General features: G+C 68.8%; 49 protein-coding genes and 3 pseudogenes (2 of these 52 only partly in view). 23 read left to right on the top strand and 29 right to left on the bottom strand.

Annotated elements, in window-relative coordinates; all coding sequences use genetic code 11:
• Positions 1 to 989 carry the 5' portion of a GlxA family transcriptional regulator gene (locus OG194_RS36470; protein ID WP_327405011.1) on the bottom strand. Its footprint begins 16 nt before the window's first position, so 989 of the gene's 1,005 nt are visible here — the first part of the coding sequence; the start codon lies at positions 987 to 989; its stop codon lies off the left edge, out of view.
• A 70-nt stretch (positions 990 to 1,059) separates the two neighbouring features.
• On the opposite strand from OG194_RS36470, the gene OG194_RS36465 reads away from it, so the two are divergent.
• Positions 1,060 to 2,442 carry an MFS transporter gene (locus OG194_RS36465; RefSeq protein WP_327405010.1) on the top strand — a complete coding sequence of 461 codons (1,383 nt, stop codon included), beginning with the start codon at positions 1,060 to 1,062 and terminating at the stop codon, positions 2,440 to 2,442.
• On the opposite strand, the gene OG194_RS36460 is transcribed toward OG194_RS36465, so the two are convergent.
• Positions 2,402 to 3,010, bottom strand: a complete 609-nt coding sequence (locus OG194_RS36460; protein ID WP_327405009.1) for a DUF1349 domain-containing protein — start codon at positions 3,008 to 3,010, stop codon at positions 2,402 to 2,404. The genes OG194_RS36465 and OG194_RS36460 overlap by 41 nt on opposite strands.
• Before the next feature lie 129 nt (positions 3,011 to 3,139).
• Positions 3,140 to 4,669, bottom strand: coding sequence for an aldehyde dehydrogenase (NADP(+)) (locus tag OG194_RS36455; protein WP_327405008.1), 1,530 nt, complete (start codon positions 4,667 to 4,669; stop codon positions 3,140 to 3,142).
• Between the two features lie 133 nt (positions 4,670 to 4,802).
• Here OG194_RS36455 and OG194_RS36450 point away from each other — a divergent pair, with 133 nt between their 5' ends.
• From OG194_RS36450 to OG194_RS36440, 3 genes are all read left to right on the top strand, one after another.
• A complete protein-coding gene (locus OG194_RS36450; RefSeq protein ID WP_327405007.1) occupies positions 4,803 to 5,576 on the top strand; it encodes an IclR family transcriptional regulator in 774 nt (257 codons plus the stop codon).
• Positions 5,577 to 5,580: 4 nt separating this feature from the next.
• Positions 5,581 to 6,054 (top strand): GNAT family N-acetyltransferase, encoded by a 474-nt coding sequence (locus OG194_RS36445; RefSeq protein WP_327405006.1) that lies wholly within the window; start codon positions 5,581 to 5,583, stop codon positions 6,052 to 6,054.
• Positions 6,055 to 6,142: 88 nt separating this feature from the next.
• Positions 6,143 to 7,600: a peptidoglycan D,D-transpeptidase FtsI family protein gene (locus OG194_RS36440; RefSeq protein WP_327405005.1), complete on the top strand. Its 1,458-nt coding sequence runs from the start codon at positions 6,143 to 6,145 to the stop codon at positions 7,598 to 7,600.
• Positions 7,601 to 7,685: 85 nt separating this feature from the next.
• On the opposite strand, the gene OG194_RS36435 is transcribed toward OG194_RS36440, so the two are convergent.
• Positions 7,686 to 9,137, bottom strand: a complete 1,452-nt coding sequence (locus OG194_RS36435) for an NCS2 family permease (RefSeq protein WP_327405004.1) — start codon at positions 9,135 to 9,137, stop codon at positions 7,686 to 7,688.
• A 264-nt stretch (positions 9,138 to 9,401) separates the two neighbouring features.
• On the opposite strand from OG194_RS36435, the gene OG194_RS36430 reads away from it, so the two are divergent.
• The 3 genes from OG194_RS36430 (at position 9,402) to OG194_RS36420 (ending at position 12,600) form a co-directional block, all read left to right on the top strand.
• The gene (locus tag OG194_RS36430; RefSeq protein ID WP_327405003.1) at positions 9,402 to 9,968 is read left to right on the top strand and encodes a SigE family RNA polymerase sigma factor; all 567 of its coding nucleotides are present in this window, start codon (positions 9,402 to 9,404) and stop codon (positions 9,966 to 9,968) included.
• Complete coding sequence (locus OG194_RS36425; RefSeq protein WP_327405002.1) at positions 9,965 to 10,822, top strand: hypothetical protein; 858 nt, start codon at positions 9,965 to 9,967, stop codon at positions 10,820 to 10,822. Before OG194_RS36430 ends, OG194_RS36425 begins: the two co-directional genes overlap by 4 nt.
• Before the next feature lie 95 nt (positions 10,823 to 10,917).
• On the top strand, positions 10,918 to 12,600 hold the full coding sequence (locus OG194_RS36420) for a rhamnogalacturonan lyase B N-terminal domain-containing protein (RefSeq protein ID WP_327405001.1): 1,683 nt from the start codon (positions 10,918 to 10,920) through the stop codon (positions 12,598 to 12,600).
• A gap of 186 nt (positions 12,601 to 12,786) precedes the next feature.
• Here the strand turns inward: OG194_RS36420 and OG194_RS47755 are convergent.
• Positions 12,787 to 12,831 (bottom strand): annotated as a pseudogene (locus OG194_RS47755) (GNAT family N-acetyltransferase); the annotation flags it as partial.
• A 212-nt stretch (positions 12,832 to 13,043) separates the two neighbouring features.
• Between OG194_RS47755 and OG194_RS36410 the strand changes: the two are divergent.
• Positions 13,044 to 13,193 (top strand): annotated as a pseudogene (locus OG194_RS36410) (ATP-binding protein); the annotation flags it as partial.
• A gap of 76 nt (positions 13,194 to 13,269) precedes the next feature.
• On the opposite strand, the gene OG194_RS36405 reads toward OG194_RS36410, so the two are convergent.
• Positions 13,270 to 13,833, bottom strand: coding sequence for a cysteine hydrolase family protein (locus OG194_RS36405; RefSeq protein WP_327405000.1), 564 nt, complete (start codon positions 13,831 to 13,833; stop codon positions 13,270 to 13,272).
• Between the two features lie 132 nt (positions 13,834 to 13,965).
• Between OG194_RS36405 and OG194_RS36400 the strand changes: the two genes are divergently transcribed.
• The gene (locus OG194_RS36400) at positions 13,966 to 14,673 is read left to right on the top strand and encodes a TetR/AcrR family transcriptional regulator C-terminal domain-containing protein (RefSeq protein WP_327404999.1); all 708 of its coding nucleotides are present in this window, start codon (positions 13,966 to 13,968) and stop codon (positions 14,671 to 14,673) included.
• Between the two features lie 443 nt (positions 14,674 to 15,116).
• Positions 15,117 to 15,883 (top strand): annotated as a pseudogene (locus OG194_RS36395) (IS5 family transposase).
• Between the two features lie 77 nt (positions 15,884 to 15,960).
• Here the strand turns inward: OG194_RS36395 and OG194_RS36390 are convergent.
• Positions 15,961 to 16,803 carry a DUF6461 domain-containing protein gene (locus tag OG194_RS36390; RefSeq protein WP_327404998.1) on the bottom strand — a complete coding sequence of 281 codons (843 nt, stop codon included), beginning with the start codon at positions 16,801 to 16,803 and terminating at the stop codon, positions 15,961 to 15,963.
• 715 nt (positions 16,804 to 17,518) lie between these two features.
• Between OG194_RS36390 and OG194_RS36385 the strand changes: the two genes are divergently transcribed.
• Entirely contained in the window at positions 17,519 to 18,613 is a 1,095-nt protein-coding gene (locus tag OG194_RS36385) for an oxygenase MpaB family protein (RefSeq protein ID WP_327404997.1), read from the top strand.
• Between the two features lie 187 nt (positions 18,614 to 18,800).
• Positions 18,801 to 19,385: a GntR family transcriptional regulator gene (locus OG194_RS36380; protein WP_327404996.1), complete on the top strand. Its 585-nt coding sequence runs from the start codon at positions 18,801 to 18,803 to the stop codon at positions 19,383 to 19,385.
• Positions 19,386 to 19,419: 34 nt separating this feature from the next.
• Here the strand turns inward: OG194_RS36380 and OG194_RS36375 are convergent, their stop codons facing one another.
• Positions 19,420 to 19,989, bottom strand: coding sequence for a hypothetical protein (locus OG194_RS36375; protein ID WP_327404995.1), 570 nt, complete (start codon positions 19,987 to 19,989; stop codon positions 19,420 to 19,422).
• Positions 19,990 to 20,374: 385 nt separating this feature from the next.
• The gene (locus tag OG194_RS36370) at positions 20,375 to 21,529 is read right to left on the bottom strand and encodes a right-handed parallel beta-helix repeat-containing protein (RefSeq protein WP_327404994.1); all 1,155 of its coding nucleotides are present in this window, start codon (positions 21,527 to 21,529) and stop codon (positions 20,375 to 20,377) included.
• Between the two features lie 352 nt (positions 21,530 to 21,881).
• Here OG194_RS36370 and OG194_RS36365 point away from each other — a divergent pair, with 352 nt between their 5' ends.
• Positions 21,882 to 23,993, top strand: a complete 2,112-nt coding sequence (locus OG194_RS36365; protein ID WP_442811683.1) for a family 43 glycosylhydrolase — start codon at positions 21,882 to 21,884, stop codon at positions 23,991 to 23,993.
• A 3-nt stretch (positions 23,994 to 23,996) separates the two neighbouring features.
• Here the strand turns inward: OG194_RS36365 and OG194_RS36360 are convergent, their stop codons facing one another.
• Positions 23,997 to 24,788 (bottom strand): HAD family acid phosphatase, encoded by a 792-nt coding sequence (locus OG194_RS36360; RefSeq protein ID WP_327404993.1) that lies wholly within the window; start codon positions 24,786 to 24,788, stop codon positions 23,997 to 23,999.
• Between the two features lie 330 nt (positions 24,789 to 25,118).
• Here OG194_RS36360 and OG194_RS36355 point away from each other — a divergent pair, with 330 nt between their 5' ends.
• Positions 25,119 to 25,592: a hypothetical protein gene (locus tag OG194_RS36355; protein ID WP_327404992.1), complete on the top strand. Its 474-nt coding sequence runs from the start codon at positions 25,119 to 25,121 to the stop codon at positions 25,590 to 25,592.
• 55 nt (positions 25,593 to 25,647) lie between these two features.
• Here the strand turns inward: OG194_RS36355 and OG194_RS36350 are convergent, their stop codons facing one another.
• The 16 genes from OG194_RS36350 to OG194_RS36275 form a co-directional block, all read right to left on the bottom strand.
• A complete protein-coding gene (locus OG194_RS36350) occupies positions 25,648 to 26,760 on the bottom strand; it encodes a right-handed parallel beta-helix repeat-containing protein (protein ID WP_327404991.1) in 1,113 nt (370 codons plus the stop codon).
• Between the two features lie 66 nt (positions 26,761 to 26,826).
• A complete protein-coding gene (locus tag OG194_RS36345; RefSeq protein WP_442811682.1) occupies positions 26,827 to 27,873 on the bottom strand; it encodes a pectinesterase family protein in 1,047 nt (348 codons plus the stop codon).
• Between the two features lies 1 nt (position 27,874).
• A complete protein-coding gene (locus OG194_RS36340) occupies positions 27,875 to 29,050 on the bottom strand; it encodes a pectinesterase family protein (RefSeq protein ID WP_327404990.1) in 1,176 nt (391 codons plus the stop codon).
• A gap of 88 nt (positions 29,051 to 29,138) precedes the next feature.
• Complete coding sequence (locus OG194_RS36335; protein ID WP_327404989.1) at positions 29,139 to 30,449, bottom strand: pectate lyase family protein; 1,311 nt, start codon at positions 30,447 to 30,449, stop codon at positions 29,139 to 29,141.
• Between the two features lie 17 nt (positions 30,450 to 30,466).
• Positions 30,467 to 31,252 (bottom strand): rhamnogalacturonan acetylesterase, encoded by a 786-nt coding sequence (locus OG194_RS36330; protein ID WP_327404988.1) that lies wholly within the window; start codon positions 31,250 to 31,252, stop codon positions 30,467 to 30,469.
• A 114-nt stretch (positions 31,253 to 31,366) separates the two neighbouring features.
• Complete coding sequence (locus OG194_RS36325; protein ID WP_327404987.1) at positions 31,367 to 32,704, bottom strand: ABC transporter substrate-binding protein; 1,338 nt, start codon at positions 32,702 to 32,704, stop codon at positions 31,367 to 31,369.
• Between the two features lie 140 nt (positions 32,705 to 32,844).
• Positions 32,845 to 34,356, bottom strand: coding sequence for a glycoside hydrolase family 43 protein (locus OG194_RS36320; protein WP_327407332.1), 1,512 nt, complete (start codon positions 34,354 to 34,356; stop codon positions 32,845 to 32,847).
• A gap of 8 nt (positions 34,357 to 34,364) precedes the next feature.
• The gene (locus OG194_RS36315; RefSeq protein ID WP_327404986.1) at positions 34,365 to 35,210 is read right to left on the bottom strand and encodes a PmoA family protein; all 846 of its coding nucleotides are present in this window, start codon (positions 35,208 to 35,210) and stop codon (positions 34,365 to 34,367) included.
• Positions 35,210 to 36,463 carry a Gfo/Idh/MocA family protein gene (locus tag OG194_RS36310; protein ID WP_327404985.1) on the bottom strand — a complete coding sequence of 418 codons (1,254 nt, stop codon included), beginning with the start codon at positions 36,461 to 36,463 and terminating at the stop codon, positions 35,210 to 35,212. Before OG194_RS36310 ends, OG194_RS36315 begins: the two co-directional genes overlap by 1 nt.
• 49 nt (positions 36,464 to 36,512) lie before the next feature.
• Entirely contained in the window at positions 36,513 to 37,397 is an 885-nt protein-coding gene (locus tag OG194_RS36305; RefSeq protein WP_317770403.1) for a carbohydrate ABC transporter permease, read from the bottom strand.
• Positions 37,394 to 38,329 carry a carbohydrate ABC transporter permease gene (locus OG194_RS36300; protein WP_200713566.1) on the bottom strand — a complete coding sequence of 312 codons (936 nt, stop codon included), beginning with the start codon at positions 38,327 to 38,329 and terminating at the stop codon, positions 37,394 to 37,396. The genes OG194_RS36305 and OG194_RS36300 overlap by 4 nt, the downstream gene beginning before the upstream one ends.
• 115 nt (positions 38,330 to 38,444) lie before the next feature.
• A complete protein-coding gene (araD, locus tag OG194_RS36295; protein ID WP_327404984.1) occupies positions 38,445 to 40,175 on the bottom strand; it encodes an L-arabinonate dehydratase in 1,731 nt (576 codons plus the stop codon).
• On the bottom strand, positions 40,163 to 41,071 hold the full coding sequence (locus OG194_RS36290) for a dihydrodipicolinate synthase family protein (RefSeq protein WP_327404983.1): 909 nt from the start codon (positions 41,069 to 41,071) through the stop codon (positions 40,163 to 40,165). Before OG194_RS36290 ends, araD begins: the two co-directional genes overlap by 13 nt.
• Entirely contained in the window at positions 41,068 to 41,796 is a 729-nt protein-coding gene (locus OG194_RS36285; RefSeq protein WP_327404982.1) for a GntR family transcriptional regulator, read from the bottom strand. The genes OG194_RS36290 and OG194_RS36285 overlap by 4 nt, the downstream gene beginning before the upstream one ends.
• A gap of 202 nt (positions 41,797 to 41,998) precedes the next feature.
• The gene (locus OG194_RS36280; RefSeq protein ID WP_327404981.1) at positions 41,999 to 42,748 is read right to left on the bottom strand and encodes an MBL fold metallo-hydrolase; all 750 of its coding nucleotides are present in this window, start codon (positions 42,746 to 42,748) and stop codon (positions 41,999 to 42,001) included.
• A gap of 313 nt (positions 42,749 to 43,061) precedes the next feature.
• Positions 43,062 to 43,652 carry a TIGR03086 family metal-binding protein gene (locus OG194_RS36275; RefSeq protein ID WP_327404980.1) on the bottom strand — a complete coding sequence of 197 codons (591 nt, stop codon included), beginning with the start codon at positions 43,650 to 43,652 and terminating at the stop codon, positions 43,062 to 43,064.
• Positions 43,653 to 43,805: 153 nt separating this feature from the next.
• Here OG194_RS36275 and OG194_RS36270 point away from each other — a divergent pair, with 153 nt between their 5' ends.
• A complete protein-coding gene (locus OG194_RS36270; protein WP_327404979.1) occupies positions 43,806 to 45,065 on the top strand; it encodes an MFS transporter in 1,260 nt (419 codons plus the stop codon).
• Here the strand turns inward: OG194_RS36270 and OG194_RS36265 are convergent.
• Entirely contained in the window at positions 45,002 to 46,165 is a 1,164-nt protein-coding gene (locus OG194_RS36265; RefSeq protein WP_327404978.1) for a hypothetical protein, read from the bottom strand. The two genes, OG194_RS36270 and OG194_RS36265, sit on opposite strands and share 64 nt — an antisense overlap.
• Entirely contained in the window at positions 46,162 to 47,163 is a 1,002-nt protein-coding gene (locus tag OG194_RS36260; RefSeq protein ID WP_327404977.1) for a 5-dehydro-4-deoxyglucarate dehydratase, read from the bottom strand. The genes OG194_RS36265 and OG194_RS36260 overlap by 4 nt, the downstream gene beginning before the upstream one ends.
• Positions 47,164 to 47,404: 241 nt before the next feature.
• Between OG194_RS36260 and OG194_RS36255 the strand changes: the two genes are divergently transcribed.
• From OG194_RS36255 to OG194_RS36225, 7 genes are all read left to right on the top strand, one after another.
• Positions 47,405 to 48,214 (top strand): NAD-dependent epimerase/dehydratase family protein, encoded by an 810-nt coding sequence (locus OG194_RS36255; protein ID WP_327404976.1) that lies wholly within the window; start codon positions 47,405 to 47,407, stop codon positions 48,212 to 48,214.
• A gap of 326 nt (positions 48,215 to 48,540) precedes the next feature.
• Positions 48,541 to 49,311: a DeoR/GlpR family DNA-binding transcription regulator gene (locus tag OG194_RS36250; protein WP_019067511.1), complete on the top strand. Its 771-nt coding sequence runs from the start codon at positions 48,541 to 48,543 to the stop codon at positions 49,309 to 49,311.
• Positions 49,312 to 49,435: 124 nt separating this feature from the next.
• On the top strand, positions 49,436 to 50,806 hold the full coding sequence (locus tag OG194_RS36245; RefSeq protein WP_327404975.1) for an ABC transporter substrate-binding protein: 1,371 nt from the start codon (positions 49,436 to 49,438) through the stop codon (positions 50,804 to 50,806).
• Positions 50,803 to 51,741, top strand: coding sequence for a carbohydrate ABC transporter permease (locus tag OG194_RS36240; protein WP_327404974.1), 939 nt, complete (start codon positions 50,803 to 50,805; stop codon positions 51,739 to 51,741). Before OG194_RS36245 ends, OG194_RS36240 begins: the two co-directional genes overlap by 4 nt.
• Positions 51,738 to 52,586, top strand: coding sequence for a carbohydrate ABC transporter permease (locus tag OG194_RS36235; RefSeq protein WP_327404973.1), 849 nt, complete (start codon positions 51,738 to 51,740; stop codon positions 52,584 to 52,586). Before OG194_RS36240 ends, OG194_RS36235 begins: the two co-directional genes overlap by 4 nt.
• Positions 52,583 to 53,572, top strand: a complete 990-nt coding sequence (locus OG194_RS36230) for a zinc-dependent alcohol dehydrogenase family protein (protein ID WP_327404972.1) — start codon at positions 52,583 to 52,585, stop codon at positions 53,570 to 53,572. Before OG194_RS36235 ends, OG194_RS36230 begins: the two co-directional genes overlap by 4 nt.
• Before the next feature lie 113 nt (positions 53,573 to 53,685).
• Positions 53,686 to 54,879: a TerD family protein gene (locus OG194_RS36225; RefSeq protein WP_327407331.1), complete on the top strand. Its 1,194-nt coding sequence runs from the start codon at positions 53,686 to 53,688 to the stop codon at positions 54,877 to 54,879.
• Positions 54,880 to 54,936: 57 nt separating this feature from the next.
• Here OG194_RS36225 and OG194_RS36220 read toward each other — a convergent pair whose 3' ends face one another.
• Complete coding sequence (locus tag OG194_RS36220; protein ID WP_327404971.1) at positions 54,937 to 55,518, bottom strand: TetR/AcrR family transcriptional regulator; 582 nt, start codon at positions 55,516 to 55,518, stop codon at positions 54,937 to 54,939.
• 137 nt (positions 55,519 to 55,655) lie between these two features.
• Here OG194_RS36220 and OG194_RS36215 point away from each other — a divergent pair, with 137 nt between their 5' ends.
• Positions 55,656 to 56,814, top strand: the 5' portion of a protein-coding gene (locus OG194_RS36215) for an MFS transporter (RefSeq protein WP_327404970.1). It continues 302 nt past the right edge of the window; 1,159 of the gene's 1,461 nt are visible here — the first part of the coding sequence; the start codon lies at positions 55,656 to 55,658; its stop codon lies beyond the right edge, outside the window.

Here is a 56,814-nt window from a genome sequence, read left to right as displayed (position 1 = left end):
GTGACCTCGGCCCCGCCGGTTCCCAGGCGGCTGAACTGGGCCCGGTAGGCGCTCGGCGTCAACCCGGTGCGGCGGACGAGGTGGCCGCGCAGGGAGTCCGCCGTGCCCAGACCGCAGGCGCGGGCCACCTGGTCCATGGGGAGGGCGGTGGTCTCCAGGAGTTCCCTGGCCCGCTCGACGCGCTGGTGGAGCAGCCACTGCAAGGGGCTCACCCCGCTCTCCGCGTGGAAGCGGCGGGTGAGGGTCCGCACACTGACACCCGCGTGCCGGGCCAGGTCGGTGAGGGTGAGCGGCTTGTCGAGGTTGCGCATGGCCCAGCCCCGGGTGTCCGCGCAGGCGACACCGCGCTCGGGCGGCAGCGGAGTCTGCGTGAACTGGGTCTGCCCGCCCGGCCGTACGGGTGCGACGAGGGCGAGGCGGGCGACCTCGTTGGCGACGGCGGCGCCGTAGTCGGTGCGGATGATGTGCAGGCAGAGGTCGATGCCGGCGGCGTATCCGGACGCGGTCAGGAACTGGCCGTCCTGGACGTAGAGGACGTCGCCGGTGAGGTCGACCTCCGGATAGCGCCTGCGCATCTCCTCGGCCTGGTTCCAGTAGGTCGTGGCCCGGCGTCCGTCCAGGAGACCGGCCTCGGCCAGGGCGAACGCGCCGCTGCAGATGGAAGCGATGCGCTTGCCCGCGGCGGCGGCCTCGCGCAGCGCGCTCACCGTGCGCGGATCAGGCGTGTACCGGTGGCCCGTGCCGACGACGAGCACCAGGTCCGCGTCCCGCACGACGCCGAGCCCCTGCCGTACGTACAGGTCGAGGCCGCCCGTCGTGGGCACGGGACCCGGTTCCGGAGCACAGATGACCGTCTCGTAGCCCCGTTCCCCATCGACCTCGACCCGTTCGAACAGCAGCTCCGGGATGGCCAGGTTGAACATCGAGACGGGGGTCGCCGCGACGACGGCGACCCGACGGGGACGGCCGGGGCGGCCGGACTGGGTCATGACCAGAACCTCCGGGTGTATGGCGTTCCGGCCACTACTGTACGGCCTCGCACATGCGCAGCATGGATGCATGACAACACCCGCGTCGCCGTCCGCCACCCAACTCACGCCCCGCACCGGCGATTTGAAGAATCCCTCCCCCACACTCACCCTCACCGCCGCCCTTCTCGGCTTCGCGCTCATCACCCTCGACGCGTCCGTGGTGAACGTGGCGCTGCCGTCGATCGGGACCGCGCTGGGCGGCGGGATGTCGGGGCTCCAGTGGGTGGTCGACGCGTACACGCTGTCCTTCGCCGCGCTGATGCTGTCCACCGGCGCCTTCGCGGACCGGGCCGGGGCGAGCCGCGCGTACGCGATCGGCATCACGGTCTTCACCCTCGCCTCGGCGGCCTGCGGCCTGGCCCCGAACCTGCCCGCGCTGATCGGCGCCCGCGCACTCCAGGGCATGGCGGCGGCCGTGGTCCTCCCGGCCTCCCTGTCCCTCGTACGACAGGCCTACGCCGAACCGGTCAAGAGGGCGCGGGCGGTGGCGACCTGGGCCGCGGGCGGCGCGGTGCCGGTGGCCCTCGGCCCGGTGGCCGGAGGTGTGCTGACCACGGTCTGGGACTGGCGGGGCATCTTCTTCATCAACCTGCCACTGGGCGCGACGGCACTGGCACTACTGCTCCGGGCCCCCCGCTCGGAACGCCGCCCCGCACCCCTGGACCTCCCCGGCCAGCTGACAGCGGTGATCGCCCTCACAGCGGCGACGTTCGCGGTGATCGAGCGCGGGGGCACAGGACTTGTGGCCGCACTCGTCGCGATCCTCGCGGCCGCGGCCTTCATCCGCATCGAACGGCGCCAGTCGCATCCGGTGGTGCCGTTCGCCCTGTTCCGCAGCCGTACGGTGTCGGTGGCGGTCGCGACGGGTGCGGCGTGCAGCGTCGCCTTCTTCGGCCTGACCTTCGTCTTCGCGCTCTTCTTCCAGCAGGTGCAGGGCCGTTCGGCCTTGTACGCCGGGCTGATGTTCCTGCCGATGACCGGCCTGATCCCGCCGACGAACATCGTGGCGGGCAGACTGGCGGCCCGGTACGGCGCCCGACTCCCCATGCTGGCAGGGCAGTTGCTGGCCGCACTGGGCGCACTCGTCCTGCTGTACGTCGACGCGGGCACGCCCCCGCTCCTGGTGGCCGTACTCCTCGTACCGATGGCCCTGGGCTGCGCCCTCACGGTCCCACCACTGACCGCCGTGATGATGGACGCGGTGGCGGCGGAGCGTGCGGGCCTGGCGGCCGGTGTCCTCAACTCCGCACGTCAGGTGGCCGGCGGCCTGGGCATCGCCGTGTTCGGAGCGCTGGTCTCCGCCGACTTCACGGCCGGCCTGCGAGAGAGCCTCGCGATCAGCGCGACCCTCTTCACGGTGACGGCCTTCCTCAGCTTCCGTCTCGCAGATCGTCCGGCCAACTCGGCCTGAACTCAAGGTGGTCGTACGTCACGACACACCCCTCCCCCATCGGCGACTGCGTCATGAACCCGACGAGCGCATCGCCCGTCTCCTTCTCGTCACCGAGGGTGAAGAGCCGGACGAATATCCACCGCTTCCCGTCCCGAGAGGCATGAAAGGCAAACGCCCGCCCGGTCCGACTGACCCGCAGCCACACCGAACTACCGTCCACCGAGAAGGAGTTGGCGTCGTCCGAATGCCCTCGGGTGACCACCGTGCACACGGTAGGCACATCGGGCGAGTACTCCAGACAGAGCTTGGCCCAGGCCCGCTCCCCCACGTGGACGTAGAGCACCCCGGCATCAAAGGACCCCGCGAACCCGACGGTGACCCGGGCTATCAGCTGAAAGTCCCCGTGCGGCGCCCCGAGAAGACGGGGCGCATCGGAGGCAGGGTCCAACCCCTCCCCGGTGGGCGGCACGAACCGATCCTGCCGGGGCCCGGCCCACCCGCTGAGCACACCATCGTCGTACGACCAATGCCCGTCAGGCCCGTAAGTCCGGAGGGGAAAGGGCAGTTGGGAGATCTCCAATTCCATCCACTCATCATCTCAGGCCAAGGGGATGTCCTTTAGGGGCGCGGGGCTGTATCGATTTGCGGCTCCGCCGCGTGGGCGCGACCAGCCACAACGGACGGTCAGACCGAAAACCACCGCACCCCAACGACGCTACCGCTCCAGATGCCCGTCATAACGCCGAGGCAGCCCCAGCGGATTACCGTCCCGCAACTCCAACGGCAGCAGAGCCTCAGGCGTGTTCTGGTAAGCCACAGGCCGCAGCCACCGCTCAATAGCCGTACCACCAACAGAAGTTGAGGTAGACGTCGTAGCCGGGTAAGGCCCCCCGTGATGCTGCGCGGGCGCCACCGCAACCCCCGTAGGCCACGCATTGACCAACACCCGCCCGGCCAACGGCGTCAGCTCCGCCAGGATCTCCACCCCACGCCCCTCCCCGGCCGCCTCCCCCGCCGACAGATGAACCGTCGCCGTGAGATTCCCGGGCAGTCGCGACAACACGGCATGAGCCTGCGCGTCATCGTCGTAGCGCGCCACGACAGTGACCGGCCCGAAGCACTCCTCAAGAAGCAGGTCGTACGCCCCCTCGGACACCAGCTTCTCCGCCGGCACCGTCAGGAACCCAGGACTCACCGTGTGCTCACTCCCCGCCCCCGGCGTCACCGGCGACTCCACCTCGGGCAACCCGGCCCGCTCGGTGACCCCCGCGAGGAAGTTGTCACGCATCCGGTGATCCAGCAGCACCCCGGAGTCCGTATCACTCACCGCATCCGTAAGGGACTTGACCAGCCCATCCCCGGCAGAACCGGACGGCACCAGCACAAGCCCGGGCTTCACGCAGAACTGCCCGACGCCCAACGTCATCGAACCGGCGAGCCCCGTGCCGATCGCCTCGGCCCGCTCGGCCGCGGCCGCCTCGGTGACAACTACCGGGTTCAGGGAGCCCAGTTCGCCATGGAACGGGATCGGAACCGGTCGCGCCGCCGCCGCGTCGAACAGCGCGCGACCGCCCCGTACGGACCCGGTGAACCCGGCCGCCGAGACCAGCGGGTGCTTGACCAGCTCGACGCCCGCCTCGAAGCCGTGCACCAGGCCGAGGACGCCGGCCGGGATGCCCTGCTCGGCGGCGGCCCGGCGCAGCACGCTCGCGACCAGCTCGGACAGGCCGGGGTGGTCGGGGTGCGCCTTGACGACGACCGGGCAGCCGGCGGCCAGCGCGCTCGCGGTGTCGCCGCCGGGGACCGAGAAGGCGAAGGGGAAGTTGGAGGCCGAGTAGACGGCGACGACGCCCAGCGGCACCTTGTAGCGGCGCAGGTCCGGGATCGGCGGGGTCGCCGTGTCGTCGGGGTGGTTGATGACCACGTCGAGGAAGGCGCCCTCGTCGACGATGTCCGCGAAGGCCCTCAACTGGTAGCAGGTGCGGGCGAGTTCGCCGTTCAGCCGGACCGGGCCCAGCGCGGTCTCCGCGTCGGCGACCTCCACCAACTGGTTCTTGGCCGCTTCGAGCTGGTCGGCGGCACCGCGCAGGAAGGCGGCGCGGACGGTACGGTCGGCGAGCGAACCCCGTGCCGCGTGCGCGGCGCGGACGGCGGTGTCCACCTCCTGGGCTGTGGCCTCCACCGCAACCTGTTCACGCTGCTTCCCGGTTCGGGGGTCGACACTCCAGACTGGTGCTGCTGCCACCGCGGGTCCCTCCACACATGTAATGCCGCAGTTCTGGGTCATTCACCAGGGTCGTTCGATATGCTGAACGCTGTCTCTGATGATGAATATGCTCTCGGAGACTATTTCCCGTCGAACGAAGGGGTCAAGGGCGATGTCGGCAGGCGAGACAGGCGGCGGGGCACAGGTCAAGTCCGCGGTGCGGACGGTGGAGCTGCTCGAATACTTCGCGGGCCGGCCCGGTATGCACTCCCTCGCGTCGGTCCAGGAGGCCGTCGGATATCCCAAGTCCAGCCTCTACATGCTGCTGCGCACGCTGGTCGAACTGGGCTGGGTGGAGACGGACGCGACGGGCACGCGATACGGCATCGGCGTACGGGCACTGCTCGTCGGCACCTCCTACATCGACGGCGACGAGGTCGTGGCGGCGGCCCGACCGACGCTGGACCGCCTCTCCGACGACACCACGGAGACCATCCACCTGGCCCGCCTCGACGGCACGAACGTGGTCTATCTGGCCACCCGCCAGTCCCAGCACTATCTGCGGCCCTTCACCCGCGTCGGCCGCCGCCTCCCGGCGCACTCGACCTCGCTGGGCAAGGCGCTGCTGAGCACGTACTCCGACGAGCAGGTCCGCAAGATGCTCCCGGAGACGCTGCCCGCGCTCACCGAGCACACGATCACCGACCGCGAGAAGCTCATCGAGGAACTCCACCAGATCCGCGACCAGGGCTTCGCCGTGGACCGCGAGGAGAACACGCTGGGCCTGCGCTGCTTCGGCGTCGCGATCCCGTACCGCACCCCCGCGCGGGACGCGATCAGCTGCTCGGTGCCGGTGGCCCGGCTGACTCCCGCGCACGAGCAGATGGTGAAGGACGCCCTGTTCGACGCCCGTGACCGACTGACCCTCGCCACCCGGAGGCTCTGAACTCATGCAGGTCGCGCTCCGTCCCGTGCACGACAGTGATCTGCCGGTCTTCTTCCGGCTGACGAACGACCCCGAGTCCGTCCGGATGGCCGCCTTCACCGCGAAGGACCCGACCGACCGGGACGCCTTCGACGCCCACTGGAAGCGCATCCGCGCCCTGCCCGGCGTGCTGAACCGCACGGTCCTCGCGGACGGCGACGTGGTGGGCAACATGGCGGTCTACGGCGAGCCGGACGAGCGCGAGGTGACGTACTGGATCGACCGCGCCTACTGGGGCAAGGGCATCGCGACGGCCGCACTGCGCGACCTCCTGGCCGAGGCGCCCGAACGCCCGGTGTACGCGCGCGTGGCGGCCGACAACGAGGGCTCGCGGCGTGTGCTGGAGAAGTGCGGGTTCCGCGTCACCGGAAACGACCGGGGGTTCGCGAACGCGCGGGGCGAGGACATCGACGAGCTGCTACTGACGCTGAGTTCGTGAACACTCGTCGAGCCGGCTTCATGAGCACTCGATGAGAAAAGCGCCGTAAGGGAACGATTCGTTCCCGTCCGATCGTCTTCAGAGCGGGATGAACAAGACGATCAGGCGCACCTCCGTCTTCGTACTGCTGCTCGTGTTCGCTCTGCTGGTGCGGGCGACCTGGGTGCAGTTCTACGACGGCCAGGCACTCGCGGACGACAAGGACAACCGGCGCAACGCGATCAAGACGTACGCGGCCCCGCTCGGGAACATCATCGTGGCCGGGAACGCGATCACCGGCTCGGCGCGGACGAAGAGCAGCAGCGACCTCGCCTACAAGCGCACGTACACGGACGGCAAGCTCTACGCGGCGGTGACGGGCTACGCCTCGCAGAGCTATGCGCCGACGCAGTTGGAGGGGATCTACGCCGATCTCCTCGACGGCACGGACAGCAGCCTGAAGACGGCCATGGACACGGTCACCGGCGAGCGGGCCGCCCCGGGCAGCGTGGTCACGACGATCGACCCGGATGTGCAGAAGGCCGCTTACGACGCGCTCGGCGACAAGAAGGGCGCCGCCGTCGCGATCGATCCGACGACCGGCAAGATCCTCGCCGTCGTCTCGACCCCGTCCTACGACCCGTCCGCGCTGACCGACGCCAACACGGCGGCGTCGGCCTGGAAGCAGCTCACCGCGGACTCCGACAAGCCGCTGGTCAACCGTGCGCTGCGCCAGCCCCTGCCACCGGGTTCGACGTTCAAACTGGTCGTCGCGGCAGCCGCGTTGGAGGACGGGCTGTACTCCTCGGTGGACGAGAAGACGACGAGCCCCTCGCCGTACACCCTGCCCGGCACGGTCACGAAGCTGACGAACGAGAGCTCCTCCGCGCCCTGCGAGAACGCCTCGATCCGGGGCGCGCTCCAGTACTCGTGCAACACCGTGTTCGCGAAGATGGCCGTCGACCTGGGCCAGGACAAGGTCAAGGCGATGGCCGAGAAGTTCGGCTTCAACGACGACACGCTGGACATCCCGGTACGGGCGTACCCGAGCGTGTACCCGTCGAACATGAACAAGTCGTCCACGGCCCTGACGGGCATCGGCCAGTACGACGTGACCGCCACCCCGCTCCAGATGGCCATGGTGTCCGCAGCCATAGCCAACGACGGCAAGCTGGTCTCCCCGCACATGGTCTCCGAGACCACCGACAGCGGCGGCGATGTGGTCCACAACTACGACGACAGCACGACGACGAAGCAGATCGTCAGCTCGCGCACAGCCCGGCAACTCCAGTCGGCGATGCAGACGGTCATCACGGACGGCACCGGCACGAACGCCGAGATCGCGGGCGTGACGGTCGGCGGCAAGACGGGTACGGCCCAGCACGGCGAGAACAACGACCAGTCGCCGTACGCCTGGTTCACCGCCTACGGCAAGTCCGACTCGACGGGCAAGCAGGTCGCGGTGGCGGTACTGGTGGAACAGTCGGACGCGGCAAGGTCGGAGATCAGCGGCAACGGCTTGGCGGCCCCCGTGGCCAAGGCCATGATGAAAGCGGCGCTGCTGTAGCGCCCTGTTGTTGCTTTTAGGGGCGCGGGGAACTGCGCGACCAGCCACGACGAACCGCCAGCCGACCGCGCAGCGACCTCTACTTCTACTTCACACCCAGAATCTGCTCCACAGGGTCGATCGCGAAGTACACCAGGAACAGCGCGGACACCCCCCACAGCAACCAGTTGACCTCCTTCGCCTTACCGAGCACCGCCTTGATCACGACGTAGGAGATGAACCCGGCGCCGATCCCATCGGTGATCGAGTACGTGAACGGCATCGCGGCGATGGTCAGGAACGCCGGAATCGCGATCTCGTACTTGTCCCAGTCGATGTGCTTGACGTGAGTCATCATCAGGAACCCGACGGCGATCAGCGCAGGCGCGGCGGCCTGAAGCGGCACGATCGTGAGCAACGGCGTAAGGAACAACGCCAGCCCGAACAACCCCCCGGTGATCAGATTCGAGAACCCGGTACGCGACCCCTCACCGACCCCCGAAGCCGACTCGATATAGGCGGTGTTGGAGGACGCGGACCCGAGCCCGCCGGCGACGGCGGCCGCCCCGTCGATGAACAGGACGCGCCCGATGTTCGGCACCTGTCCCTCCTCGTCCAGGAGACCGGCCTCCGCGCTGATACCGACGATCGTGCCCATCGCGTCGAAGAAGTCCGACAGGATCAGCGTGAAGATCAGCAGAATGACGGTGATCGCGCTGGTCTGGCCGAACGCGCCGAACAGGCTGAAGTGGCCGATGAGTCCGAAGTCGGGCGCGGCCACGATCTTGTCCGGCACCTTGGGGGTCATCAGGCCCCAACTCTTGATGTCGGCAACGGAGTTGATGATGATCGCGAGGACGGTCATCGTGACGATGCTGATCAGGATCGCGCCCTTCACCTTGCGGGCGAACAGCGCGATGGTGAGCAGGACACCGAGACAGAAGACCAGAACGGGCCAGCCGGTGAGATGGCCGACGGCGCCGAGCTGCACGGGGACCGTGGTCTCGGCGGCGTCCGGTATACGACTGACGAAGCCCGCGTCGACGAAGCCGATGAACGCGATGAACAGGCCGATACCGACGCCGATGGCCTGCTTGAGCTGTTGCGGGATGGCGTTCATGATCGCCTCGCGCAGCCCGGTGAGGACCAGGACGCAGATCAGGACGCCCTCGATGACGACGAGGCCCATCGCGTCGGGCCAGCTCATCAGCGGCGCCAACTGGAAGGCGACGACGGCGTTGAGGCCGAGGCCCGCGGCGATCGCGAGGGGCAGGTTGCCGCCGACGCCCATGATGACCGTCATCACACAGGCCACCAGGGCGGTGGCGGTGACCAGTTGGCCGGTGTCGAGCGTGTGCCCGAACTTGTCCTTGGCGCTGCCCAGGATGATCGGGTTCAGGACGAGGATGTAGGCCATCGTGAAGAACGTGGCGAAGCCACCGCGTATCTCACGGCCGAAGGTGGATCCCCGTTCGGAGATCTTGAAGAACCGGTCGACACCGTTCGCCGCCGGTGGTCCGGCACTTGGCCGGTCGGGCACCTTCTCTGACTCGGACATGCGGGTACTCCTCGTGGCTTCAATGATCGGTGCGCGGATGCTGGCTGGATTGTTCCCGCGTTGAACCTGTTTCAGGTTTTCCCCGTGTTACGGAATCGAGGTCGGCCTGCCAGTCGGTGGTCGACCTGTCAGACACCGTTCGAAGGTCCGTACCAGATCGGCCAGTTGATCACTGCTACGCTTCCGGATCTCGCGGGGATCATCCCCGAACAAACACGTGTCATCTACATGACACTCACAAACCGCAGCGAGGAGAGGTCCGCCGTGGGCACAGTCGTCGACGACGCCGCCTCCGAGGAGTTCCACGCCTTCTTCGAACGCCACTACGCCGAACTGTCCCGGCTCGCCCACCTGTTGACGGGTGAGGCGGACGCCGCCGACGATCTCGCGGCCGACGCGCTGCTCGCGCTCTGGCACCGCTGGGACCGGGTGCGCGCCGCCGACCATCCCGCGGCCTACGCCCGAGGGGTCGTCGCCAATCTGGCCCGAACCCGGATCCGCAGCGCGGTGCGCGAGCGGCGACGGGTCGCCCTGTTCTGGTCGCAGCGCGAGGAGACGACCGAGAACCCGGACGTGGCCGGCGTGGTCGACGTCCAAGAGGCCCTGCGCAGGCTGCCGTTCCGCAAGCGGGCCTGTGTCGTGCTGCGGCACGCGTTCGACCTGTCGGAGAAGGACACCGCGCTCGCCCTCGGTGTCTCCGTCGGTACGGTTAAGAGCCAGACGTCGAAGGGCATGGCCGAGTTGCAACGTCTGCTCGGCCCGCAGAGCCCTCCGCTGCGGATGCACGCGGCGCTGGCACGCGGCGGCGAGACCGGAGGGAGGACCCGATGAGACACCAGGACGTGCACGACGACGAGTTGATCGCCCGGCTGCACGAGGCGGCCGAGGCACACGAACCCGACCGCTCCCGCATCCTGGCCCGGCTCGAACGCGGCATGGCCGCACAGTCCCGCCCCCACCACCGGGCCACCCGGCCGCCCGTGTTCGGCTGGGTGCGGGTGGTCAGCGCCACGGCCGCAGTGGCGAGCGTCCTCGCGATCGGCGGCTACGCGGTGGCGTCCGCGGTGAAGAACAACACCCCCGCCGAGCAGACGGTGTCCGTCTCACCGACCCCGACGCCCACTCCGTCACCGGACGCGACGAGCCGTACATCGGTCAACCCGGTTGCCCCAAAACCGAGTTCCGGCTCCGACACCACGCACGGCACCCCCAAGGCGAGCACCTCCCCGACCACCCCCTCGACCGCCTCACCCTCCGCGCCCCCCGTGCTGCCGGCCGCCTCCGGCACCCAGGACGGCCCCCTCTGGTCGGACGGTTCGATCGACCCGGGCAGCAACGACTTCTGGGCACAGAGCGACGTCACCCTCAAGACGACCAAGCAACTCACCGCGCTCACGGTCCAGTTGAAGGTCAAACTGACCGCCGGAGTGACTTCCGCAGGCGCTTGGCGCTCGCTGCCCGAGCAGGACTTCACGCAGACGGTGACGGAGCAGGACGGCTTCCTGACCTACACGTGGGTACTCAAGCAGGGCCGTACGGTCGCGGTCGGGGACTGGGTCTTCGCCGGGCAGTACAACCACGCGCGCGGCGGCCGGGACGCCAAGGACGACAGCTACTCGGCGGCGGGCACGGCGGGCGGCCAACAGCTGGCTGTGAAGGGCGACTTCGCGGCGCAGAAATCCTAGGTAGAGATTTTTGGGCGGGCGGCAACCCTTTCGGTGCCGGTGGCGACAAGGAAGCGCAAGGTTCCTCTCGCACGGAGTCACACGGAGCAAGTCGCTTGAGCACGCACAAGAAGCACCTCACCCGTCGGCGCATGCTCGGGGCCTCCGCGATCGGTGTCGCCGCCACCGGCGCGGCCGTCGCGGGCGGCACCGGTCTCCTCTCGTCCGCCTCCGCCGCCGCGTTCGGGTACACCGACGTCGGCTCCAACTACGTGATCAATACGGGTGGTTCGCTCGTCCTCAAGGTCTCCAAGTCGACCGGTGACCTCACGTCCCTGGCCTACAAGGGCAAGGAGTACGAGGGCTATGGCGGCATGCACTCGCATGTCGAGTCCGGGCTCGGCACCTCCACCGTCAGCATCAAGCAGTCGGGGTCGACGATCCTGGTGAAGGTCGTGCACGGGGCGATCACCCAGTGGTACGCGGCCCGCAGCGGCGAGAACAACGTCTACCTGTGGACGAACAAGGCGGACGCCTCCTTCACCGCGACGCGTTACATCGTGCGCGTGAAGCCGGGGGTGTTCCCCAACTCCGGTTCGGACGCGTGGGATTCGACCACCGACACGATCATCGAGGCCGGTGACGTCTGGAAGCACCCGGACGGCACGACCCGCTCCAAGCACTACTCGGGCAAGCGGACCATCGACTACGACCACGTCGGCTTCACGACGGGCTCGGTCGGCCTGTACCTGGTGCGCTCCAACCACGAGAAGGCGTCCGGCGGCCCGTTCTACCGCTCGCTGCTGCGCCACTCGAACGAGGGCGGGGCGGGGCTGTACGAGATCCTGCACTACAACGAGGCCCAGACGGAGCCCGAACGCTTCGGTCTTCAGGGCCCGTTCGTGGTGGCGTTCACGGACGGCGGGACCCCCTCGTCCTCCCTCTTCGCGGCGAACCTCGACACCTCCTGGGCGGACTCGTTCGGCATCACCGGCTGGGTCGGCAAGGCGGGGCGGGGGAAGGCGGCTGGCGTCGGTCTGAAGGGGATGGACGCCAAGTACCCCTACACCGTGGGCTTTTCCAACGCGGACGCGCAGTACTGGGCGAAGGCCGCGGCCGGCACCGGTGCCTTCTCCTGCAAGGGGATGCTCCCGGGGACGTACACGCTGACCGTCTTCAAGGGTGAACTCGCCGTGCACAGCGAGTCGGTGGCGGTGACGGCGGGCAGTACGACATCTCTGCACACCCTGAGCATCACCGGTGACCCGTCCACCGCGTCGCCGGTGTGGCGGCTCGGCAACTGGGACGGTACGCCAGGAGAGTTCAAGAACGCCGAGTTGATGACGTACGCGCATCCCTCCGACGCCCGTGCGGCGAAGTGGACCGGGAACGTCACGATCGGCAGTGGCAGCGAGGCCGCATCCTTCCCGGCGTACCTGTGGAAGGGTGTCAACGACGGCATCCTCGTCTACTTCAAGCTCACCGCGGCACAGGCCGCCGCCGCGCACACGCTGCGCGTCGGTGTCACGACGGCGTACATCAACGCCCGTCCCCAAGTGACCGTGAACGACTGGGTCTCGGCCATCCCCACGCCTCCCACACAGCCCTCCACGCGCGATCTCACCACGGGTTCCTACCGCGGAAACAACCACACGTTCGTTTTCAACGTCCCTTCCAGTGCGTGGAGTTCGGACGCGACGAAGTACAACGTGTTGAAGATCAACGTCGTCAGTGGTTCGACGGGGTCGGGGTTCCTCAGCCCTGGCACGTCGTTCGACTGCATTGACCTGCTGACCTGAGCCCCCCTCGGTCAGCAGAGCGACGCCCCTGCCGGTGACGACCGGCGGGGGCGTTGTCCCTCGGGCCTCAGGGACTCGTGCGCCGTATCCGCAGGTGGCCGTCGCGGGGGAAAAAGGGCGGCGCTCCAGCCCGTCCGCGGCGAAGGTGTCGAAGGCCCAGTTGGTGAGTGCGTTCAGGGCACGCGGGGCCACTCCCCGCCCGCGTGCGTGCGCTGCGGTCCAGTAGCCCACCTCGGCCGCCGGTTTGCCCGAGGTGGCGTCGTTGAGGACCACGTCGCCCACCAACTGTCCGTGAACCGGCCCGGGTTGCGCCTCAGGTTTCACCCGACGTCGGCCGCGTCCGGCCCATGCCGCCTCGCGACCACCCCGTCATCGTGGTGTCCGGACGCTCAGAACCTGGACGGGCCCGTCGAGCACTGGAGCCAGACTCGCCTCGAACGAGAAGTTTCAGCGGCTGGACCAAGACCTTCACCGATCCTCGGCTTTGCGCGGCCGTCGTCGACCGGCTCACCTTCGGCGGCAACCCGATCCAGACCGGCAGCGACTCCTACCGCCTGGCCCTCACCCAGGCCCGGGCAGCAGCGCAGAACGCCGCCGACCGACCTCACCCGGCCGGCCGGGAGGCGATGCCGTCCTGGCCGGCTTGCGAGGGGTCCGGACGGTCTCCCGCTATTGCGGTGCGATGGCTGTGAGCCAGTCCTCGACGGCGACGACATCTGCCCACCGGGGGAACAGCTTCTCGGTGAGGAACTGGTGCACCTCGGGGTCGGTGTCGAGGCAGGCGTCCGCCAGAACGGTGAGGCCGAAGTCCAGGTCGATGGCGTGCCACAGGGTGGACAGCACTACGGCGCTGGTGGCGATGCCGGTGAGAACAAGGCTGTCGATATCGCGAGCCCTGAGTACCAGGTCGAGGTCGCTGCCCGAGAACGCGCTACCCCGCCTCTTGGTGACCACGACGTCGCCTTGCCGGGGCGCGACGTCGTGATGGATCTCGGTGCCAGGAGCCCCCTCGGTGAACAGGCCGGCCCGCACGACGTTCGCCATCGCCCTGTTGCGAGGGTTGACTTCCAGATCGCCCGGCCGTAGCGCGATCATGACGTAGATCACGGGGATACCGGCAGCCCGGGCACCGTCGATCGCCCTGCTCAGGCGCGGCACATATCCGGAACCGTCGTCGGCCATGGCCACGATATCCCGTTGGACGTCCATCACCAGAAGTGCGCTGTTCGCCATGCCTGCCGTTCCTTCTCTGTCGTGAGAGAACCTGCTTGCCCGATCGGCCGCGTTCGCGTTCATGACACCGCCCTGCCCCGCCTGCCGAATTCCCGCCCGGGAATTAAGCGATTCAACCGTATGCTTGCGGATATGGACAGTCAAGTGGCCTCTGGCGGCCGCAGGGGTCGAGGCAAGCGTGCGGGGATCAGCCTCGCCCAGATAGTCACGTCCGCACGCGCGATGGGTGCCCGGGCGGTAACGATGCAGGCGGTGGCCGACGACCTCGGGGTCGACCGGAAAGCCATCAACCACCACGTGCGAGACCTCGCCACGCTCCTGCAGTTGGCTGCACTGGACGCTTTCGCCGAAGGGTCCGACGGTTACTCGATCAGGGCGGACGCGACGTGGCAGGACGCGGTGCGTGCCTACGCACACGCTCTGGTCGAGGGCATGATCGCCGCGGCGGATTTCTCGGAACACCTACGCCCCGACGCCGCTCTGATCACGAAGTTCGTGGGACCGACCGAAGGTCTGGTCGGTCGACTGTACGACGCCGGTTTCACCGACGAGGAGACCGTTCGCACGTTGGCGATGTTGTCGAACCTGTGCGTTGCTCACGGCCGAGACGTTGTGTACGTCACGGGAGGAGGCGCGCCTCCGCGTCCCGCGATGCTGAGGGAGGGGCTGGCTGCCTTCCCGCCCGAGACACACCCCAACCTCGCGCGGCTTGCCGCAGCAGCCATCGACACATATGACCGCGCCCAACTCGATCTGAGCATCGAGACGTTCATCGCAGGCACGCAGGCCCTTCGTCCCGCACGATCGACGGGTGACCTGCGGGACGAGGAGTCTCGTTGAACGGACTGCCCGCCCAGATCGGCGCTGCTATGCCCGGAGCATGATTGATTACCCGTAGATCACCTGGGCGACCCTCATGGGCGCCGTCCCGCCCGGTGGCCGGCTGCTGTTGACGTCCGGTCGAGATTGAATACGCAGTCGGAGAGCATCCCCCCGGGCGGCTTCGGATCGCGCACAGCCGGATCGCGGACCTCGCAGGGCTGCTGGGCGCTGCCTGCCTGGTTGACCACCTGGCGGTGGCGGGCGCGGGAAGTTCGCGCCAAGGGGCGCGTCGGCCGAAATATCTGACCGGGTCCGCTTTCGGAGGGACCGTGACGGCCCTTTGAGCTCGTAACACGATCTTGTTGAAGTGGCCTGGTCGGGCGTAACCGATGTGATGATCCGGCCGCTTGCGTCGTGTGACGACTCGGCCGTGGATGGTGGACGACGACTTCTGAGCGCGGATCGAACCGCTGCTACCGCCCTGACCCGAGCGGTCACCAGGACTGAAACCGATACCAGACCGGTTGTGCCTGCAGGGCATCTTGTGCGTTTTGTGTCAGGACATCGCCTGGCAACTCCTGTCTCTAGAGCTCGGGTTCGGCTCCGGACAGACCTGTTGGCGACGCCTGGGCCGCTGACAGAAGGCCGGAGTCTTCGATCAGCCGCACCGCGTCCTGCTCGCCGAACTGCACGCGGCCGGCGAACTCGACTGGTCGCGCGCGTGCGTGGACGGCTCTCACGTACGCGCGAAAAAGGGGGCCCCGCAACCGGTCCGTCGCCGGTCGACCGGCGCAAGACAGGCAGCAAACACCACTTGATCTGCGACGGGCGCGGCACCCCGCTGCGGGTCGTCACAACTGCCGCCAACGTCAATGACATCACCCAGACCCTCAACCTGGTCGACGGCACCCCGCCCGTCGCCGGACGGCCCGGCCGCCCACGAAGGCGACCCGAGTCCGTCCTGGGCGACAAGGCGTACGACTCATGCGCTGTGCGCCGTGAACTTCGGCGCCGCCGGATCCTGCCGGTGATCTCCCGCAGGGGCGTGCCGAACATCAAGGGGCTGGGCAAGCTCCGCTACGTAGTCGAGCAAACCTTTGCCCTGCTGCACCAGTTCAAGCGCCTGGCCGTGCGGTGGGAGCGACGCCTCGACCTCCACAATGCCTTCGTCTCGCTGGGCTGCGGCCTCATCTGCCGGCGACGGCTCAAGAAGGCTGCCAGACCATGATCGCAGAAGCCCCGTGGCGGCACGTTCCCTTGTAGAGGGCGGCGAGTACGCCGGGGCACCCTCCACGCGCTCGCTCGCTACTCACCTGTCCCGTGCTCCGAATGATCCAAGGCCGGCGGCCCGTTGTAGGTGATCACCACCGGCGCGTCTGCCTCCGCCCGTGCCCGGTCCGACGCCGTCGCGATCTCCTCGTAGGTCCATTCCCTGTACAGGCGCTCCCCATGGGCATCGGTGATGTCGATGACCACGCCGGTCCACTCCTCGGCGGGCTGTTCGGGGACGAGCCCCAGCTCGTACGTAGCGTCCTGGAGGAGGGATTCGGTGACGCGTACGCCGGTGAGTCTCTCGGCCAGAGCGAGGACCGCCGCCTTCCGGTCGACATCCGGAGCGCTCTCGTCGTGCTCTCCCTCGAAGGTCAGAGGGAAGCCGACTTCCCGCAGCGGGGGGACCAGTTCATCAGGGGTGCTGCCGTCGCGCGCTGAGGGGCCCTCGAACGTCGTACGGAGCTCACCATCCTCGAACCAGTGGAAAAGGTGAATGGGCTTGCCGCCGTTGGTCGAGTGCGCCACGACCCGGCCGCCCTTCGACAGCGTCTCCACGCACCGCGCCGCGATCCCCAGGCCACCGTCGAACCCGAGGACGAGTGTCCAGTCACCGTTCTCGCCCGGAACGCTGAAGGCCCCCACGACGTAGGACTCGTCCCAGTAGTCGTCATCCACCTCGGCGCGGTGAGCGTCGCCCGCCTCGATCAGCCCGGCCGTTCCCACCGCGGTGCCGCGCGGTTCCGCCTCCATCACGCGCAGCACCTCGCGCGGGGCCCGCCCCCGTATCAGTGTCAGGGTGTATCCGCTCCCCGTCATGTGGCGGAAGACCGGCGAGGTGCGGATCCAGGCATAGTCGTGCGCAGTCACCAAGTTCATAGGCGCAGTGTGCCCGACACCTCTGACAACACCCCGTGCAAGCTGGTTCCTACATCTGGAGCTGGTCGGTCGCGCTGCCGAGTCCGCGTCAGCAACATGATCGTGATACGAACCCTTTGGCTTCGCCGGCGGCCGCCACTGGGCCGCGGTGTTGCCGCCTGTCACGTCGCGACGGCTTCTCAGGGGGTGCCCGTCCCGGCTCACCGGTGCCTTCGGGGATTTGCGCCGGCAGTAGGCATCCAGCGGATCCGTTGCCCGCGGCCTCGATGATGGCGTCCAGCACGCAGGCCATGAGGCGGGGGTGACGTTGGCGGGGGCGACGCGCTCGCCGCACGCCGGCCCCATCGCGAAGCTGGGCTTTCAGTGGTGTCGCGCCGGACGTCTCAAGGTCGTTGACCATTCGCCGTGTCGTGGACGCCTGTGCAGTGATCGGCCCGAGTCGGCAATGCGCCCGCTCTGCAGAAGTGCGCCGAGGACCCGTGCACGATGATTGACGGCCTTTCGGTTGACCCCGAGGCCGCCGGCCACCGCCTGCATAGACACCGCCGGGGCCCCATCAGGGCGCGGACGTGCCGATCCGGGCGCGGCCTGTCCCCTCACGCTTGCCCCCACCTCGACGGTTGCCCGAGGCACCTTGACTGTCCCGTTCCAGCGAGCGTACGGTCCGAGTACGTAATTCCCGCGCGGGAATAAAGCCGCGAGTGAAGGGACTGCCATGAGCGCGACGACGGAGACCCAGGACAATCGGGTCAGCAAGGAGAAGATGCTCGGGACCGCCATGCGGTGGCGGCGCTTCGGCGAACCCGTTCCCGCCGGCCAGTCCCTCAAGGAGGACGGCACGCCCGACTACGGGCTCTTCGGGCCCGGGAGCATGGTGTGGGAAGTGCTGCTGCACCCAGCGTCGATCGTCTTCGAGATCTCCGCGCAGGCTCTCATCCAGACCAACGCGTACAAGCCCATCATTGCCGGGCTGCGCGACCGCGATCCACTCTCGGTCAAGGCACGCAACGGCACCGTCACCCTCTACGACCTCTACGACCGCGGGGCTCGCAACTCCGGTATGCACGCGCCCATGTGGCTAGGCGACACCGAGACCGCCGAGCGCATGTGGAAGCACCTGCACAACATCCACAAGAAGGTCACCGGCGATGTCATCGACATCGGCAAGCCCGAGCTGGGCGGGTACGCGGCAAGCGAGGGCCGCGACGCCATGTGGGCCGCGCTCACCGAGATGCACCCGTTGCTGTGGGCGTACGAGGCCTTCGCCTTCCACGACGGCAGGCTGCCTCACCGGCTGAGCCCCGCCAAGCGGGACCAGTACATCAAAGAGGTCGGCGCCTACGCGCGCCTCGTCGGGGCGCCCGAGGAAGACATCCCGACGACCATGACCGAGATGAACGCGCTGTACGAGAAGTACGCGGACCTGTTCGCTCCCAGCACGACCACGAAGATCATGCCTGACGTCGGAAAGGACTACCTCAAGGAGGTCATGCGGGTCAGCATGACAAACTTCCACATCTCGCATCTGAGGCTGATCCCGCCGCTGCTCCTGATCAATGCCCTTCCTTCGTTCCCGATGACGGGTGCGGTGTCGGCCAAGGCCCGCCGGTCGATGGGCGTCGGCCGGGTCAAGGGGGCGCTGTCCGTGCTGGCGAGCAAGGCGTTCCTGCCGATCGCGCACCTGATGCAGCAGCCGCCGTTCGAGCGCTACGTCATCCGCCTGATGTGGGGACCCGACGCCACGAAGCTCATAGAGTCCGCTCGCGCACTCCACAAGGAGGCTCTGGCCGCGCGCGCCGATACGGCCTGACGGTCGATCGGGCGTGCCCAAGAGCCCCGCATGGTTCCTGACCGCCGCAACGTGTTGAGGGGACCCCCGGGAGATGAGCCGGTCACCGAGCCATCGTGTGGGCACGGTGGGCAGCCGCGGGACGTGACCTTGTCTTGGGGTGGTCCCGGGGGCAGGAACGGGTTCAGTGAGTCGATGGGAGCCACTCATGGACATCACCTCGCTCCACGGCGACCTTGACCGGAGCTCCGAACAGCCACTCCACATCCAGTTGTACCGGCGGCTCCGTGGGGCCGTCCTCGACGGCCGACTGCCGCCGGGGACCCGCCTGCCGGCCTCCCGCGCCCTCCAGGAGCAGCTCGGCGTCGCCCGGAACACGGTGCTCAACGCCCTCTACACAGCTTTTCGCCGAGGGCTGCATCGAAGGGTGGCAGGGCACGGGAACGTATGTGTCCCGGGTCCTGCCGGACGACTTGATGTCGCCGGCGCGGCGGCGGTCCACGGCGTGAGCGAATCCGCGCCAACGGAACGCCGGCTCCTGTCACGGCGGAGCCAACTGCTCGCGCAGTCCCCCACGATGCCGAGCGTGGAGTGGCACAAGCCGCGTCCGTTCTATCGGGGCGTCCCCGCGTACGACCGTTTCCCGATGCGGATCTGGCGGCGGCTGTGTCCGACCCCGGTCCAAGGAGGGCGTTCCTCTGTGTTCTGGGCCTACGCCAGGGGCAGTTCGGCCGGCATCACGGCGAAGACCGGGGAGTGCGGGAAAGGCTGGGTCAGCAGGACCAGCGCATGAGTTCACCCTGACGAGCCGAAGTCAGTAACGACACCTAGCTGGTCGGCGGGCGCGCCCGCTGCCTTTTCCGCTCCACCAAGTAGTGGGCCCCGACTGAGCCCAGTAGCACCAGCCCTATGAAGACCCCGGTGAAGAGCCAACTGACCGGAGTGCCTTTGGCTCTTTCCAGACTCCAGAAGACCACCGACATCACGCCCCAGCTCGCACACAGGATTGCGAGGCCCCGCCCGAGCCCGCCGGGACGCGGACGGTGCGCGGGCAGAGGGGCGACGGGCGGAGGGGCGACGGGGTCGTAGCCGACGCGCTCGTAGTGCAGTTGAGCCAGGCGCTCCAACCGCAGGAACAGTGCGAAGAACAGCGTCATCCCAGCGCCCACCAAGACCGCCTGCAAGAAACGCGTCCAGTCGGTGAATGCCCCGAAGGTCATGCCGCCCAGCGCCGCGAGTGGCACAGCCAGGACAGCCGCGGAGCGCAGCGGGCGGCTGGCGACGCGAACCGCGATGCGCGCCGGAGGCCCGTGCCTCTTGCCCATGCCGAGAGACCGATCGACTTTCAGGATCGCCGTCAGCAGCAATATCTCCGCCTTCCGCAGCACCCGCTTCATAGGTCCCCTCGCACGTCGACGATGCCAAATACACACAATGGACCATCGACAGGGCGGCAAGGTTGCCGTCGCTGCGCGATTCAGCCGCCCGCGGCCTTCGCCGCCGCCCAGTATCCGCGCGCCACCACGTACGCATGATGCCGAACCCCCCGCTGCCAGTGCAGCGGGGGGTTCGGCATGCAATATCGCCCAGGCTTCAGCGAGGGGCTCGTGGCCAAGACCGGACTCGACTTCGGACCGGCGTAACCCCAGCGCTCAAAGCTCCCCAGAGGTCGAAGTCGCGCCGGATCGTCAGACGCTTCGGCGCGACGTCCTGTGCCGTGGCCCCTCCCCCTGGTGACGTATTGGATCGTCAGTACGGGGTGGGGGTTCGGGGCAAGGCACGTCAGTCCATCGTCGCCCCGACAGTCGAGGACCCCGTCGTGAGAAACGTCGTCGACGGCAGCGTCCCGCTCGACGACCGCGCCCCGTACGCCGTAGTCGCGTCCGTCGACTTGAAAGACGGAGTAGCCACCCCGCTGTCCCAGTTGTTCGCCGCGGACACCGCCGACGAACCGAGCTTGTCCAGGCCGCCCTTGTTGCCGACGGAGAGGTTCCGAGCCAGGCGGGACTTGCTCGTGGCGAAGAAGAAGCCTGCCTCAGTGTTGGCGTAGGCGGTGTTGCGGTTGAGGATGATCGCGCCCGTGTTGGAGTTCTCGGTGAAGCCGTTGAGGGTGTTGTCCCAAGCCGCGTTGTCGTTGACGACGTGGGCGACCGAGACGCCTCCGCCGCCGAGCTTGAAGCCGTTGCCGTTGCCTTCGAAGGCGGAGTCGTTCCAGCGGTTCTTGCCGTTGCCGAAGGCCCAGGAGTGTTCGATGGTGACCGGTGAGGAGAACTGCCAGAGGTCGAGGCCGTCGTCCGAGTTGTTGTAGAGGCGGGCGCCGGTGACCTTGTTGCCGGTGCCGGAGCCGAACTTGATGGCGATGCCGTCGGCGTTCTGGCCGTGCCCGGCGGCGTCGTAGTTGCCGTAACTGTCCAGGTTCTGGACGAGGTTGTTGGTGGTGCCGTCGCCGCGCAGGGTGAAGCCTGAGTCGCCGTTGTTCGCGGTCACCAGGTTTTTGAAGATGCCGCCGATCGAGGAGGTGGCTACGAAGCCCTGTGCGGGGGAGTTCTGGAAGGTGAGGTTCTGGACCGTCCAGTAGTCGCCGTAGATACCGGCCAGCCACTGGCCCGCGGGCAGCTTGGAGCCGTCGATCTTCACCTTCTCCGTGCCGTACGCCTGCAAGGTGATGCGGGCCGAACCGGTGCCGTTCGCCGTGGACTTGAGGGTCGCGGCCGGGGTGTAGGTGCCTGCCCTGACCTGGATGACCGTGCCCGCCGTGGCGTTGGCGACGGCCGACTCCAGCTGGGCGGTGGTGGACACGGTGACCGTCGACGAAGCGGCTTGCGCGCCACCGCTGTTGAGGCCGAGGTAGACGCCGCCCGCCCCCGCGGCGACGGCCACCGCGGCGGCGATCGAGAAGGTGCGGGTCCTGCGGTGGCGTCCGGTGCTCGTACGCACGGCGTTGGTTCCTTTCCTGGATGACGAGGACGAAACGGGCCGGAGGGGCCGCCCCGGCCCGTTTCTGATCACTGGTCGCCGCCGTGGCCGGGAAGGGTTGCCGCGGGCACGGGAAAAGCACGGGGCAAGGGGCGAAACTTTCGATTCGCCTGGTCCCACCCGCACCGATTGACGCACCGCGACCTCGCTGGTGACACTCCGAAGGCACAGCTCCGCTGGAAGAGCCGCGATATGCCGTCGATCGTCTGCGGCACCATCGTGGCTGGTCGCGCAGTTCCCCGCGCCCCTCAAGGGCACTGCGCCTCACCGGCGTCAACCAGTTCCGTTCAGGCCGCAATCTGGAGCACCGCCCGTGACCCATCCCCGGTACGCCGGCTACCTCTTCGCCTACTTCACCGGCGAGGGCACCGCCGACGGCGAACAGATCCGCTACGCCCTCAGCCGGGGCAACGACCCTTTGCACTGGCGGGAGTTGAACCAGGGCAAGCCGGTACTGACGTCGACGATCGGGGAGAAGGGGCTGCGCGACCCGTTCGTGATCCGCTCCCCCAAGGGCGACAAGTTCTATCTGGTCGCCACCGACCTGCGCATGTACCGGAACAGCAGCGGGAGTTGGGACGACGTCCAGCGGCACGGCAGCAGGTCCGTGATGATCTGGGAGTCGACCGACCTGGTCCACTGGACCGACCAGCGGCTGGTGAAGGTGGCCCCGGACACCGCGGGCAACACCTGGGCGCCGGAGGCCTATTGGGACGACTCGCTCGGTGAGTACGTCGTCTTCTGGGCGTCGAAGCTGTACGCCGACGACGACCCCGGCCACACCGGCTCGACGTACAACCGCATGATGTACGCGACGACGAAGGACTTCCGCACCTTCAGCGACCCGAAGGTCTGGAACGACCCGGGTTACTCCGTCATCGACTCGACTGTCGTGAAGGACAAGGGCACTTACTACCGCTACACCAAGGACGAACGCGACCCGTCCTCCAGCTCCCCCTGCTCGAAGTTCATCACCGGCGAGAAGTCGACCTCGCTGACCTCCACGTCGTACGACTTCGTCTCGGAGTGCATCGGCAGCGGTGCGATCGAGCGCGGCGAGGGCCCGACGGTGTTCAAGTCCAACACCGAGAAGAAGTGGTACCTGTTCGTCGACGAGTACGGGCTGCGCGGCTACGTCCCCTTCGAGACCACCGACCTCGACTCCGGCGACTGGACCCCGTCCACCGACTACCAACTCCCCGCGAGTCCCCGGCACGGCACGGTACTTCCGGTGACGCAGGCGGAGTACGACCGGCTGCTTGCCGCGTATCCGGCGACGCCGACGTCGGTCGTTGACGCGACGGCGCACGGGCAGGAGGGGTACGCGGTCGTCACGGAGGCCTCGGCGAAGGTCGTGCTGCCGATGCAACCTCGCGCGGATCTGCGGCACTTGGCGCCGGCCCTCGCGATCGGCGCGGGCGCGAAGGTCAGCCCGCCCTCCGGTGCGCGACGCGACTTCCGTGAGCCGCGGTCGTACACGGTGACGGCGGCGGACGGGACGAGCCGGACCTGGACGGTGGAGGCGGTGCCGACGCGAAGTCCCGTGCTGCCGGGGCTGACCGCCGACCCGGACGTGCACTATCTCGACGGCCAGTACTGGATCTACCCGACGAGCGACGGCTACGCGGGCTGGGGCGGGACGAGCTTCAAGGCGTACTCCTCAAGGGACTTGGTCCACTGGCGGGACCACGGAGTCGTCCTCGATCTGGGGCCGGACGTCTCCTGGGCCGACAAGAACGCATGGGCGCCGGCGATCGCGGAACGCGACGGGAAGTACTACTTCTACTTCTGCGCCGAGCAGCAGATCGGGGTCGCGGTGGCGGACTCGCCCGCGGGCCCGTTCAAGGACGCGCTCGGCAAACCCCTTGTGGCGAAGGGGGGTTCACTGAGCGGGCAGATGATCGACCCGGCCGTCTTCACGGACGACGACGGGCAGTCGTATCTCTACTGGGGCAACGGGCACGCGTACGTGGTGCCGTTGAACGACGACATGACGTCGTACGACGCGACGAAGGTGGAGGACATCACGGCGGGCGACTTCCGTGAGGGGTCCTTCGTGGTGAAACGCAAAGGGACTTACTACTTCATGTGGTCCGAGGACGACACCCGCAGCGAGAACTACCACGTGGCCTACGCGACGGGACCGTCCCCGCTCGGTCCGTGGACCGAGCGGGGCACAATTCTGTCCAAGAGCCCCGAGTACGGCATCCTGGGCACCGGCCACCACTCCGTGGTGAACGCGCCGGGGACCGACGACTGGTACATCGTCTATCACCGGTTCGCCCTGAACGGGCCAGGAAAACCTGGTGGGGACGGCACGCACCGGGAGACCACGATCGACCGCCTGCGGTTCGCGGCGGACGGGACGATCCGGCCGGTGGTGCCCACCCTCGGGTCGGTCGGACCCGTGCAGATCAGCCGGTGAGGATCAGCTGACGAAGTAGGTCGGGTTCGGGATCTTGTACGTCTTGTCGGCGTAGCCCCCGTCGAGGTCCGAGTACTGGTCGCCGAAGTTGGCGATGATGTTGTACCCGAGGTCCTCGATGTGCTTCCGGGTACCGGACTTGTACTGCACGGTGGTGCAGGTCCAGGTCCCGGCGGTCGCGCAACCGCTCAGGTACGACGGCGGGTTGGCCGTGTTCTTGAGGAACATGTGGTCGGCGTCGAGGTTGACGTCGGCGCCGACCTTCTTCAGGTTGTCGACCGCGTAGGTGCGCTGCGCCTCGCCGAGACCCGAGTTGTAGAACACCGTGACGCCCTTGGACGCGGCGTACTTGACCAGCTCGGGGGTGCCGAAGACCTCCGGGCGGTTGGCCTGGGCGACGTAGGCGGCCCAAGTGGCCGAGCTGTAGCCGTAGTTGTTCTTCTTCTCGTAGTCGAGGCTGAGCAGCAGCGTGTCGTCGATGTCGAAGACGACCGCCGGCTTGGCGCCCTTGTGGTGCTTGTGGACGGCCTCGTCGATGTACTTCTTGGCCGACGCGTCGATGCGCGCCAGGTCCTTGGCGTACGGGCTGGTCGCCGAGGCCTGGTACACGCCGCTGCTGTCGAGCGTGGTGCCGTAGTAGGTGTCGATGTCCTTCGTCAACAGGCCGATGTTGTACGGCTCGTGCGTCGAGTTCGCCGTCGACTGGCCGGCGGTGGCGACGCCACTGCCGTACAGGGCGGCACCGGCGACGACACAGGCGGCGCCGAGGGCGGCCGCTCTAAGGGACTTCCGCATGGAATCTCCGGATCTGGTTCCGATGGGTGATGCACCAGGTCAGGGACTGTCTACGCGCATCACGCGCTCGACGCGAGGAGCGTTATCCGATCGATACGCAATCCATAGGGCGGGCAATTACCCGCCCATGGGCCACACTTGACCTTCCCTTGACGGGCTTCCCCTACCGTCGTGGACGCGACTGCGAACGAGGGAACGAACGACAAACGGGGCAAGGAGTTCGGCGCCTCCTGCGAGCCGTTGGCCGATCGCCTGGACGTTCACCGAAGTGAAGGGCGCGAAATCGGACAGTGCCGGTGAGCGTTGAGGACGAGGCCAGGAAGGTTGTCCATGAAATTCGTCGAGGCGGACTGGGATCCCGAGACGCCCGGTTTCCGTTTGGATGCGCACCCCTACCTGGCGGAGCTGCCGCGCCTGCGCGCCCAACTGCCCCCGGGCGCCCTGTCCTTCGCCACCGACCCCGGGCACTACGACATCGCGGGCGCCATCCGCTGTGTGAAGGATCTGGAACTGGCCGGCGTCCATCTCGCCACCGACAAGAGCGGCGGGCTGGTCCTGGAGTTCGCGCCCAACAAGTTCAAGCACGACTCCGGCCTGCGCATCAGCTATTCAGGGGTGACGCGCTTCTCCATCGACTATGAGCACTCCATCGACTGGATGCTGGTCGACACCGTGCTCCTCGACGAGATCCTGCCGGACGAGGACGGCGGGTGCGTGCACGAGATCGCGCTCACCGACGCGAGCATCACCGTGCGGTGCCAGGATCTGGAGGCGGTGTGGGAGAGCACGGACAGGTCGGGCTGACGGCGAGGACGGTGGGCCCGGTCCCATGACACCCGAACCGGGCCCACCGCACAGGTCAGTTCATCGTCGCGCCGATCGTCGTGCTCCCCGTCGTGAGGAACGTCGTGGACGGGAGCGTGCCGCTCGACGAGCGGGCGTTGTACGTCGTCGACGCGTCCGTGGAGATGAAGGACGGGGTGGAGATGCCGGAGTCCCAGTTGTTGCCGGACGAGGTGACCGCGGAGCCCTTGGTGACCGAGCCGCTGCCGTTGCCGACCGCGAGGTTCTTGCCGAGTTTGGCGGAGCTGGTGGCGAAGTAGTAGCCCCACTTGCTGTTGGCGTACGCGGTGGTGCGGTTGATGACGAGGGCGCCGGTGTTGGAGTTCTCGGTGAAGCCGTTGCCCGCGTTGCCCCAGGCCGCCGAGTTGTTGATGACGTGGGCGACGACCTCGCCGTCACCGCCCAGCTTGAAGCCGTTGCCGTCCCCCGCGAAGGACGAGTCCGACCACCGGTTGACGCCGTTGCCGAAGGACCAGGTGTGCTCGACGGTGACCGGTGTGGAGAAGGACCAGAAGTCGATCCCGTCATCGGAGTTGTTGTACAGGCGTGCGCCGGTGACGAGGTTGCCGCTGCCGGAGCCGAACTTGATGGCGACCCCGTCCGCGTTCTCGCCGTGCGTCGCGGCGTCGTAATTGCCGTACGAGTCAAGGTTCTTGACCGTGTTGTTGACGGTGCCGTCGCCGGTGAGCGTGAAGCCGGAGTCGCCGCCGTTGATGGTCTTGACGTTGTTCCAGTTGGTGCCGGTGCAGGACTGGCAGACGACCGCGCTGTCCGGGGAGTTCTGGAAGGTGAGGTTGGAGACGTTCCAGTAGTCCGCGGTCAGCTTGAAGATCCAGGACCCAGACGGCAGTGACGAACCGTCGATCTTGACCGTCTCCGAGCCGTACGCGGTGAGCGTGACCGGCGAGGACGACGTGCCGTTCGTCGTGGACTGGAGGGTGGCCGTCGGGTAGTACGTGCCGGCGCGCACCTGAATGACCGTGCCGGCGGTGGCACTTGAGATGGCGCTGGTCAGTTCGGCGGTCGTGTCGACGACGACCGTGGCGGCCTGCGCCTGGGTGGGGAGGACGGCCAGCCCGGCGCCGAACGCCAGGACTGTGCCGAGGGTGAGAGCGGTACGACGAGACATAGGAGTGCGGTCCTTTCGTCGTTCTGTCGCTGATGGGGGATCTGTTCTGTTGCGGACGGGGGGATTTCAGGGACGCCAGTCACCGAGGTAGGCCGCAGGGGTGTGCAACTTGGCCTCGATGGCCGCGAGTTGGGGCCGGTTCTCCGCGACGGTGATCACGGCACCCGGACCCGTGTTGCGGTACTCGTGGAAACGCATCGACTGCCAGGGATAGGCGTCGCGCATGTTCGTGTAGGGCGCGACCGGGTCGATGCCGGGCCCGATCCGGGTGTCCCGCACGACGAGGGACGGCCAGGCCGTCGTCTCGTACGACGGGACCCACGGCCGGGCCAGCTTGTACGCGGCGTCCTCGGCGCCGGAGGTGATCCGCGAACGGACCGCGAGGATGCCGTGCGGGTTGGCACGGGCGGTGGAGGGCGCGAAGACCATGCCCTTGGGCGTGAAGGCCACGTCCCGCTGGAGGGTGTGGAAGTGGCAGTCCGCGAAGACCGCCGTGGCCCGCCCGAAGACGAAGTCGACGTCCCCCTCGATGTAACAGCGGGAGAAGTACTGCCGGTTGAAGACCTCCAGCGCCGACGTGTCCACGAACAGCGTGTCCTGGTGGGCCAGGAGACGGACGTGCGCGAACTGCGAGCGGTCACCCGTGACATACGCGGCTACTGCCTGCGTCCCCGTGATCTCCGGGTGGTCCGCGCGCAGCCAGTCGTTGGCGAGGGTGAGGTCCCGTACGGTCAGTCCGGGCGCCGCCGACGTGAAGGTCGCGGAGCCCGCCGTTCCGTACGTGCCCGAACCGTCCGGTTTCCGCGTCCCGTTGGCGTTGTCGTAGACGATGACGACGTCCCGCGGATCGCGCGTGGCACCGCGCAGCGTCAACTCACCCGCCCCTACGGGCACGTTGACGACCTCGCGGTACGTCCCCGGGTGCACGACGATCGTCCAGCCGCCGCCGTCCACCGCGTCCACGGCCGCCTGCACCGAGTCACCCGGCCGGACGTGCAGGACACGACGACGGTCGAGCGCTGCGGCGGGCCCGGCACCGGCGGCCACCAGACCACCGGCGATCCCCGTCAAGCCCGCCAATCCGGTCAGGACTGTGCGTCTGCGCAGGGTCATCTCAGCGCCTCCGCCCCGGTGTCCAGTCGCCCAGATACGCCTCGCGGGTCGCCGACTCGGCCTGCGCGGCGGTGAGTTGGGGCCGGTTCTCCGGAACGCTGATCACGGCACCCGGACCCGTGTTCCGGTACTCGGCGAACCGCTGGCTCTGCCAGGGATAGGTGTCCGACATGTTGGTGTACGGCGCCACCGCGTCGATCCCCGCATCGAGCACCGTGTTCCGCACGGTGAGCATCGGGTGGGCGGTGGTGTCGGAGCCGGGCACCCAGGGACGGGCCAACTTGTAGTAACCGCGCGGGGCTTCACTGCTCACGCGGCTGCGGGTCACCAGGTATCCGCGCGGGTTCGCGACCGCCGTGGAGGGCGCGAAGACGAAGCCGTACGGTGCCGCCGCCAGGTCGGTGCGGTTGAGCGTCCGGAAGTCGCAGTGGTCGTAGACGGCGGTCGCCCGCCCGAAGACGAAGTCGACGTCTCCTTCGACGTAGCAGCGCGCGTAGTACTGGCGGGCGAAGACGCCGAGCGCCAACGAGTCGGCGTACAGCGTGTCTTGATGCCCCAGGAAGCGGCAGTCGAAGAACGCCGAACGGTCGCCCTGCACCTTGATCGCGACCGCCTGTGTGCCGGTGATGTCGGGGTGGTCGGCGCGCAGCCAGTCGTTGGCGAAGGTGATCCGGCGGGCCGTGAAACCGTCGGTGCGGATGGTCGTGGTGGCCGAGCCGGAGGTGCCGTAGGTGCCCGAACCATCGGGTTTCCGCGTCCCGTTGGCGTTGTCGTAGACGATGACGACGTCGCGCGGGTTCTCGCTCGCGCCGATCCAGGTCATCTCCGAGGCGGCGGTGGAGAGTTGGCCGGTCGCCGGGTCGGTGACTCCGGCGGTGACCGTCTCACGGTAGACGCCGGGCGCGATGACCAGGGTGTATCCGGCGCCGGTCGCGGCGGTGACGGCGGCCTGGACGGTGGTGAAGTCGCCCCGGCCGCGCGGGTCGACGTAAAGGGTGAGCGGGGTGAGGCGCGCGGCGGGAGAGCCGTAGCGGCCGAACGGGCGCGCCCTGCCGACGGCGAAGGCGGGTACGGCGGGCACTGCGGTGAGGCCCAGCGCGGCGCCCGCGCCGGCGCTCGCCATGAGGAATCCCCGTCTGGACAGGGGCAGTTGGAGGGAGTGGTGGTGCGAGAGCATGCGGGTGCTCCTTCGCGGTGTGGCTCGTGAGGTGGGCCCCGGTGCCGGGCCGGTCGGACGGAACCGGCCCGGTGTGTACGGGAGTTGGTCAGCGCAGGCGGCCCGCGCCCGCGCCTCGATCGACGATGAACGGCACGGCCTTCGCGGGGTCGATCTTCGTGCGCAGGGTCGGTGTCCAGCCCGCGCCGGACTGAAGGATCTCGGTCGGAACTCCCGCGTTGTGGACGGCGATCAGGTCGGTGAGGCTGCCGTTGACGTAGTTGTCGTCGGCGGTGAGCGGCGCCTCGGACCACTTCTTGAGGACGGTCGCCTCGGAGATGCCGGCGGGGACCGTGAACGCGTTGTGTTCCGCGACGAGTTGGGACTCCAGGCCGATGCCGTAGCTGTAGCCGTAGCCCGGCTCGGCGACGAAGTGGTTGTTGTACGAGTCGACTTGGCCGAAGCGGACGCGGGGTGCGCGCTCGACCAGGTCGGAGAACAGGTTGTGATGGAGCGTCACCTTCAGGTGGCCCCGGTCGACGGCGGCCGTCGAGGCGCTGTCGCTGTTGCCGATGAGGATCGTCTTGTCGTGATCGGTGAAGACGTTCCAGGAGGCGGTGACGTAGTCGGCGCCCTTGACGACGTCGAGTTCGCCGTCGTGCTGCTCGAAGATCCGCCCGTAGTAGGTGGGCAGCGAACTGTCCGGATGGGCGCCGTCGGTGAACGTGTTGTGGTCCAACCACACATGCGTGGAGCCGTAGATGACGGCGCTGTCGTACTCGGAGTTCCAGTTGCCGGTGTCGCCGTCGGTCGGGTCCCACTGCGGGAAGCAGTCCAGCGGGCTCTCGAAGGCGAGGTTCCGGACGATGACGTTGTCGACGGCCTTGATCTGGAGGCTGGCGCCCTTGAAGCCGGCGTTCCGGCCGATACCGACGATGGTGGTGTTCGCGGGGATGAACGCCTTGATGGCGGTGTCCTGGTTGGCGGCGGAAACGCGGCGCAGGCCCTCGGGGCTGTCGGCGGGTTCGTTGTCGAGGTTCTGGTCGTAGCCCCAGACGGCGGGGTCGTAGGTGGCGAGGTACTGGGCGAAGTCGTAGCCGGGCGCGGCGAAGGAGTCGCAGCCCTCGGCGTTCGCGTCGATCACACCCTGCACTCTGATGATCTTCGGCGCGGTGCCGCCGGCGGCCAACGCGGCCTTGAAATCAGCCCAGTTGGAGACGGTGTAGACCTGATCGGGGGTGGCGGCCGCGCCACCGCTGGTGCCGGTGCCGTAGGAGGCCCAGCCGTCACCGGCGCCGAGGGTCTGCCGGTCGAGGGGGCGCGGATGGGCCTGGGCCGTGGTCGTGGTGACGGCGAGGGCCAGGGCGGTGCAGCCCACCAGCGTTGCTATGACACGTCCATGACATTTCTGTGTGCGCATCGTGCGGGTCTCCTTGCCTACACGTCCGAGGCGTCGCTCGCCTCGGGCCAGGTGATCCAGGACGTCGGAATGTCCTCGTGCAGCCGGACGACGTCACGCGGCGCGAGCACCCGGGTGCGCGGCAACTCCCGCGCCACGAGCCGCGCCACGGCGATCGCACCGGGCGGATTGAAGTGCGTGTTGTCCTGCTCGGTGTCGGTCCAGTTGAAGTAGACCTTCGTCTCCTCCACCCCGAGCCGCTGCCACAACGCGAGCGACAACGCCTCGATGTCGAGCAGCGCGACCCGCTCCTCCTGCGCGAGCGCACGCATCGCCGCCGGGTAATCCCCGTGCGTCGGCAGCGCGTTGCCGTCCACGTCGAACCGGCGGCGCTCGACGGGGGTGGCGAGCAGCGGCCGGGCGCCACGGCTTCGGGCCCCGTCGATGTACATCCGCAGATAGTCCTGGTAAGTCGTCCAGGGCTCGGTGTAGCGGGTGGGATCGGCGGTCTTCTCGTCGTTGTGCGCGAACTGGACGAGGAGGAGGTCGCCGGGCCTGATGGCGGCGAGGATTGCGTCCAGCCGCCCCTCATCGACGAAACTCTTCGAACTCCGGCCGTTTACGGCCTGGTTGGCGACCTCTACTTCCCTCCGCAGGAAGAAGGGGAGCGCCATTCCCCACCCGGTTTCCGGAGTTTCGGTGGAGTACTTCTGGGCGGCGGTGGAATCACCGGCGATGTAGAGCGTACGGTCCTTTCGCCTACCAGGGCGAAGAGGAACAGCGGCAAGCGCCGCAAGAGTGACCTGCCTACGACTTAAGGACACAGGGGTGCCTTTCAACGCAGCTGAGGTGCATGCCTTTTAGGGGCGCGGGGAACTGCGCGACCAGCCACAACGGGCCGGCAGTCCCCCACAACCGAAACCACCCGAGCTCAGGGCTCAGTGGTTCTGCTTCCAATCAGCCTGAGCCTTGTTCAACTGGTCAGCCAACGTGTCCAGAAACTCCTTCGCCGTCACCTTCCCCAGCAACAACTTCTGGAAGTTCGGCTCGTTGTCCGCCTTGGAGATCGTGTTCCAGTCCGGCAGGTAATACGGCAGCTGCACAATCTTCGTGGAGGCCCCGTTCAACGCCGCCGCAGCCAACTCCGTGGGCTCGGACTTCTGAATCCAAGTCGCGCTCGCCGCATCCGTGTTGGCCGGCACCTGCCCGGCAGACTCGTTGTACTTGGAGTTCTCCGCCGCGGACACCGCGAACTCGATGAACTTCCACGCCGCGTCCTTGTTCTTGCTGGACTTGAACAGACTCAGCCCGTCAACGGGGTTGGATATCTGCACCCGCGTACCGTCGTCCAGCGTCGGATTGGGAATGCCCTTGAACTTGTCCGCGCCCAGAGCCTTCAGATGGTCCTGGTACGACCCGAGGTTATGACTCAGCATCCCGATCGTCCCGCTGTCCCACTGCGCGACCATCTTCGTGAAGTCGTTGTTGAGGTCGGCGGACGGAGTGTCCTTCTTGAACAGCCCGACGTATTTCGCCAATGCGGCAACATTCTTGGGGTCGTTGACCGTCGTCTTGTCCCCGTTCCAGAACGAGGTGATCCCGGTCTGTCCGTACACCGCGTCCAAGGCCGGCGCGATGGACCCCTCACCACCCCGAATGGTGAACCCGAACTTGTTCTTCGCCTTGTCGGTGAGTTTGTCCGCGGCGGCGTAGAACTTCGACCAGGTCGTCGGCGCGTCCAACCCCGCCGCCTTGAACAGATCGGTGCGATACCACAAGGTCCCGTTGTTCGCGGAGGTAGGAATCTGATAGAGCGTGTCCCGGCCCCCCGCGCTCTTGCTCACATCAAGCAGGTTCTGGCTCAACTTCCCGTTCAGAGAACTCGACTTGAGCCGGCTGTCCAACGGCTCCAACGCCCCCTGCACCGCGACCTCCGCGAGCACCGCGGTCCCCACACCGCCGACGTCGGGCAGGCCCCCGCCCTGGATCGCGGTGTCGTACTTGGACTGGGCGCTCGCGGCCGGTATCCCGACGTACTTGACCTTGATGTCGGGGTTCTTCTTCTCGAAGTCCGCGATGATCTGCTTCCAGATGTCGGTGCGGACACCGCCGTTGTTGTCCCAGAAGGTGATCGTGCCCTTGCCGGACCCCTCGTCGCCCTTGTCCCCCGCGGCACCGCTGCCGTCGTCGCCGCACGCGGTGGCGGTCAGCGCGAGCACGGAGCCCAGGGCGACGGCCACGGCGGCACGCCTGCTTCTGCGGATGCTGGTCTTCATAGAGCGGCTCTCTTCTTGTGGATACGACGGTGTGGTGGCCTCGCGGGCGGTGGGCAAGCGCTTGCCACGGAGGTGCGTCATTGCGACTCCCAACAGGCGTACGGGCAGGGCGAGTTAACGGAGCGACTGAGCAGGACGAGTTACTGGAGAGAACTGATCCGGAACCGCGTGAAACCGGCCGCGCCGGAATGTCCCGTGCCGACGGGCGCGAGCGCGAAGAGCCCGAGCAGGGCGCCGACCCAGCGCCAGGGGGTGGCGGCGAAGACCTGGCCGCTCGGCCGCGGCCCGTCCCCGACGTCGTAGAAGAAACGGCACCGCGCGCCCGCGCCGATCTCGATGCGGAGCCGGACGCGGCCCTCGGGGGCGGGGCACGGCTCCCCCGCGTCGCGTTCGCGCTCGGCGACGGGCTCGGCGAAGCGGTGGACGAACATCGCGCTGCCGTCCGTGCCCCGCTCCAGCCCGATCCAGCTGTACGCGTCGCCGAGCACGGCGAGTCCGGCGCGTGCACCCAACTCCTCGCTCTGCAGGTGTAGTTCGACCTCGACGGCGACGGGGGTACCGGGCAGGCGTTGGGTGAGGAGGTTCGGGAGCCTGCACAGGTCGTGCGTGTCGGACGTGCGGGCGCAGGTCAGGCGTAGGCCGTCGCCGGAGTGGTGGGTGGCCCAGCCGTCCTGCGGGTTCGCCGTCCACTGCCACTGGCGGCCGTACCGTCCGCCGGGGAAGTCGTCGTCGGTGGCGGGCGCGGCGGGCTGCTGCGGCGGGAGGTCCGGTTTCCGGTGTAGGGCTACGGGGGCGCCGTTGTCGCCGATGACCGGCCAGCCCTCGTCGTCCCAGCGCATCGGCTGGAGGTGGACCAACCGGCCGTAGGCGCCCCGCTGTTGGAAGTGCAGGAACCAGTCCTCGCCGGATGACGTGCTCACCCATGCGCCCTGGTGGGGGCCGTTGATGTCGGTGTCCCCTTGTTCCAGGACGACCTTCTCCTCGTACGGGCCGAAGAAGCCGCGTGAGCGGAGCGCGCCCTGCCAGCCGGTCTCGACTCCCCCTGCGGGGGCGAGGATCCAGAACCAGCCGTCGTGCTGGTGGAGTTTGGGGCCCTCCAGGGTGAACCAGCCGGGGATGCGGTCCGCGTCGACGATGACCTTGCCGTCGTCGAGCAGGGTCGTGCCGTCGGGGTGCATGCGGTGGCCGGTGAGGCGGTTCTTGATGCCCGCGCGGGACTTGGCCCAGGCGTGGACGAGGTAGGCCTCGTCGGTGTCGTCGTCCCACAGGGGGCACGGGTCGATCAGGCCCTTGCCCTCCTTGAGGAGGTGCGGGCGGGTCCAAGGGCCGCGTATCTCGGGGGCGTTGACCTGGAAGATGCCCTGGTCGGGGTCGCCCCAGAAGATCCAGAAGCGTTCGTCGTGGTATCTCAACGCCGGTGCCCACACGCCGCAGTCGTGCCGCGGGACCCTGAACTCCCTTGCCGGTTCGAGGCGTTGGAGGGCGTGGCCGATCAGGGTCCAGTTGACCAGGTCACGGGAGTGCAACAGGGGCAGGCCCGGTACGCGGCCGAAGCTGGACGCGGTGAGGTAGAAGTCGTCGCCGACGCGGATGGCGTCCGGGTCGGACCAGTCGGCGTTCAGGACGGGGTTCGTGTACGTCTCGTGCGCCACTGGCCGAGTCACTGGTTGACCGCCTTCCGCACGAGTGCCGCTGCCTCGGTCCGGCCGAGGAGGCCGTCCGCGACGACGGTGACGATCCGTCGTACGACCGTGTCGCCGGGCGCCATCGGCAGCCGCTCCTCTGACGCCAACGACGCGCCCACGCCCGGGTATTCGGCGGTGCGGACGAACCACGGGTCCTGGCGGGAGCGGTCCGTGGCGCCGGCGAAGACCAGCGTCCAGCCGGTGCCGGCGAGGGCGAGCCAGTCGGCGCGGGTGCCGTGGATCTCCGGTTCGCCCTCGTGGTCGGCGGTGAAGACGCGCGGGGTCTCCGCCTCCTTGCGGGCCCGCCAGAAGAAGCCGCCGTACGCGGCTCCGGGGCGGCCGTTGGTGGCGGGGCTGCCGATCGAGAGGGCGTCCGGCGTCACGTTGGTGAGGGAGAAGGTGAAGTCCAACGCCCAGGCGGTGTCGGTGAGTTCGGTGGCCGCGACCGTACGGCGTTCGCGGAGCAGCTCGGCACCGGAGGCCACCCAGCGCAGCTCCTCCACGAAGCCGTCGGGGTCGCGGAGTTGGAAGGCGGAGTGGCGTTGGGCGCCGTGGTTGTCCAGTTCCGTGGGGCCCTGGTCACGGACGTAGGTGCGGCCGCCCCAGAAGTTGTGCCCCTCGACGTCGGGAACGGCTACACCGACGCCGAGGTGGTGGGTGTGGTCGACGGGGCTGAGTTCGGTGACCGCGGTGCCCGCCAGGGTGGTCACGGGGTGCAGGTAGGGGCGCGGGGAGAGCCGGTCGGGCAGCTCGGGCCGGGTGACGTACCGGGCGACCGGGCGGCCCGCGACGCGCAGCACCGGCGTGTCATGGGTGATCATCAGGTGCTCACCTCTTTCGGTGGGGCCCAGGAGGCGCCCAGCTCGGAGTAGAGGGCGAGGGTGTCGGCCGCCGCCGTGACCAGGGCGTCGATGCCGGGGACGACCCGGCGGTTCTCGGCGGTCAGCAGGTGCCAGGCATCGGTGGGGAGTTGGGCCGGGTCGGGAGCCTCGCGGATCGCTTCGACGACCTTCATGAAGGCGCCTGTCGCGTCCGGTTCGACCAACAGCTCGGCGCCGTCGGTGAGATGGGCGACCAGGTTCTCCAGCAGGTCCGTGCTGCCGTACTCGAACTCCTCCGGGCCGTGGCCCGCGCGCTGGAGCAGGACGCGGTCCTGCTTGTACCAGTAGGTGATCCGGCCCTCGGTGCCGTGCACCAACACGTAGGGCTCGCCGGGGTGTTCGGCGCACAGGGTCACGGCGACGGTGACCGGGCGGCCCTGGACGGTGGTGACGCGGACGCAGGAGGTGTCGTCGGACTCGATGTCGTTGGCGCGCACGAGTTCCGTCTCGATGCGGACGACGTCCTCGGCGCGGGCCGTGTCGTTGAGGGCGAGGGCGGTGGCCACGGCGTGCGCGAGGGGGTTGGTGAGCGCGCCGTCGATCACGTCGACGCCGTTCAGGCGCCGCTTGCCGGCCCAAGGGGCACGCCGGTAGTACGCCTCGTCGCGCGCCCAGGCACCGGCTCCGCCGACCCCGGTGAGCGTGCCGATCGCGCCCTTCTCGATCAGCTCGCGGACCGCGGGCACGGCGTGCGAGCCGAGCGACTGGAACCCGATCTGGCAGACCACCCCGGCCGCGGCGACCCCGTCGGCCATCCGGCGGAACTCGGCGTACGAGGGCGCGGGCGGCTTCTCCAGCAGCAGGTGCACGCCTCGCTTCGCGGCGGCCAGGGCGAGGTCCGTGTGGGTCGGGATCGGGGTGCAGATCACGGCCACCTGGGCGCCGGTGGAGTCGAGGAGGGCACCGAAGTCCGGTGACTGCGCGGGGAGTTCGCCCCCGAACTCCTCCTCGGTCAGCGGGGTCAGCTCGCAGATTCCGGCGAGCTGTACGAGCCCCTTGTCCTGGAGCCGGCGGATGTTCTCGACGTGCCAGCGGCCGTGACCCCGGGCGCCCGCGAGGACGATGGGGACGGGCGGGACGAGGGGTGTGGTGACTGCCGTGGCCGCGGGTGCGGTGACGGTCGTAGGACCGGTGGCGGTGACGGTCGTAGGACCGGTGGCGGTGACGGTCGTAGGACCGGTGGCGGGTGTCATGGGATTCTCCCTGCGTCGACGATCTTCGCCAGCAGGGTAAGCGGTTGCCTCATCCCTTCACCGCCCCCGCGCTGAAGCCGGTGATCAGCCACTTCTGGATGAAGGCGAACACGATCACCACCGGTATCGCCGCGACGATGCCGCCGGCGGCGAGTGCGCCGAGGTCGACGCTGTCCGCGCTCATCAGGGTGTTGAGGCCGACCGGGATCGTCTGCTTGCTCTGGTCGGAGAGGAACATCAGGGCGAAGAGGAAGTGGTTCCAGGCGTGCACGAAGGCGAAGGAACCGACGGCGATCAATCCGGGCCGCAGCAGCGGGAGGACGACGATGCGGAACGCGGCGAAGCGGTTGCAGCCGTCGACCCAGGCGGCCTCTTCGAGGGACTGCGGGACGTTCCGGATGAAGCCACTGATCAGGATCATCGAGAGCGGGAGCTGGAAGACGGTCTCCGCGAGGATGACGCTGCCGAGCGAGTTGATCATCTGGAGCTTGGCGAAGATCTGGAACAGCGGGACCAACAGCAGGGCGCCCGGCACGAATTGGGAGCAGAGCAGGGCCAGCATGAAGGCGCGCTTGACCTTGAACTCGAAGCGGGCGAGCGCGTAGCCGCCGGCGAGGGCGACCACGGTGGTGAGAATCAGGGTGGCGACGCCGACGTAGACGCTGTTCTGGAAGTAGACGCCGAAGCTGCGTTCCGTCCACACCTTCTGGAAGTGGTCGAGGGTCATCGGCCAGGGGACCAGGGAGGTCGAGCCGGCCGGGCGGAACGCGAAGAGCAGGATCCAGTAGAAGGGGATCAGGGTGAAGACGAGGTAGATCCCCAGAGGGAGGTAGATCTGCCAGCGCGGGACCTCGTCCCAGGCGCGGCGGACCTTGCGCGGCTGCTGCGGTGCGGCGGACTCCCGCTCGCGGGCCGGAGCGATCTCGGTGATCACTTGTCGCCGCCTCCGAACTTGCTCAGGCGCAGATAGATGATCGAGAAGAAGAGCAGGATGACGAAGGCGACCGTGGTGAGGGCGGACGCGTAGCCGAAGTTGTGTGCCTCGACGCTGGTGTTGGCGACGTAGAGCGGGAGCGTGGTCGTCTCGCCGGCCGGGCCGCCGCCCGTGAGGGTGTAGAGGAGGTCGACGTTGTTGAACTCCCAGACCGCGCGCAGCAGTGTGGAGAGCACGATCGCGTCCTTGAGGTGCGGCAGTGTGATGTGCAGGAACTGCTTGAAGCGGCTGGCGCCGTCGACCTCGGCGGCCTCGTAGAGGTCCTTCGAGACGGACTGGAGGTCGGCGAGGATGAGGATCGCGAAGAAGGGGACGCCTCGCCAGAGGTCCGCGACTACGGCTGCGGAGAAGACGGTTGAGGGGTCGGAGAGCCAACTCGTGCCGTACTGGCCGATTCCCATGTCGGCGAGGTAACGGGTCACGCCCGTCTGGGAGTTGTAGAGCAGCACCCAGATCGCGGAGGTCAGGACGCCCGACACGGCCCACGGGGAGAACACCAGCGCGCGGCCGATGGACCGGCCCACGAAGGTCTGGTTGACGATCAACGCGAGGGCCAGTCCGAAGAGGAGTTGGAGGCCCACCTCTACGACGACCCACTTGGCGCTGAAGGTCAACGTGTCCCAGAACTGGGGGTCGTTGGTGAAGGCGTGGGTGAAGTTGTCGAGGCCCGCGAAGCCATTGCGCCATGGCTTGGTGGGGTTGTAGTTCTGCAGGCTGTAGTAGAAGACGCTGATGACCGGGTAGGCGATGAAGCCCAGCATGAGCAGGGCGGCCGGGGCGATCAGCAGGTACGGGAGCCTGCGCGGGGTCGCGGAGGCACGGCGCCGCCGGGGTGGCGCGGGCGGTTTCGCCACGGCTGCGGCTTGGGCCATGACTGTTCTCCGTTCCAGTGGGGCGGGTGCAGAAGGTGCGGGTGCGGGTGCGGGTGCGGGTGCGGTTCAGGTACAGGAAGCGCTTGCTCGACAGACATGCGAATGACGGGGGTGCTCAACCGGCGTACGGGTCAGGCACCTTGCCCGGTCGCGCGAGGAACTCGAAGTCGCAGCCGGTGTCCGCCTGGGTGATCTGGTCGTTGTAGAGCGCGCCGTAGCCGCGCTCGTACCGTGCGGGCGGCGGTGTCCACTCCGCCCCGCGTCGCTCCAACTCCTCGTCGTCCACGTTGAGTTGGAGGGTGCGCGCCTCGACGTCCAGGGTGATGGTGTCCCCGGTCCGGACGAGCGCCAGTGGTCCGCCGACGTACGACTCGGGCGCGATGTGCAGCACGCACGTGCCGTAACTCGTCCCGCTCATCCGGGCGTCGGAGATCCGGACCATGTCCCGGACGCCCTGCTTGAGGAGGTGGTCGGGGAGCGGGAGCATGCCGTACTCGGGCATGCCGGGGCCGCCCTTGGGGCCCGCGTTGCGCAGCACCAGCACGCTGTCGGCGGTGATGCCCAACTCCGGGTCGTTGATGGTGCGTTGCATGGTCCGGTAGTCGTCGAAGACGACCGCGGGGCCGGTGTGCTTGAGCAGGTGCGGTTCGGCGGCGATGTGCTTGATGACGGCGCCGTCCGGGCAGAGGTTGCCGCGCAGGACGGCGACCCCGCCCTCGCTCGCGACCGGGTTGTCGCGCGGACGTATGACGTCGTCGTTGTGCACCCGCGCGCCGTCGAGCTGCTCGCGCAGGGTGTCGTACGAGACCGTCGGGCGGTCCAGGTGGAGCAGGTCGGTGATGCGGGAGAGGAAGCCGGGGAGGCCGCCGGCGAAGTGGAAGTCCTCCATGAGGTAGGTCTGTCCGCCGGGCCGTACGTTCGCGAGGACCGGGACCGTGCGGGCGATGCGGTCGAAGTCGTCGAGTGTGAGGTGGACGCCCGCGCGGCCGGCCATGGCGATGAGGTGGATCACGGCGTTGGTGGAGCCGCCGAGGCCGAGGACGGTGGTGACCGCGTCCTCGAAGGCTTCCGGGGTGAGGATCGACGAGAGAACACGCCCCTTGTGGACTTGTTCAACGATCTTCATGCCGGATTGCGCGGCCATCCGATCGTGCCCCGAGTCCACGGCGGGGATGCTCGACGCGCCCGGCACGGTCACGCCCAGCGCCTCCGCCGCGGCCGTCAGCGTGGACGCCGTCCCCATGGTCATGCAGTGCCCGGGCGACCGCGCGAGGCCGCTCTCCAGTTCGGTCATCTCGCACTCGCCGATGAGGCCGGCGCGCTTGTCGTCCCAGTACTTCCACATGTCGGTGCCGGAGCCGAGGATCTCGTTGCGCCAGTGGCCCGGCAGCATCGGTCCGGCGGGGACGAAGACGGTGGGCAGGTCGACGGAGGCGGCACCCATCAGGAGCGCGGGCGTGGACTTGTCGCAGCCGCCCATCAGTACGGCGCCGTCCACGGGGTACGACCGCAGCAGCTCCTCGGTCTCCATCGCGAGGAGGTTGCGGTAGAGCATCGGGGTCGGCTTCTGGAAGGTCTCGCTGAGCGTGGAGACCGGGAATTCCAGCGGGAAGCCGCCCGCCTGCCACACCCCGCGCTTCACGGCCTGGGCGCGCTCGCGGAGGTGCACATGGCAGGGATTGATGTCCGACCAGGTGTTGAGGATCGCGATGACGGGCTTGCCGAGGTGTTCCTCGGGGAGGTAGCCGAGCTGGCGGGTGCGGGCCCGGTGGCTGAAGGAGCGCAGCCCGTCGGTGCCGTACCACTGGTGGCTTCTGAGCTCTTCCGGTGCCTTCATACGGACCATCCGGCGGCTATCGCGGCGACCTCGGCGCGCTCGCTCTCGGGCAGGGGCCTGCTGGGCGGACGTACGTCACGACGGCACAGGCCGAGGGACGCAAGCGCTTCCTTGACGATCGTGACGTTGTTCGCGGAGCCGTTCGCGGCCCTTAGCTCCTCAAAACGGCGGATCTGCTCCCACACCTTCATCGCCCCCGGGTAGTCCCCTGATCGAAGCGCTTCGATCATGTTCAGCGAGACGGACGGAGCGACGTTCACGAGCCCTGAGGTGAAACCGGTGGCGCCCGCCGAGAAGTAGGAGGGCGCGTACGGTTCGGCCAGCCCGGCCACCCACACGAAGCGTTCGAGCCCCGCGTCCCGGGCGAAGGCGGCGAAGCGGGCCGCGTCCGGGACGGCGTACTTGACGCCGATCACGTTCGGGCAGTCGTCGGCGAGTTCGGCGAGGCGGGCGCCGAGGAGTTGGGCGTTGCGGATGTACGGGACGACGCCCAGGTCGGGCACGGCCTCGGCGATGGCGCGGTGGTAGTCGACCCAGCCGTCCTGCGAGACGTAGGGGTGGACGGGCTGATGGACCATCACCATCTGGGCGCCGAGGGCGCGGGCGTGCCGGGCGGAGGCGATGGCGGTGGGGACGTCGTGTCCGACGCCGACGAGGATCGCGGCGCGTCCGCCCGCCTCGTCGATGGTCAACTCCGTTACGAGTTGCCGCTCTTGAGGGGTGAGGGCGTAGAACTCGCCGGTGTTGCCGTTCGGCGTGAGGACGCCGACGCCGCCGTCGAGCAGGCGGCGGAGCAGGGTCCGGTGGGTGTCCTGGTCGACGGTGCCGTCCTCGGCGAACGGGGTCACGGGGATCGCCACCACGTTGGCCAGGGCGGTGCGTTGGGCCTCGAACGTCGCCGTCATACCCGACTGTCCTCTCCGTGGGAGTCCTGTGCGTGGGTGTCCTGTCCGTGGGTGTCCTGCCCGTGGGCACCCCGCCCTTGGGTCTCCAACTCGGTCCCGGGGAAGGCCCGTTGGACAAACGACGCGATGTGGGCGTGCAGTGCGGTGGCCGCGCCGTCCGCGTCACCGTCGAGGGCGAGCCGCAGGATCTCCCGGTGTTCGCCGGCCTCCCGTTCCCAGGAGGGTGAGGCGGCCCAGGCGACGGCGGAGACGAGGGCGGCCTGGTCGCGGACCTCGTCGAGCATCCGGCCGAGCAGCGGGTTGCCGCACGGCAGGTACAGGGCGCGGTGGAACTCCCGGTTGGCGAGGGAGCGTTCGGCGGTGTCGGTGGCCTCGTCGGCGCGGGTCAGGGCGTCGCGCGCGGCGTCCAGGGAGGCGTGGCGATGTACGGCCCGCCGTAGCGCCTCGGGTTCGAGGAGCAGCCGTACGTCGTACACCTCGCGCGCCATGTCCGCGTCCACCATGCGCACCGTGACGCCCTTGTACTGGTTCATCACGACGAGCCCGGTACCGGCCAGGGTCTTGAGCGCCTCGCGCACCGGGGTCTTGGACACCCCGAACTGTGCGGCGAGGTCGGTCTCGACCAGGGGCTGACCCGGCGTCAACTGACCGGTGAGGATGCGGCGTTTGATCTCCTCCTGCACGTACTGCGTGCGGGACGGGATCGGCGTGGGCACAGAGGTCATGCGCGCCTCTCGGATGTGACGTGGCCGCGGGGCGCGGAGCAGATGACACACGTCCGGCTCGCTTGTCCGGCCCTCGTGTATCCGATCTCGCGTATCGCGTCTCATATATGACGTACGAAGTACGACGGGTTGAAGGTAGGAGCGCGCTTTTGTTTCGTCAATGCTTCTGACAGAAGAACCGGCAACCGGCCCCGGCGGGGCGTCACATGGTCTTGGTGACGCCTTCCAGCGCGGCGGAGGTCCGGCCGGGGAAGATCGCGGCGGCGCGTTCCAGGGCGGCTTCGCGGGTGAGGGTGGGTCCCACGTGGGTGATGAGGAGTTCGCGCGCGCCCTTGGCGCAGGCGCCCGCGTCCTCGGGCGTGAGGTGGACCTGGCGTTCGCCTTCGCGATGCCGGTCGATGTCGGCCTCGCACAGGAACACGTCGGCGCCGCCCGCGAGTTCGGACAGCGCCTCGCAGGGTCCGCTGTCCCCGGAGTACCCCAGGACACTCCCCTGGCACTCGGCGCGCAGCCCGTACGCCTCGGTGTCGTGGACGACGGCGCGTGCGGTGAGTCGAAGGTTCCAGTGCCGGACGGCGTGGCCGTCGTAGAGCGAGCGGAAGTCGAAGACGCCGCTCAGGAACCGGACGTCCGGCTGCCCGAAGAAGCCGGCGAGCCGGCGGGCGCAGTCCTGCGGGGCGTAGAGCGGGATCGGGGAGGTCGGGGTCATCCCGCCGTAGGCGAACGCGTAGGCGGCGGCGAGGAGATCTGCGCTGTGGTCGGCGTGCAGATGCGAGATCCAGATCGCGGTGAGCCGCGCCGGATCCGTGTGCCGCTGCAACTCAGCGAACGTCCCCGTCCCCGCGTCCAGCCACACCTCGGCCCCGCCGCCGCGCAGCAGATACCCGGAGCAGGGGCGGCCGGGGCGCGGATGCGGGGAGGCTGTGCCGAGGACGGTCAGACTGAGAGGCATGGTGGGGAAGAGTACGGTTCCGGGACCCACGGCGCTCATGTTTCGGGGTGGTGTGTGGGGGCTGGGGGTGAGGTGGGCTATGGGGGTTGGATTCGGGGCGGCCGACGTTTGGCGGGGTTCGGCTTCGGGGGGGCGTGGCTCGGGGCTGGGTGGCCTACGGCGTTTCAGCTCGCGGGCGTGCCGACGCCAGGCTTTGGGTGCAGGTCAGCAGCTGCGACCCGCGTCACACCGCCGACAGCCCACGGCGCGCCGCTCTTCCCGCCGAAGCACACCACCCCGGCCCGCTACACCCCGCGACCTCCCCCGCCTCCCGCTACGCCTTCCACCCCGGGTCGCGTCCGCTGAGCCCCAACGTCCGTTCCAGCAACGGCGCTTCCCCCGGTACCGGCACCACCGGGCCGAAGATGCCGCCCCCGCGGGTCGGGTCCTGTGTGGCTGCGAGGAGGAAGCCGTATGACGTCTGGAGTGCGGCCGGGTCGGGGTCGTAGGGGCGGCCGGTGGCCACTGCCAAGTCCCAGCCGTGGATGACCAGTTCGTCGGCTACGACGGCCGCGGCGACCGCGCCGGGGAGGTCGATGCCGCCCGCGCGGGTCATGCCGGTCCAGGCGGCCGGGTCGCGCCAGGCCTCGGCCAAGTCGTCGAGGACTTTGGGGAGTTGCTCGCGCCAGTCGGGGCCGATGTCGGGGGCGGCGGCGCCCGGGTCGGTGTCGGTCGTGGCGCCCAGGTCCTTGCGCGCGGCGTCGCGGAAGGCGACGGAGAGGCCGAGCACGTGCCCCAGCATGTTGCGTACGGCGAGTTCGGGACACGGCGTCCCGTCCGTCAGTTGTTCGTCGGTCACCCCCTCGGCGAGCCGCGCGATGACCCGGGTCTGGGGGCCGAGGTCGAGGATCGTGTCGTCGGTCATGCGAATCTCCTCAGGGATTGGGCTCCGCTCATGAGGTAGACCGACAGCGGCCCCGAAACTCATCGCGCACCCCCGCCACGCCCCCTTCACCCCGCGTTTCTACGGCACCTGCCCGATGCCACCGCCCCCGCCTTAGACCCACGATGACCAGGCATGACGACAAACTGGACCGTGCCGCGCATCCTGCGGGACCGCAACGCGGGGCTGTATTTCGTGGGCCTGGTGGTGTCCGCTTTCGGCTCGTCCGCGATGAACCTGGCGGCCGGCGTGTGGGTGAAGGACCTGACCGGCTCGAACGGCCTGGCCGCGCTCTGCGTGTTCGCGATCTGGGCGCCGACCCTGTTCGGCCCGGCCCTCGGCACGATCGCCGACCGCGTCCGCCGCAAGCCCCTGCTGATCCGGACGAACCTCGGCCTGGCCGCCCTCCTCCTCACCCTCTTCGCCGTCCACTCGCGGGCCGACCTGTGGCTCCTCTTCGCGGTCCTGTTCCTCTACGGCACCACCGTCGTCGTCCAGGACCCCGCCGAGTCGGCCCTCCTCACCGCCGCCGTCGACCGGGACCTCCTCGGTGACTTCAACGGGCTGCGGATGACGGCCGTAGAGGGCATGAAGCTGGTCGCGCCGCTGACGGGCGCGGGCCTGTACGCCGCGTTCGGCGGGTCCGCGGTGGGCTTCCTGGACGCGGTCACGTTCGCGCTGGCAGCGGGCCTGTGGCTGCTCGTCCGCGTGCACGAGGAACGGCCGGAGCGCCCCGCCGGCACCTGGCGGACGCAAACCGCCGAGGGCGTCCGCGAGTTGTGGGGGCATCCCCTGCTGCGCCCGCTGGTCCTGGCGGGCGGCGCCATGATGTTCCTCGCCTCCCTGAGCAGTTCCACGACCTACGCCCTCGTCGACGCCCTCGGGCACGCCCCGACCTACACCGGCGTGCTGTACACGGCCCAGGGCATCGGCTCGGTGGCGGTCGGACTGGTCTCCGGGCCCGCGCTACGACGGCTCGGCGAGCGCCGGTTCGGGGCGGCCGGGATCGCGCTCACCGCGGTCGCGGTGGCCGCGCGGGCGGTGCCGTCCGACCCGGTGGTGCTGGCGAGCAGCGTGGCGATCGGCCTGGGGCTGCCGTGCGCGCTGATCGCCGCGTTCACCGCCGTACAGCGTGAGGTGCCGGGCCCGCTGCTGGGCCGGGCGAGCGCGACCGCCAACACGCTGATCTTCACACCGAACGTGATCGGGCTGGGGGCGGGAGCGGCGCTGGTCGAACTGGCCGACTTCCGGCTGCTGTTGATCCTGATCGGCCTAGCGTTGCTCGCAACGGGCGCTTCACTGGCGCTGCTGGGGACGGGCGCGTCCCCGCCTCAGAGCCCGGCGAGCGCCTCCCGCACCTCCACCAGGTCCGCCTCCGACGCCAACCCCGCGTGATACAGCCGAAGTTCGGTCGCCCCGAGACTCCGGGCCCGTTCCGCGTCCGCCGCCAGCGCCCCCGGTCGGCCCCCCATCCCGGAGACCACCGTGAAGTTGGCGGCCAACACGGCCCGGTCCGCGCCCTGTTCGGCGAACGGGGTCAGGAGGCCCGTGCCGCCCGCGCAGGGGACGACCACGCCGTCGGCCACGGAGAGGATGTGTCGGGGGTCCACGCCCGCGTTGGCGCCGCAGTGGTACGACACCGGGTCCGCGTGGAGGAGTACCTGGAAGTCTGCGGGTGCGGCCGCGCGGACCGCCGCGACCGCCGTCTCCTGGAGGGTGCGTGCGCGGTCGTCGCGCCACGCGCGTGTGGCCGTCGCGTTCGTGTCGCCGAGGAGTTTCTCGACCCCCGCCCAGCCGCCGTCGGAGGGCGCGCCCTGCCACACCGGTTCCAGCGCGGCGCGTACCGTCGCCGCCAACTCCTCGGCGTCGAGGCCCTGTTCGCCGTAGCCCCCCTGGCAGGTCGGGCAGAAGCACAGGGCCATCAGGTACTGGCCGGCGTCCCCGAGGGGGATTCCCGCCGTCTTGTCGTGGGCGTGGAGATGGGTGAGGCCGTACCAGCCGAGGGACTCCAGTTCGGTGCCGCGCGCGCCGGGGCGTACGGCTGCCTCGGCGGCGAGGTCGACGAGGTACGCGCGCGTGGCGGGCTGCGCGATGCAGGGGGCCCAGGGGTAGCGGTCGCCGTAGGCGTTGGCGACGGAGATGCTCGGATGGTCCGCGCCCAGGCGGGAGTTGTGGGCGAGGACGACCCAGGTGTGCACCTCCAGGCCCGCGTCCGCGAGAGCCGCGGCGGCCTCGCCGTAGGCGTCGCCCGGCGCCCAGTCGCCGGCCGCGTACGGCTTCAACTCCCGTCCCTGCCAACGGTTGTCCGTGGGGTACAGGACGGCCGCGTGCTCGGCGGTGACGATGCGGTGGCTCGGGTGGCGGGGGGTCAGCGCGCGCGTGGAGTGGTACGCGGAGGCCAAGGTCACCTGCTGGACGCCTAGTTGGGCGATCCTGGCGCCCGCCTCCGGGTCGCCGTTGACATCCCAGGGGTAGACGAACGCCGACGCCTTCACGCGCCCTCCTCGATCCGCGATGCGACCTGTGACTCGACCTCTGACTCGACCTGTGACTCGATCTCCGACTCGATCAACGTATAGCCGCGCTCGATGAGTTGGGCCAGTTGCTTCACGTGGTCCTCGGTCGGTTCCGTCAGCGGCGGGCGGACCTCGCCGACGTCCAGCCCCCGCATCCGCACCCCCGCCTTGACGAGCGAGACGGCGTAACCGCGTCCCTGGGCGCGCAGTTCGACGAACGGCAGGTAGAAGCCGTCGAGGAGGCGGTTGGCCGTGGTGTCGTCGCCGGTGGCCAGCGCGCGGTGGAAGGCGAGCGCGATCTCGGGGACGAAGCAGAACACGGCGGAGGAGTAGAGGGTGATGCCGATGCCCCGGTAGGCGAGCTGGGTCTGTTCGGCGGTCGGGAGTCCGTTGAAGTAGAGGAATTCGCCGGGAACTTCGGCGCGTACGGTGCTCACGATCCGCTGCATGAGGTCGAGGTCGCCGAGGCCGTCCTTGAAGCCGATGATGCCCTCGGTGCGGGCGAGTTCGACCACCGTGGCGGGGGTGAAGACGGCGTTGTCGCGCTGGTAGACGATGACGGGCAGCGCGGTCGCCGCGGCCACCTCGCGGTAGTGCCGCAGGAGCCCCTCCTGCCCGGCGACCACGAGGTATGGCGGCATGGCGAGCAGCCCGTCCGCCCCGGCGGCCTCCGCGAGCCGTGCGTACCGTACGGCGAGCGCGGTGCCGTAGCCCGCACCCGCGATCACCGGTACCCGACCCTCGGTCGCCTCCACGGCGGCCCGTACGCACGCCTCGAACTCCTCGGGCAGCAGGGCGTGGAACTCCCCGGTGCCGCAGCACGCGAACACGGCGGCGGCCCCGGCCTCGACGCCTCGGCGGACATGCGCGCGGTAGACGTCGAGTTCGACGGCGCCGTCGGGGCCGTACGCGGTGACGGGGAAGAAGAGCGGCCCGCTGGGGATACTGAGCCGGTCGGCGAGAGGGGCTGGCGTCACGGGCTCTCCCTTGAAACAGGCGCGTACGTTCTTCTGATCAACGTCTACATTTCTGAACAGCCCCACCCTAAGGATCTGCCTCAGGGTGGGTCAAGCAGGCAAATGAGCAAGAAGGAAGCGGATTTCCCAGGTCCACGCCACACTTGACGGGTATGGCGGACGATCCTTAGCTTGTCCATGCATGTGAATATCATTCATGGATGAGGCCAGCCATCCACCGTCGATCCCAAGGAGACCGAGGATGCCCGCTCCCCGCACCGTTCTGCTCACCGGCGCCGCAGGCGGGCTCGGCACCCTGATGCGGGAGCTGCTTCCCTCCTACGGATACGAGCTGCGGCTGCTCGACCTCCGCCCGATCGAGGGCGAGCCGGACGCGATCACCGCCGACCTCTCCGACCGGGCGGCGCTGCGCGAGGCCGTGCGGGGCGTCGACGCGATCATCCATCTCGCGGGCATCTCCCTGGAAGCCTCCTTCGACAAGATCCTCAAGTCGAACATCGAGGGCACGTACAACCTCTACGAGGCCGCCCGCGAGGAGGGCGTCCCCCGTATCGTCTTCGCCTCCTCCAACCACGCGGTGGGCTACACCCCGAGGCCTCAAGGTGACGACCCCCTGATCCCGATCGACACCCCGCACCGCCCCGACACCTTCTACGGCCTGTCGAAGTCCTTCGGCGAGGATCTGGCTCAGCTCTACTGGGACAAGCACGGCCTGGAGACCGTCTCCGTACGCATCGGCTCCTGCTTCGCCGAGCCCAGCAGCGTGCGCATGCTGTCCGTCTGGATGAGCCCCGCCGACGGCGCCCGCCTCTTCCACGCGGCCCTGACCGCCGAGAACGTCCGGCACACGGTCGTCTACGGCTCCTCCGCCAACACCCGCCTGTGGTGGGACCTGTCGACCGCGCGGGCGCTCGGTTACGAGCCGCAGGACGACTCCGAGCCGTACGCCGAGAAGATCGTCGCCGAGCAGGGCGAGCTCCAGCCGGACGTCGAGGCGCACGCCTATCTCGGCGGCCACTTCGTGAACGACCCGCCGATCTGGCCGTACTGACACGGGCGGTACCGATATGGGCGGCACTGACACGGGCCGTACATCCGGTCGTACCGACGGGAAAAGGCACTCCGGAGACACGGGCGGGCACCGAACGGGCCCGCCCGCAGGCATGTTCGGGCACGGACGCTGCCCGATCTCACGCCCCGGCGCACAGCCGCGCAGGTCCGCGACGGGCACAGCGCCCGGTAAACGGTCACACACGGGCAGCATCGGGCGTGCAACAGGCCTGGTCAGTGCCGCGCACCCGCTGTAGAACTTCCCCCAAGGGTCGCACCGGGCCCGAACGGGCAGTACTCCAGATGAGCGGGAAGGCGGTGTCGGCCATGGGCACGAGTTCGGCGGAGGAGCGTCAGCGGGAGATCGTGCGGGCCGCGCGCCGCACCGGCTCGGTCGACGTCACCGCGCTCGCCGCCGAGCTGGGCGTGGCCAAGGAGACCGTACGGCGCGATCTGCGCGCCCTGGAGGACCACGGGCTGGTCCGCAGGACCCATGGCGGCGCCTACCCCGTGGAGAGCGCCGGTTTCGAGACGACGCTCGCCTTCCGCGCCACCAGCCATGTCCCGGAGAAGCGCCGGATCGCGGTCGCCGCGGCCGAGCTGCTCGGGGACGCCGAGACCGTCTTCGTCGACGAGGGCTTCACCCCACAGCTCATCGCCGAGGCGCTGCCCAGGGACCGGCCGCTGACCGTGGTCACCGCGTCCCTGCCCGTGGCGGGCGTGCTCGCCGAGTCGGAGAACACCTCGGTGCTGCTGCTGGGCGGCCGGGTCCGGCACGGCACCCTCGCCACCGTGGACCACTGGACGACGAAGATGCTCGCCGGCTTCGTCCTCGACCTCGCCTTCATCGGCGCCAACGGCATCTCCCGCGAACACGGCCTGACCACGCCCGACCCCGCTGTCAGCGAGGTCAAGGCACAGGCCATCCGCGCCGCCCGGCGCACCGTGTTCGCGGGCGTGCACACCAAGTTCGGGGCGGTGAGTTTCTGCCGGTTCGCCGAGATCGGCGCCCTGGAGACGATCGTCACGAGCACGCTGCTCCCGTCGGCCGAAGCCCACCGCTACTCGTTGCTGGGGCCACAGGTCATACGCGTCTAGAGCGTCACGAGCGCCTAGAACGCCGTTTGGAATTCCAACTCACTCTCTACGTAGGGCGCAGCCATGCCCGGCGACGCCTTTGTCACCCCATAAGTCCAACTCCCCTTACTTGCAGGAGCGATCCATGCGAACCCAGAGCCGACGACGGCCGCCGCGAGCCACGCTCGCCCTGGCCGCCGTAGGGACGCTGCTCGCCCCGCTGCTCTCCGGCTGCTGGGTCGGAGCGGGCGGCGCCGGATCCGGCGGCAACTCGATCAACGTCCTCATGGTCAACAACCCCCAGATGACCGAACTCCAGAAGCTGGCCCCGCACTTCACGAAGGAGACCGGCATCAAGGTCAACTTCACGGTGCTGCCCGAGAACGACGTCCGCGACAAGATCAGCCAGGACTTCGCCAACCAGGCCGGCCAGTACGACGTAGCGACCCTCTCCAACTACGAGATCCCGATCTACGCCCGCAACGGTTGGCTGCACGAGATGGACTCGTACGTGGCGAAGGACCCGGCCTACGACGAGCAGGACATCCTCAAGCCGATGCGCGAGTCCCTGACCGCGGACGACGGCAAGCTCTACGGGCAGCCGTTCTACGGCGAGTCGTCCTTCCTGATGTACCGCAAGGACGTGCTCGCCGAGAAGAACATCACGATGCCCGCGCACCCGACCTGGACCCAGGTGGCCGACATAGCCGCCAAGGTCGACGGCGCGAAGCCGGGCATGAAGGGCATCTGCCTACGCGGGCTGCCCGGTTGGGGCGAGTTGATGGCGCCGCTGACCACCGTGGTGAACACCTTCGGGGGGACCTGGTTCACCAAGGACTGGAAGGCGCAGCTCGACTCCCCCGGCTTCGAGCAGGCGACGAAGTTCTACGTCGACCTGGTCCGCAAGCACGGTGAGTCCGGCGCGGCCCAGTCCGGCTTCGCCGAGTGCCTCAACAACCTCACCCAGAGCAAGGTCGCCATGTGGTACGACGCCACGTCGGCGGCGGGCTCGCTGGAGGCCAAGGGCTCCCCGGTGAAGGGCAAGATCGGCTACGTCCCCGCGCCCGTCGAGAAGACCAAGTCCTCCGGCTGGCTGTACACGTGGGCCTGGGGCATCCAGAAGGCGTCCCACAACTCCGACAAGGCCTGGAAGTTCGTGTCCTGGGCGTCCAGCAAGCAGTACGAGCAGTTGGTCGGCGACACGGACGGCTGGTCGAACGTGCCGGCCGGCAAGCGCGCCTCGACGTACACGAACCCGGACTACGTCAAGGAGGCCGCGGCCTTCCAGGAGATGACGAAGGCCGCCATCGAGGGCGCCAAGCCCAATGACCCCGGCGTGCAGCCGCGGCCCGCGCCCGGCATCCAGTTCGTCGACATCCCCGAGTTCACCGACCTCGGTACGAAGGTCTCGCAGGAGATCAGTTCGGCCATCGCCGGACGGCAGTCCGTCGAGTCGGCCCTGAAGAAGTCCCAGAAACTCGCCGAACAGATCTCCAAGGAGTACGAGGGACGATGACCGCCACGACAACGGCCCCTCTGGCCGCCAGTCCGACCCGTACCGCGCGACAGCCATCGGACAAGCTGCGCGCCTGGGCCACCCGCGCCCCGCTGCTCCCCGCCCTGATCTTCATGATCGTCGTGACCCAACTCCCGTTCGTGGCCACGCTGGTGATCTCGTTCTTCGACTGGAACGCCCTCTACCCGAAGGCCCGGCACTTCACCGGTCTCGACAACTACCACCAGGTCCTGACCGACGCGGACCTGCGCCACTCGGTGTGGACGACCATCCTGCTCACCGTGGCGGTGGTGCTGGCCAGCCTGGTCCTGGGCCTGCTGCTCGCGCTGCTCCTGGACCGGAAGTTCCGCGGCCGGGGCTTCGTCCGCACGCTGCTGATCGCCCCGTTCCTGGTGGTGCCGGTGGCCGCGGCCCTGCTCTGGAAGCATGTGCTCTACAACCCTGAATACGGCCTGCTCAATGGGCTGTTGCACTATGTGGGCGGCCCACAGCCGGACTGGATCTCCAACACTCCGCTGCTCGCGGTCGAGGCATCACTGGTGTGGCAGTGGACGCCGTTCATGATGCTGATCCTGCTGGCCGGGCTACAGAGCCGCGACCAGCAGCAGATCGAGGCCGCGAAGGTGGACGGCGCGAACGACTGGCAGGTCTTCCGCTATCTGACCCTCCCGCACCTGCGCCGCTACCTCGAACTCGGCGGTCTGCTGGGCTCGATCTACATCGTGCAGAACTTCGACGCGGTCTTCACGATCACGTCGGGCGGCCTGGGCACCGCCAATCTGCCCTACACCGTCTACCAGAGCTTCTACCAGGCCCACGAGAACGGTCTCGCCTCGGCGGCCGGTGTCCTGGTCGTCATCGGCTCGATCATCATCGCGACCTTCGCCCTGCGCGTCGTGTCGTCCCTGTTCCGTGAGGAGGCGTCCCACGCATGAGCAGTGTCGCCGTACGCGTGCGTGCCCGCCGCAAAGGAGCGGGCCTCGGCCTGGTGGCCTGGCTCCTCGGTATCGTGTTCTTCCTGCCCATCGCCTGGATGGCGCTGACGTCCTTCCACTCGGAGACGGACGCGGCGACCAACCCGCCGTCCTTCGGGGCCGCCCTCACCCTGGACGGCTACCGGGACTTCTTCGGCACCGGAGGCGGCGCGAGCCCCTGGCCCGCGCTGGTCAACTCGCTTGTCGCGTCCGTGGCTTCGACGGCCTTCGTACTGTTGCTGGCGTTCCCGGCGGCCTACGCGCTGTCGATCCGCCCAGTGAGGAAGTGGACCAACGTCCTGTTCTTCTTCCTCTCCACGAAGATGCTCCCCGTGGTGGCGGGCCTGCTGCCGATCTACCTGTTCGCGAAGAACGCGGGGATGCTGGACAACATCTGGCTCCTGGTCATCCTCTACACCTCCATGAACCTGCCGATCGCGGTGTGGATGATGCAGTCCTTCCTCGCCGAGGTCCCGGTCGCCGTCATCGAGGCGGCGCAGATCGACGGCGCCCGGCTGCCGACCATCCTCGCGCGCGTGGTGGCCCCGATCTCCCTCCCGGGTATTGCCGCGACAGCTCTCATCTGCTTCATCTTCAGCTGGAACGAGCTGCTGTTCGCCCGGGTCCTCACGGGTGTGGTCGCCGAGACCGCCCCGGTGTTCCTGACCGGCTTCATCACCAGCCAGGGCCTGTTCCTGGCGAAGGTGTGCGCCGCGTCGCTCGTCATCTCCCTGCCGGTGCTCGCCGCGGGGTTCGCCGCCCAGGACAAGCTGGTCCAGGGCCTCTCCTTGGGAGCCGTCAAATGAAGGCCGCCGTCATCGAGTCCGTGGGCCGCGCCGTCGTCACCGAGGTCCCGGACCCGACGCCGGGTCCCCGCGAGGTCGTCGTCGAGGTCGCCGCCTGCGGGCTGTGCGGCACCGATCTGCACATCCTCCAGGGCGAGTTCGCGCCCAAGCTGCCGATCGTGCCGGGCCACGAGTTCGCCGGCGAGATCGTCGCGGTCGGCACCCAGGTCACCGAGGTCTCGGTCGGCGACCAAGTAGCCGTAGACCCGTCCCTCTACTGCTACGAGTGCCGGCAGTGCCGCAACGGACACAACAACCTCTGCGAACGCTGGGCCGCGATCGGCGTCACCACGGCGGGCGGCGCGGCCCAGTACGCACTCGCCCCGGTGGCGAACTGCGTGAAGCTCCCCGAGCACGTCCGCACCCAGGACGCGGCCCTCGTGGAGCCGCTGTCGTGCGCGGTGCGCGGCTACGACGTCCTCAAGTCCCGCCTCGGCGCGCACGTCCTGATCTACGGCTCCGGGACCATGGGCCTGATGATGCTGGAGCTGGCCAAGCGCACCGGCGCGGCGAGCGTCGACATCGTGGACCTGAACCCGGCCCGCCTGGAGACCGCCCGCACGCTCGGTGTCTCCGGCTCCGCGGCGAACGCGGACGAGCTGGACCGGCCGCAGGGCTGGGACCTCGTGGTCGACGCGACCGGCAACGCGGCGGCGATCCAGGACGGCCTGGACCGGGTGGCGAAGGCGGGCACGTTCCTCCAGTTCGGGGTGGCCGACTACGCGACCCGGGTGTCGATCGACCCGTACCGCATCTACAACCAGGAGATCACCATCACCGGCTCCATGGCGGTGCTGCACAGCTTCGAGCGGGCTGCGGAGCTGTTCGCGAACGGGGTCCTCGACCCGGAGATCTTCATCAGCGACCGGATCGAGCTGGAGCGGTATCCGCAGGCGCTGGAGCAGTTCGCGGCGGGAGTGGGCCGGAAGATCGTGGTGATTCCCTAGCCCGCGGGCGGGATCAGGGGCGGTTTCGAGCCGGTGGTTCCAAGGGTTGGCCAATTGGTCGCTTGGTAAGGGAACGGCAAAATGGTCTCGGTCGTTCACGAGTCATGACAGCTATGACCCCCGGCTCGAACATCCCTCTCTCCGCCGCGCGCGTGACGGTGGACGTCGCCGCCCCGGTGCGGCTCGACGTATCGGGCCTGCTGCTCACGGGCGACGGCAAGGTGCGCTCCGACGACGACTTCATCTTCTACAACCAGCCGACGGGCCCCGGCGTGACCTACCGCTCCGGCGGCGGTACGGCACCCGACGCGATCACCGTCGACACCGGCGCCGTCCCGCCGGGCATCGAGAAGATCGTCGTCACCGCCAGCCCGGACGCGGCCGGCCAGAGCTTCCAGGGCGTCGAACCCACGGCCACGATCCGCAACGCGGACGACAACAGCGTCCTGGGCACCTTCACACCCCCGCAGCTCGGCGCCGAGACGGCCTTGGTGGTCGTCGAGATCTACCTCCGCAACGGCGTCTGGAAGGCCCGCGCGGTAGGCCAGGGCTACGCGAACGGCCTGGCGGGCATCGCCACGGACTTCGGCGTCTCGGTGGAGGAACCGGCTCCGACACCGGCTCCGGTGGCCCCGCCCACTCCGACGGTGCAGACCCCGGTGGCACCTCCGGTACCGCAGGCTGCCCCGGCTCCCCCGCCGCCGCCCGCCGCACCGCCGCTCGGCGCCGGAAAGATCAACCTCGACAAGGGCCGCGTCAGCCTCCAGAAGAACCAGACGGTCTCCCTGGTCAAGGGCGGCCGCCCGCTCCTCTCCCAGGTCAAGATGGGCCTCGGCTGGGAGCCCGCGTACCGCGGGAAGGACATCGACCTGGACGCGTCGGTCATCGCCTACGGCCCGCAGCGCAACCACGTCGACAGCTGCTACTTCGGCAAGCTCTCGATCCTGAACGGCGCGATCAAGCACTCCGGCGACAACCTCACGGGCGAGGGCGGCGGTGACGACGAGGTGATCGTGGTCGACCTCGGCCGCATCCCCCAGGAGGTCACCGGCCTGGTCTTCACGGTCAACTCCTTCTCCGGCCAGAAGTTCACCGAGGTCGCCAAGGCCTACTGCCGCCTCCTGGACGCCGCGACCGGCGAGGAACTGGTCCGCTTCGACCTCACCAACGCCGAGTCCCAGACCGGCGTCATGATGGCCAAGCTGGTCAAGCAGTTCACCGGCGAGTGGGACATGACCGCGATGGGCGACTTCGTGAAGTCCCGCACGGTGAGAGGCATGGTGAAGCCGGCGGCCCAGGCGCTGTAACCACCACACACAGTCCTACGACCGCTGCGGGCGCCCCTTCCGAGGGGCGCCCGGCGTTCACTCCGACCGGGCAGCGGGCCGCAGCCCGTCCGTCAGCAGGGACAGATAACGGCGGATGTACTTGCCCTGCCCGTTCGCCAACTCCGAGGCCGTGGACACCCCGTGGGCGAGCCGCAGGACCTCGATCGGCTCGATGTCCTGACGCAGGGTCCCCTCCCGCTGCGCCGCCTCGACCAGCCGCTGTGCCGCGCTCTTCATATGCGTACCGCAGGCCGTGAGCGCGAGATTGCCGCCGTCCGTCACGGCCGAGCCCAACAGGGCCTTCATACCGCGCACTTGGTTTGTGCCGACGCACACCTCGTACAGCCACTCGGCCAGCGCCTCGCCCGGCGGCAGTTCCTTCGCCAGCTCGTCGGCGCGGGTCCCGAGCGCCTCGATCCGGTCGACGTAGGCCGCCTCCAACAGCGCCTGCCGGGTGGGGAAATGCCGGTACAGCGTCCCTGACCCGACGCCCGCGCGCTTGGCGATGTCGTCGAGGGACGCGTTCTCCCCGTGCTCGGCGAAAGCCTCCGCCGCCACCTTCAGCAGCCGCTCATAGTTGCGCCGGGCGTCCGCGCGCATGGGTCTGACCTGCGCCATCCAGATACTCCTTGCGAACCGGGGACTGTCTCCGTATCTTACCGAGTACTAAACGGAGACAGTCCCCGCTTAACTTTGCGGGCAGTCCGTGCTGCCCGCACGCCTTTCACACGGGGACGCCAGACCGGGAGAACTCCATGTCCACCCCGTCCGCACCGTCCACCACCGATGCTCTCTCCGCACCACCCCGACCCGCCAGGCTCGGCACCGTCCTCTTCGTCGTCGTCGCCGCCTACTTGATGGTCGGCGTCGACTCCACCGTCGTCAACGTCGCACTGCCCGCCATCCAGAAGGATCTCGGCTTCAGCCCCACCGGGCTGTCCTGGGTCCTCAACTCCTACACGCTCGCCTTCGGCGGGCTGCTTCTGCTGGGCGGCCGGGTCGGAGACATCGCGGGCCGCCGCCGTACGCTCACGATCGGTGTCCTGCTCTTCGCCACGTCCTCCCTGCTCGGCGGACTCGCCACCGACAGCGCCTGGCTGCTCGCGGCCCGCTCACTACAGGGTGTGGGCGCCGCGCTCATCGCGCCCAACACGCTCGCCCTGATCACCACCAACTTCCCGGAGGGCCCGCGCCGTCACCACGCGCTCGGCATCTACACCTCCATGGCCGGCATCGGCGCCTCGATAGGCCTGGTCATCGGCGGCATGCTGACCTCCTGGGCATCCTGGCGCTGGTCCCTGCTGATCAATGTGCCGATCGGTGTCGCGGTCGCTCTCGCCCTCCCCCGCTTCGTCGGCGAAACCCCGCGCCACGCAGGGCAGTTCGACGCGGCGGGCGCGCTCACCGGCACCGCCGGGATGACCTCGCTGGTGTACGCGTTCATCCGGGTCTCGTCGGACGGATGGGGCGACGCGCAGGCGCAGTTGGGGTTCAGTTTCGCGGCGGCCCTGCTGGCGGGCTTCACCCTGGTCGAGTCCCGCGCCGCCCAACCCATCATGCCGCTGCGCCTGTTCGCGAGCCGCAACCGCGCGGGCGGCTACGCGGGCGTCCTGCTGCTGCCGGCCGGCATGTTCGGCGCGTTCTACTTCCTCACCCTGATCAGCCAACGGGTCCTGGACTACAGCCCGTTGCGCGCGGGCTTCGCGTTCCTGCCGATGACGCTGGCGCTGTTCACGGTCGTGCGTCTCGTACCGCGCCTGCTGGCCCGCTTCGGCGCCAAGCCGGTGCTGCTCACGGGCATGGCCCTGCTCGTCACCTCGGCCGGGTGGCTGTGGCAACTCCGCCCGGGCGACGACTACTTGACCGGACTGCTCGGCCCGCTCGTCCTCATGGGCCTGGGCGTCGGCCTCAGCT

The organism is Streptomyces sp. NBC_01288, assembly GCF_035982055.1.
Lineage (GTDB): Bacteria > Actinomycetota > Actinomycetes > Streptomycetales > Streptomycetaceae > Streptomyces.
This window is presented reverse-complemented; position numbering and strand designations above follow the sequence as displayed.

Coding starts and splice junctions, on each gene's coding strand:
- OG194_RS36465 (WP_327405010.1), top strand. CDS start 1,060: ATGACAACACCCGCGTCGCCGTCCGCCACCCAACTCACGCCCCGCACC.
- OG194_RS36460 (WP_327405009.1), bottom strand. CDS start 3,010: ATGGAATTGGAGATCTCCCAACTGCCCTTTCCCCTCCGGACTTACGGG.
- OG194_RS36450 (WP_327405007.1), top strand. CDS start 4,803: ATGTCGGCAGGCGAGACAGGCGGCGGGGCACAGGTCAAGTCCGCGGTG.
- OG194_RS36445 (WP_327405006.1), top strand. CDS start 5,581: ATGCAGGTCGCGCTCCGTCCCGTGCACGACAGTGATCTGCCGGTCTTC.
- OG194_RS36440 (WP_327405005.1), top strand. CDS start 6,143: ATGAACAAGACGATCAGGCGCACCTCCGTCTTCGTACTGCTGCTCGTG.
- OG194_RS36435 (WP_327405004.1), bottom strand. CDS start 9,137: ATGTCCGAGTCAGAGAAGGTGCCCGACCGGCCAAGTGCCGGACCACCG.
- OG194_RS36425 (WP_327405002.1), top strand. CDS start 9,965: ATGAGACACCAGGACGTGCACGACGACGAGTTGATCGCCCGGCTGCAC.
- OG194_RS36405 (WP_327405000.1), bottom strand. CDS start 13,833: ATGGCGAACAGCGCACTTCTGGTGATGGACGTCCAACGGGATATCGTG.
- OG194_RS36400 (WP_327404999.1), top strand. CDS start 13,966: ATGGACAGTCAAGTGGCCTCTGGCGGCCGCAGGGGTCGAGGCAAGCGT.
- OG194_RS36390 (WP_327404998.1), bottom strand. CDS start 16,803: ATGAACTTGGTGACTGCGCACGACTATGCCTGGATCCGCACCTCGCCG.
- OG194_RS36385 (WP_327404997.1), top strand. CDS start 17,519: ATGAGCGCGACGACGGAGACCCAGGACAATCGGGTCAGCAAGGAGAAG.
- OG194_RS36380 (WP_327404996.1), top strand. CDS start 18,801: ATGGACATCACCTCGCTCCACGGCGACCTTGACCGGAGCTCCGAACAG.
- OG194_RS36375 (WP_327404995.1), bottom strand. CDS start 19,989: ATGAAGCGGGTGCTGCGGAAGGCGGAGATATTGCTGCTGACGGCGATC.
- OG194_RS36360 (WP_327404993.1), bottom strand. CDS start 24,788: ATGCGGAAGTCCCTTAGAGCGGCCGCCCTCGGCGCCGCCTGTGTCGTC.
- OG194_RS36355 (WP_327404992.1), top strand. CDS start 25,119: ATGAAATTCGTCGAGGCGGACTGGGATCCCGAGACGCCCGGTTTCCGT.
- OG194_RS36350 (WP_327404991.1), bottom strand. CDS start 26,760: ATGTCTCGTCGTACCGCTCTCACCCTCGGCACAGTCCTGGCGTTCGGC.
- OG194_RS36345 (WP_442811682.1), bottom strand. CDS start 27,873: ATGACCCTGCGCAGACGCACAGTCCTGACCGGATTGGCGGGCTTGACG.
- OG194_RS36340 (WP_327404990.1), bottom strand. CDS start 29,050: ATGCTCTCGCACCACCACTCCCTCCAACTGCCCCTGTCCAGACGGGGA.
- OG194_RS36335 (WP_327404989.1), bottom strand. CDS start 30,449: ATGCGCACACAGAAATGTCATGGACGTGTCATAGCAACGCTGGTGGGC.
- OG194_RS36325 (WP_327404987.1), bottom strand. CDS start 32,704: ATGAAGACCAGCATCCGCAGAAGCAGGCGTGCCGCCGTGGCCGTCGCC.
- OG194_RS36315 (WP_327404986.1), bottom strand. CDS start 35,210: ATGATCACCCATGACACGCCGGTGCTGCGCGTCGCGGGCCGCCCGGTC.
- OG194_RS36310 (WP_327404985.1), bottom strand. CDS start 36,463: ATGACACCCGCCACCGGTCCTACGACCGTCACCGCCACCGGTCCTACG.
- OG194_RS36300 (WP_200713566.1), bottom strand. CDS start 38,329: ATGGCCCAAGCCGCAGCCGTGGCGAAACCGCCCGCGCCACCCCGGCGG.
- araD (WP_327404984.1), bottom strand. CDS start 40,175: ATGGTCCGTATGAAGGCACCGGAAGAGCTCAGAAGCCACCAGTGGTAC.
- OG194_RS36290 (WP_327404983.1), bottom strand. CDS start 41,071: ATGACGGCGACGTTCGAGGCCCAACGCACCGCCCTGGCCAACGTGGTG.
- OG194_RS36285 (WP_327404982.1), bottom strand. CDS start 41,796: ATGACCTCTGTGCCCACGCCGATCCCGTCCCGCACGCAGTACGTGCAG.
- OG194_RS36280 (WP_327404981.1), bottom strand. CDS start 42,748: ATGCCTCTCAGTCTGACCGTCCTCGGCACAGCCTCCCCGCATCCGCGC.
- OG194_RS36275 (WP_327404980.1), bottom strand. CDS start 43,652: ATGACCGACGACACGATCCTCGACCTCGGCCCCCAGACCCGGGTCATC.
- OG194_RS36270 (WP_327404979.1), top strand. CDS start 43,806: ATGACGACAAACTGGACCGTGCCGCGCATCCTGCGGGACCGCAACGCG.
- OG194_RS36255 (WP_327404976.1), top strand. CDS start 47,405: ATGCCCGCTCCCCGCACCGTTCTGCTCACCGGCGCCGCAGGCGGGCTC.
- OG194_RS36250 (WP_019067511.1), top strand. CDS start 48,541: ATGGGCACGAGTTCGGCGGAGGAGCGTCAGCGGGAGATCGTGCGGGCC.
- OG194_RS36245 (WP_327404975.1), top strand. CDS start 49,436: ATGCGAACCCAGAGCCGACGACGGCCGCCGCGAGCCACGCTCGCCCTG.
- OG194_RS36240 (WP_327404974.1), top strand. CDS start 50,803: ATGACCGCCACGACAACGGCCCCTCTGGCCGCCAGTCCGACCCGTACC.
- OG194_RS36235 (WP_327404973.1), top strand. CDS start 51,738: ATGAGCAGTGTCGCCGTACGCGTGCGTGCCCGCCGCAAAGGAGCGGGC.
- OG194_RS36230 (WP_327404972.1), top strand. CDS start 52,583: ATGAAGGCCGCCGTCATCGAGTCCGTGGGCCGCGCCGTCGTCACCGAG.
- OG194_RS36225 (WP_327407331.1), top strand. CDS start 53,686: ATGACCCCCGGCTCGAACATCCCTCTCTCCGCCGCGCGCGTGACGGTG.
- OG194_RS36220 (WP_327404971.1), bottom strand. CDS start 55,518: ATGGCGCAGGTCAGACCCATGCGCGCGGACGCCCGGCGCAACTATGAG.